Annotated in this window: 51 protein-coding genes, 1 pseudogene and 2 riboswitches (2 of these 54 running past the window's edge); of the genes and pseudogenes, 26 read left to right on the top strand and 26 right to left on the bottom strand. The window is 70.3% G+C overall.

Annotation, left to right across the window (positions count from 1 at the left end; all coding sequences use genetic code 11):
- The 6 genes from L2Z93_RS15615 to L2Z93_RS15590 form a co-directional block, all read right to left on the bottom strand.
- Positions 1-224 carry the beginning of an NIPSNAP family protein gene (locus tag L2Z93_RS15615; protein ID WP_090588057.1) on the bottom strand. The gene continues 325 nt to the left of window position 1, outside the view, so the window shows 224 of its 549 coding nt (coding positions 1-224); it begins with the start codon at positions 222-224; its stop codon lies beyond the left edge, outside the window.
- Positions 225-227: 3 nt separating this feature from the next.
- Complete coding sequence (locus tag L2Z93_RS15610; RefSeq protein WP_090588054.1) at positions 228-992, bottom strand: ThuA domain-containing protein; 765 nt, start codon at positions 990-992, stop codon at positions 228-230.
- Between the two features lie 15 nt (positions 993-1007).
- Entirely contained in the window at positions 1008-1769 is a 762-nt protein-coding gene (locus L2Z93_RS15605) for an SDR family NAD(P)-dependent oxidoreductase (protein WP_090588051.1), read from the bottom strand.
- A gap of 106 nt (positions 1770-1875) precedes the next feature.
- Complete coding sequence (locus tag L2Z93_RS15600) at positions 1876-3507, bottom strand: HNH endonuclease signature motif containing protein (RefSeq protein ID WP_090588048.1); 1632 nt, start codon at positions 3505-3507, stop codon at positions 1876-1878.
- A gap of 73 nt (positions 3508-3580) precedes the next feature.
- The gene (locus L2Z93_RS15595) at positions 3581-3976 is read right to left on the bottom strand and encodes a type II toxin-antitoxin system VapC family toxin (RefSeq protein ID WP_090588045.1); all 396 of its coding nucleotides are present in this window, start codon (positions 3974-3976) and stop codon (positions 3581-3583) included.
- On the bottom strand, positions 3973-4209 hold the full coding sequence (locus tag L2Z93_RS15590; RefSeq protein WP_090588042.1) for a type II toxin-antitoxin system Phd/YefM family antitoxin: 237 nt from the start codon (positions 4207-4209) through the stop codon (positions 3973-3975). Before L2Z93_RS15590 ends, L2Z93_RS15595 begins: the two co-directional genes overlap by 4 nt.
- A gap of 291 nt (positions 4210-4500) precedes the next feature.
- On the opposite strand from L2Z93_RS15590, the gene groES reads away from it, so the two are divergent.
- From groES to L2Z93_RS15570, 4 genes are all read left to right on the top strand, one after another.
- Positions 4501-4803 (top strand): co-chaperone GroES, encoded by a 303-nt coding sequence (groES, locus tag L2Z93_RS15585; RefSeq protein WP_090588858.1) that lies wholly within the window; start codon positions 4501-4503, stop codon positions 4801-4803.
- A 101-nt stretch (positions 4804-4904) separates the two neighbouring features.
- Positions 4905-6521 (top strand): chaperonin GroEL, encoded by a 1617-nt coding sequence (groL, locus tag L2Z93_RS15580; RefSeq protein ID WP_090588039.1) that lies wholly within the window; start codon positions 4905-4907, stop codon positions 6519-6521.
- Positions 6522-6634: 113 nt separating this feature from the next.
- Positions 6635-7744, top strand: a complete 1110-nt coding sequence (locus L2Z93_RS15575; RefSeq protein WP_090588034.1) for a ferritin-like domain-containing protein — start codon at positions 6635-6637, stop codon at positions 7742-7744.
- Between the two features lie 97 nt (positions 7745-7841).
- Positions 7842-9244 (top strand): IS3 family transposase gene (locus tag L2Z93_RS15570; RefSeq protein ID WP_090587900.1). Its coding sequence is split into 2 segments (ribosomal slippage): positions 7842-8202 and positions 8202-9244, totalling 1404 coding nucleotides; the frame shifts between segments, so codons are not numbered across the junction.
- 44 nt (positions 9245-9288) lie between these two features.
- Here L2Z93_RS15570 and ddaH read toward each other — a convergent pair.
- Positions 9289-10071, bottom strand: coding sequence for a dimethylargininase (ddaH, locus tag L2Z93_RS15565; RefSeq protein WP_090587617.1), 783 nt, complete (start codon positions 10069-10071; stop codon positions 9289-9291).
- Positions 10072-10113: 42 nt separating this feature from the next.
- Positions 10114-10404 (bottom strand): WhiB family transcriptional regulator, encoded by a 291-nt coding sequence (locus tag L2Z93_RS15560; protein WP_090587614.1) that lies wholly within the window; start codon positions 10402-10404, stop codon positions 10114-10116.
- A gap of 355 nt (positions 10405-10759) precedes the next feature.
- Between L2Z93_RS15560 and L2Z93_RS15555 the strand changes: the two genes are divergently transcribed.
- From L2Z93_RS15555 to L2Z93_RS15545, 3 genes are all read left to right on the top strand, one after another.
- A complete protein-coding gene (locus L2Z93_RS15555; protein WP_090587610.1) occupies positions 10760-11533 on the top strand; it encodes a hypothetical protein in 774 nt (257 codons plus the stop codon).
- Between the two features lie 88 nt (positions 11534-11621).
- Positions 11622-12200: a sigma-70 family RNA polymerase sigma factor gene (locus tag L2Z93_RS15550; RefSeq protein ID WP_090587607.1), complete on the top strand. Its 579-nt coding sequence runs from the start codon at positions 11622-11624 to the stop codon at positions 12198-12200.
- Positions 12193-13242: an anti-sigma-D factor RsdA gene (locus L2Z93_RS15545; protein ID WP_162561884.1), complete on the top strand. Its 1050-nt coding sequence runs from the start codon at positions 12193-12195 to the stop codon at positions 13240-13242. Before L2Z93_RS15550 ends, L2Z93_RS15545 begins: the two co-directional genes overlap by 8 nt.
- A gap of 2 nt (positions 13243-13244) precedes the next feature.
- Here the strand turns inward: L2Z93_RS15545 and L2Z93_RS15540 are convergent, their stop codons facing one another.
- Positions 13245-13652, bottom strand: coding sequence for a DUF5319 domain-containing protein (locus L2Z93_RS15540; protein ID WP_090587602.1), 408 nt, complete (start codon positions 13650-13652; stop codon positions 13245-13247).
- 97 nt (positions 13653-13749) lie between these two features.
- Between L2Z93_RS15540 and guaB the strand changes: the two are divergent.
- The 6 genes and pseudogenes from guaB (at position 13750) to L2Z93_RS15510 (ending at position 22733) form a co-directional block, all read left to right on the top strand.
- Positions 13750-15301: pseudogene (guaB, locus tag L2Z93_RS15535) on the top strand (IMP dehydrogenase).
- A 15-nt stretch (positions 15302-15316) separates the two neighbouring features.
- Positions 15317-16465, top strand: coding sequence for a GuaB3 family IMP dehydrogenase-related protein (locus L2Z93_RS15530; RefSeq protein WP_090587596.1), 1149 nt, complete (start codon positions 15317-15319; stop codon positions 16463-16465).
- Positions 16466-16512: 47 nt separating this feature from the next.
- Positions 16513-18279 carry a GMC family oxidoreductase N-terminal domain-containing protein gene (locus tag L2Z93_RS15525; protein WP_090587593.1) on the top strand — a complete coding sequence of 589 codons (1767 nt, stop codon included), beginning with the start codon at positions 16513-16515 and terminating at the stop codon, positions 18277-18279.
- A 31-nt stretch (positions 18280-18310) separates the two neighbouring features.
- The gene (guaA, locus tag L2Z93_RS15520) at positions 18311-19888 is read left to right on the top strand and encodes a glutamine-hydrolyzing GMP synthase (RefSeq protein ID WP_090587591.1); all 1578 of its coding nucleotides are present in this window, start codon (positions 18311-18313) and stop codon (positions 19886-19888) included.
- 626 nt (positions 19889-20514) lie between these two features.
- Entirely contained in the window at positions 20515-21183 is a 669-nt protein-coding gene (locus L2Z93_RS15515) for a DnaE2-dependent mutagenesis accessory factor ImuA' (protein ID WP_090587589.1), read from the top strand.
- Positions 21180-22733, top strand: coding sequence for a DNA polymerase Y family protein (locus tag L2Z93_RS15510; protein ID WP_090587587.1), 1554 nt, complete (start codon positions 21180-21182; stop codon positions 22731-22733). The genes L2Z93_RS15515 and L2Z93_RS15510 overlap by 4 nt, the downstream gene beginning before the upstream one ends.
- Here the strand turns inward: L2Z93_RS15510 and L2Z93_RS15505 are convergent.
- Both L2Z93_RS15505 and L2Z93_RS15500 read right to left on the bottom strand, forming a co-directional pair.
- Positions 22724-23737: a nucleoside hydrolase gene (locus tag L2Z93_RS15505; protein WP_090587585.1), complete on the bottom strand. Its 1014-nt coding sequence runs from the start codon at positions 23735-23737 to the stop codon at positions 22724-22726. The two genes, L2Z93_RS15510 and L2Z93_RS15505, sit on opposite strands and share 10 nt — an antisense overlap.
- Positions 23734-24621: an acyl-CoA thioesterase gene (locus L2Z93_RS15500; protein WP_090587583.1), complete on the bottom strand. Its 888-nt coding sequence runs from the start codon at positions 24619-24621 to the stop codon at positions 23734-23736. The genes L2Z93_RS15505 and L2Z93_RS15500 overlap by 4 nt, the downstream gene beginning before the upstream one ends.
- 17 nt (positions 24622-24638) lie before the next feature.
- Between L2Z93_RS15500 and L2Z93_RS15495 the strand changes: the two genes are divergently transcribed.
- On the top strand, positions 24639-25217 hold the full coding sequence (locus tag L2Z93_RS15495; protein WP_090587580.1) for a hypothetical protein: 579 nt from the start codon (positions 24639-24641) through the stop codon (positions 25215-25217).
- Between the two features lie 8 nt (positions 25218-25225).
- Here the strand turns inward: L2Z93_RS15495 and L2Z93_RS15490 are convergent, their stop codons facing one another.
- Positions 25226-26206: an Acg family FMN-binding oxidoreductase gene (locus tag L2Z93_RS15490; protein WP_090587656.1), complete on the bottom strand. Its 981-nt coding sequence runs from the start codon at positions 26204-26206 to the stop codon at positions 25226-25228.
- A gap of 125 nt (positions 26207-26331) precedes the next feature.
- On the opposite strand from L2Z93_RS15490, the gene L2Z93_RS15485 reads away from it, so the two are divergent.
- Complete coding sequence (locus tag L2Z93_RS15485) at positions 26332-27204, top strand: universal stress protein (RefSeq protein ID WP_090587577.1); 873 nt, start codon at positions 26332-26334, stop codon at positions 27202-27204.
- Positions 27205-27213: 9 nt separating this feature from the next.
- Here L2Z93_RS15485 and L2Z93_RS15480 read toward each other — a convergent pair whose 3' ends face one another.
- Positions 27214-28146: a 1-phosphofructokinase family hexose kinase gene (locus tag L2Z93_RS15480; protein WP_090587574.1), complete on the bottom strand. Its 933-nt coding sequence runs from the start codon at positions 28144-28146 to the stop codon at positions 27214-27216.
- A 245-nt stretch (positions 28147-28391) separates the two neighbouring features.
- Between L2Z93_RS15480 and L2Z93_RS15475 the strand changes: the two genes are divergently transcribed.
- From L2Z93_RS15475 to L2Z93_RS15465, 3 genes are read left to right on the top strand one after another with little or no spacing between them, the layout of a single operon-like run.
- Entirely contained in the window at positions 28392-30329 is a 1938-nt protein-coding gene (locus L2Z93_RS15475; RefSeq protein ID WP_090587653.1) for a primary-amine oxidase, read from the top strand.
- Complete coding sequence (locus tag L2Z93_RS15470; protein ID WP_090587572.1) at positions 30329-31204, top strand: universal stress protein; 876 nt, start codon at positions 30329-30331, stop codon at positions 31202-31204. The genes L2Z93_RS15475 and L2Z93_RS15470 overlap by 1 nt, the downstream gene beginning before the upstream one ends.
- Positions 31197-32744: an APC family permease gene (locus tag L2Z93_RS15465; RefSeq protein ID WP_090587568.1), complete on the top strand. Its 1548-nt coding sequence runs from the start codon at positions 31197-31199 to the stop codon at positions 32742-32744. Before L2Z93_RS15470 ends, L2Z93_RS15465 begins: the two co-directional genes overlap by 8 nt.
- Here the strand turns inward: L2Z93_RS15465 and L2Z93_RS15460 are convergent.
- The 3 genes from L2Z93_RS15460 to L2Z93_RS15450 form a co-directional block, all read right to left on the bottom strand.
- Complete coding sequence (locus L2Z93_RS15460) at positions 32741-34120, bottom strand: wax ester/triacylglycerol synthase family O-acyltransferase (RefSeq protein WP_090587565.1); 1380 nt, start codon at positions 34118-34120, stop codon at positions 32741-32743. The genes L2Z93_RS15465 and L2Z93_RS15460 overlap by 4 nt on opposite strands.
- A gap of 64 nt (positions 34121-34184) precedes the next feature.
- Complete coding sequence (locus L2Z93_RS15455; protein ID WP_090587562.1) at positions 34185-34487, bottom strand: SRPBCC family protein; 303 nt, start codon at positions 34485-34487, stop codon at positions 34185-34187.
- A gap of 140 nt (positions 34488-34627) precedes the next feature.
- Positions 34628-35098 carry an SRPBCC family protein gene (locus L2Z93_RS15450; RefSeq protein WP_090587559.1) on the bottom strand — a complete coding sequence of 157 codons (471 nt, stop codon included), beginning with the start codon at positions 35096-35098 and terminating at the stop codon, positions 34628-34630.
- Positions 35099-35647: 549 nt separating this feature from the next.
- On the opposite strand from L2Z93_RS15450, the gene L2Z93_RS15445 reads away from it, so the two are divergent.
- Entirely contained in the window at positions 35648-38902 is a 3255-nt protein-coding gene (locus L2Z93_RS15445; protein WP_090587556.1) for an error-prone DNA polymerase, read from the top strand.
- 1 nt (position 38903) lies between these two features.
- Here the strand turns inward: L2Z93_RS15445 and L2Z93_RS15440 are convergent, their stop codons facing one another.
- Positions 38904-39314 carry a TIGR03667 family PPOX class F420-dependent oxidoreductase gene (locus L2Z93_RS15440; protein ID WP_090587554.1) on the bottom strand — a complete coding sequence of 137 codons (411 nt, stop codon included), beginning with the start codon at positions 39312-39314 and terminating at the stop codon, positions 38904-38906.
- A 23-nt stretch (positions 39315-39337) separates the two neighbouring features.
- Here L2Z93_RS15440 and L2Z93_RS15435 point away from each other — a divergent pair, with 23 nt between their 5' ends.
- Complete coding sequence (locus L2Z93_RS15435; protein WP_090587552.1) at positions 39338-39982, top strand: nitroreductase family protein; 645 nt, start codon at positions 39338-39340, stop codon at positions 39980-39982.
- Positions 39983-39985: 3 nt separating this feature from the next.
- Here L2Z93_RS15435 and L2Z93_RS15430 read toward each other — a convergent pair whose 3' ends face one another.
- A complete protein-coding gene (locus L2Z93_RS15430; protein ID WP_090587549.1) occupies positions 39986-40450 on the bottom strand; it encodes a tRNA (cytidine(34)-2'-O)-methyltransferase in 465 nt (154 codons plus the stop codon).
- A gap of 99 nt (positions 40451-40549) precedes the next feature.
- Here L2Z93_RS15430 and L2Z93_RS15425 point away from each other — a divergent pair, with 99 nt between their 5' ends.
- Entirely contained in the window at positions 40550-42130 is a 1581-nt protein-coding gene (locus L2Z93_RS15425; protein WP_090587546.1) for an aspartate-alanine antiporter-like transporter, read from the top strand.
- Here L2Z93_RS15425 and L2Z93_RS15420 read toward each other — a convergent pair.
- Together L2Z93_RS15420 and L2Z93_RS15415 are read right to left on the bottom strand one after the other, a co-directional pair.
- Positions 42127-42408 (bottom strand): DUF3017 domain-containing protein, encoded by a 282-nt coding sequence (locus L2Z93_RS15420; RefSeq protein ID WP_090587543.1) that lies wholly within the window; start codon positions 42406-42408, stop codon positions 42127-42129. The genes L2Z93_RS15425 and L2Z93_RS15420 overlap by 4 nt on opposite strands.
- Positions 42405-43253, bottom strand: a complete 849-nt coding sequence (locus L2Z93_RS15415) for a bifunctional methylenetetrahydrofolate dehydrogenase/methenyltetrahydrofolate cyclohydrolase (protein WP_090587649.1) — start codon at positions 43251-43253, stop codon at positions 42405-42407. Before L2Z93_RS15415 ends, L2Z93_RS15420 begins: the two co-directional genes overlap by 4 nt.
- A gap of 69 nt (positions 43254-43322) precedes the next feature.
- On the opposite strand from L2Z93_RS15415, the gene L2Z93_RS15410 reads away from it, so the two are divergent.
- Positions 43323-46070, top strand: a complete 2748-nt coding sequence (locus tag L2Z93_RS15410; RefSeq protein ID WP_090587541.1) for an ATP-binding cassette domain-containing protein — start codon at positions 43323-43325, stop codon at positions 46068-46070.
- On the opposite strand, the gene L2Z93_RS15405 is transcribed toward L2Z93_RS15410, so the two are convergent.
- The 5 genes from L2Z93_RS15405 to L2Z93_RS15385 all read right to left on the bottom strand — a co-directional run bounded on the left by L2Z93_RS15405 (position 46067) and on the right by L2Z93_RS15385 (position 50838).
- Positions 46067-46630 carry a pentapeptide repeat-containing protein gene (locus L2Z93_RS15405; RefSeq protein ID WP_090587539.1) on the bottom strand — a complete coding sequence of 188 codons (564 nt, stop codon included), beginning with the start codon at positions 46628-46630 and terminating at the stop codon, positions 46067-46069. The two genes, L2Z93_RS15410 and L2Z93_RS15405, sit on opposite strands and share 4 nt — an antisense overlap.
- 6 nt (positions 46631-46636) lie before the next feature.
- Positions 46637-47359, bottom strand: a complete 723-nt coding sequence (locus L2Z93_RS15400; protein ID WP_090587536.1) for a class I SAM-dependent methyltransferase — start codon at positions 47357-47359, stop codon at positions 46637-46639.
- Entirely contained in the window at positions 47356-48483 is a 1128-nt protein-coding gene (gene metX, locus L2Z93_RS15395) for a homoserine O-acetyltransferase MetX (protein ID WP_090587533.1), read from the bottom strand. Before metX ends, L2Z93_RS15400 begins: the two co-directional genes overlap by 4 nt.
- Before the next feature lie 9 nt (positions 48484-48492).
- Positions 48493-49785, bottom strand: a complete 1293-nt coding sequence (locus L2Z93_RS15390) for a bifunctional o-acetylhomoserine/o-acetylserine sulfhydrylase (protein ID WP_090587530.1) — start codon at positions 49783-49785, stop codon at positions 48493-48495.
- A gap of 44 nt (positions 49786-49829) precedes the next feature.
- Positions 49830-49945: riboswitch (SAM riboswitch) on the bottom strand.
- Positions 49946-50001: 56 nt separating this feature from the next.
- Complete coding sequence (locus tag L2Z93_RS15385) at positions 50002-50838, bottom strand: epoxide hydrolase EphH (RefSeq protein WP_090587527.1); 837 nt, start codon at positions 50836-50838, stop codon at positions 50002-50004.
- 77 nt (positions 50839-50915) lie between these two features.
- On the opposite strand from L2Z93_RS15385, the gene L2Z93_RS15380 reads away from it, so the two are divergent.
- From L2Z93_RS15380 to yhjD, 3 genes are read left to right on the top strand one after another with little or no spacing between them, the layout of a single operon-like run.
- Positions 50916-51731, top strand: a complete 816-nt coding sequence (locus L2Z93_RS15380) for an exodeoxyribonuclease III (protein WP_090587524.1) — start codon at positions 50916-50918, stop codon at positions 51729-51731.
- A 25-nt stretch (positions 51732-51756) separates the two neighbouring features.
- The gene (gene trpS / locus L2Z93_RS15375; protein WP_090587521.1) at positions 51757-52764 is read left to right on the top strand and encodes a tryptophan--tRNA ligase; all 1008 of its coding nucleotides are present in this window, start codon (positions 51757-51759) and stop codon (positions 52762-52764) included.
- A 16-nt stretch (positions 52765-52780) separates the two neighbouring features.
- Positions 52781-53857 carry an inner membrane protein YhjD gene (yhjD, locus tag L2Z93_RS15370; protein ID WP_090587519.1) on the top strand — a complete coding sequence of 359 codons (1077 nt, stop codon included), beginning with the start codon at positions 52781-52783 and terminating at the stop codon, positions 53855-53857.
- Between the two features lie 12 nt (positions 53858-53869).
- Here yhjD and L2Z93_RS15365 read toward each other — a convergent pair whose 3' ends face one another.
- A complete protein-coding gene (locus L2Z93_RS15365; protein ID WP_090587517.1) occupies positions 53870-54187 on the bottom strand; it encodes a DMT family transporter in 318 nt (105 codons plus the stop codon).
- Positions 54188-54198: 11 nt separating this feature from the next.
- A riboswitch (guanidine-III (ykkC-III) riboswitch) is annotated at positions 54199-54267 on the bottom strand.
- A gap of 31 nt (positions 54268-54298) precedes the next feature.
- Here L2Z93_RS15365 and L2Z93_RS15360 point away from each other — a divergent pair.
- Positions 54299-55181, top strand: partial view of an NAD(P)H-dependent flavin oxidoreductase gene (locus tag L2Z93_RS15360; RefSeq protein ID WP_090587515.1) — the 5' portion only. It continues 14 nt past the right edge of the window; 883 of the gene's 897 nt are visible here — the first part of the coding sequence; the start codon lies at positions 54299-54301; the stop codon falls past the right edge of the window.

Genomic DNA, 55181 nt, shown 5'->3' with positions numbered 1-55181 from the left:
ACGTAGAACGCGCCGAGCGCCCGGGCGCGCTCGGTGAGTCCGGGGAAGGCGCGCAGCCAGACGAATCGGTCCGGGTCGTTGAGGTCGCGGAACTGCCCGAGCACCTGGATGCCCAGGGCTTGCTGCGGGTCGACGAGTTCGCTCTCGAAGAGTTCGATGAACTCCTCGCGGGCGCCCCGCCGGACGGTGTACTGCCGCAGTTCCAATAGCGGGAACGGTTCCATGGCTCAATCCTCTCGATGGGTTCCGTACGCCGCCCAGCGCAGGCAGCGGCGCAGGATCACGCGGAACTCGGGCGTCGTCCAGCTGCCCCGGTCGACCTGGCCGGTGTCCTCGACGCCGAGGTCTTGCAGATCGAAGCGGCCCCGGCAGTGGCCGAGGGTGAAATAGCAGACGGCGCCCCGGCCGTGGTTCTTGAGGTACAGCACCGGACGGGGCTCGTCGTCGACGGTGTGACCGTGCTCGAATCCGGGTGACCGACCGCTGAATTCGGTGTGTAGCAGCACCTGCAGCGGTGGGCGCAGTTCGCTGACGTAGAGCTCGTCGGTCACCGTGAACGGGGCGATGCCGGCGACCAGGGGATGTTCCGGCGCGGCGGGGGTGACGGTGTACGGCTTGATCGGCGGGTGTCCCAGGAACCGACTGCCCAGCAGTTCCGGGAGGTCGCCGGGCAGCGGCGGGGTGCTGAACAGGTGGTCGGCGCCGTCCGCGGCGGGAACGATGGCGGCGTTGGTGGCGTGCAGCGCCAGCCACCGACCGCCGCGGCCCACGAATTCGGTCAGCGCGGCTGTCTGCTCCGGGGTCGGGACGAGGTTGCAGGTGTAGGTGATGAGCAGCTCGGCGTCGGGCAGCGCGTCGACGGCCTGGTAGCCGTCGTAGACCCGGGTGCGAACCGATTCGAATTCCGCGAGTTCGCCGAGCAGTTCTCGGCGGGCGTATTCGAAGTCGTGCCACTGGCCGCCGCAGACCAGGACCGCCTCGACGCGGCTCACCGCGCGCCCATCCGGTTAGAAGTCGAACCGGTTGGTGAAGGCGCCGTCGACGACGAGGTTCGCGCCGGTGATCTGGCCGGCGGCGGGCGAAGCCAGGAAGGCCACGGCGTTGGCGATGTCGACGTCGCTGGCCAGCTTGCCGAGCCCGGTGCCCGCGACGGCGGCCTCATACAGCTCGGGCATGCCGTTCTTGATCTGCTCCCACACCCCGCCGTCGAAGTAGACCGGGCCCGGCGACACGGAGTTGACCCGGATGCCCTGGGGCGCCAACTGGCGGGCCTGCGCGGCGGAGTGTTGCAGCATGGCCGCCTTCATCGCGCCGAAGCTGTTGGCGGTTGGCAGTATTCCGGCCTCCAGCGCGGAGGTGCTGGTGATGGCGACCACCGCGGCCGCGTCGCTGGCCGCGAGGTGCGGGGTGGCGGATTCGATGATTCGCACGAAGCTCATCAGGTCGGTGCGGAAGTTGTCCTCCCAGGCGGTGGGGCCCTGGCCGACCGAGGCCGAGGCGTTGGCGACGACGATGTCCAGCCCGCCCAGCGCCTCGGCGGCCGCGTGCGCGAACCCGGCGGCCGCCGCCTCGTCGCTGACGTCGGCGGGGTGGTGGAAGATCGTGCCGTGCTCGGCGAGTTCGGCGGCGGTGTCGGCGAGCCGCTGTCCGTCGCGGGCGCAGATCGCCACCGACGCGCCTTCGGCGAGCAGGGTGCGGGCGATCGCCAGGCCGATGCCGCGGCTGCCCCCGGTGATCAGCGCGCGCTTGCCGGTGAGACCGAGATCCATCTGGTGCCGCCTTCGGTGGTCGACCGCGAGGTATTAGTCAGTGAGATAATTAATATATGACAGTCATCACAGGCGGAGTCAACCAGGGCGGACGCCGGGGCTTCGGTCAGAAGGGTGGTGGGTCGTTGCGGCCGGGTGGTGGGGGCCGGTTGGCCGCGACGGCGGCTGCTCGCGCGGCGGCCTCTTCGGCGTCGAGGGCGGCGTGGTTGAGCGCGCGTTCGCGCTCAACGCGTCGGGCTCGGGTCTGTGCCCGGGGGTGTTTTCGGGTGGGCATCATCAGGGTGTGCCCGGGTCCGCGTTTTCGGCGCGGTTTGCCCGGCGGCGGGGCGACTCCGGTGTTGGTGTCCCACCCCGGGAACATCACGCTGGCGAACGGTTTGGTGGTGTAGGTGTGGCCAGTGGGGGTGGTGATGTCCAGCGTGCCGTCGGGATGCTGCGTTTCGGACCAGCCGTCCCAGAACGTCTTGAGTAGATGGTGCAGTCGGCAGCGGGTGAGCAGGGAACTGGGGTGGGTGTGCCCACCATCGCCCCAGGGGTGGCCGTGGTCGATGTCGGCGCGCACGGCGGGCTTGTCGCAGCCGGGGAACCGGCAGGTGAGATCCCGGGTCCGGATGAACTCATCCAGTGCCGTCGAGGGCCGGTACCGGGGCTGCAGGCCCTGCTTGGGGGTGGTGACGGTGCGGACCGTGGCGCCCAGGGCGATCAGCGCGGCCAATGCCTCGGTGGAGATCAACCCACCCACGCGACCCGCGATGAACGCCACCGGAACCGGGGAAGGCTCCTGCGGCGGGGACGGGGCAGGCGAGGCCGGGTGCGATCCCGGCCCCTCGGCCACCTCCGGCGCGGCCACCTCCGGCGCGGCCACCTCGGGCTCGGGGCTCTCGCCGGCCTGCGCGGTGGTCCTCGTCTTCGCGGGCGCGATGGCGGCGTTGGTGACCACGTGGATCACCACCCGCGTCGCGGGGTGGCCCCCGGTCTTGGCCGAGCAGTCGGGGTCCTCACACGCGCACGCCAGATGATCCAGATGCGCCGCCAAGGCGCCCATCGCGTCGGCGCGGCGCTGCGCCAACGTCCGTGGGTCGTCCTCGCACACACCGCGGGCCATCGCGTTGAGGGCTTCATCGAGCAGCGCGGCGTCGGCCACGCTCAATCGGCCCCAGATGGTCCTGAGGTCCGTCCCGTCGGCGCGGGGGTCGCCGATATTGATCTCCCGGCCCGCCACCGTGGAGCGGGAGCGGTATTTCGCGTCGGGGTCGATCGCGGCGACGACCGTGTCGAGGGCGGCTTCGAGTTTCTGCTTCGACAGTGGGCCCCAGCCGGTGATCTTCGCCGCGATCGCCGAGTCCACCTGCGCCCGCGCAGCCGGGTCGTTGACCAGGCGGGTCCGCGACACCACGCTCATCGCCGTCAACGCGGTGATCTGTCCGGCCAGAAACAGCGCCCCGACCTTCGGCAACACCTCCGCCAGCGCGATCGCGCGTTCCATCAACACCATGGCCCGACCGTGCTTGACCGTCAACGCGCAGCTGATCTCGGCGGCCGCGGCGTCCCAGTCATCACAGCCCCAACTCGGATGCTGCTCGGCGCCCAGCCGCCGGCGCGTCAGCTCGGCGATCGCCGCCAAGTGATGGGCCTCCACCGCCGCGGCGGCACGCGCCGAAACCGCGATCGCGTCGATCAAGGCCGCATCACCGAGGGAGCGGAGCTCCTGCGGTGTGTGGGCCTCAACCTGATACATGACCTCACGCTATACCCGGGGTCCGACAAGTCTGATCAGCGGGAAAACACCAGGTAAAACACGTTTGAAGGCGTTACTTCGTCGCGATGATCGGAGTCATCGCTCCGTCCCGGATGGTCCGATCGCTCGTGGCGATCGCCAACCCGCGCCGCGTTGCTTGGGCGACGATCATCCGGTCGAACGGATCGCGATGGTTCCAATTCAGCTGCCCCGCCAGCGTGGCGTCCGCCGAGTCCATGGCCAGGTCTTGGGCTGCCATCGCTGCGAGAGTGTCGGACCAACCCGACAGGATGCCCGACCCGTCGAACCGTCCCAGTCGGGTCTTGATGGAAATCTCCCACGCCGACGCTGCTGAGACGTACAGCTCATTCGCGGGATTCCCGATCGCCTCCAGCGCTGGTTGCGCCACCAACTCGGGCGATTTCACCAACCAGAGCAGTGCGTTGGTGTCGAGAAGGATGGAGGTCATGATTCGGCGACTTCCCACGCGGCGATCTCGTCCTCGGGGAGAGGGGCGTCGAAGTCATCGGGAATCTCAAGGCCGGGAAGCTGGCCAAACGTCCGCACTCGTGGTGTCACGGGGGTGATCACCGCGACCGGCCGACCGTGTGACGTGATGGTGATCGGACTCCCGCTTTTCTGGATCTCGGACAGCACAGCATTCAACTTCGCCTTCGCTTCGGTGCTCGTGATGGTGCGCATAGGACAAGTCTAGGATGATCGGACTAGTCGCACTAGTCATTTAAGTCATCTAGGCGGGGGCGGGCCGGGTGGCCGAGTCTGCGTTCGCCGTGAGCGAGCGCGCCCAGATTAGCCACCTCCCGGGGTTGAGTGCTAGCACTCTCCTGTATAGAGTGCTAGGCGGCAGGCGGACGTCCCCTGTGTCGGCACCCGCGACGACGGCGCGTGGGGAGCGGCCAACTGCCGATACCTGGTAACAAGCGGTCCGGGTAGCCCCGGGCCACAACCTCAGAAGTGAAGGGGCTCCACATCGTGGCGAGCGTGAACATCAAGCCGCTCGAGGACAAGATCCTCGTTCAGGCCAACGAGGCCGAGACCACCACCGCGTCCGGCCTGGTCATCCCCGACACCGCCAAGGAGAAGCCGCAGGAAGGCACCGTCGTCGCAGTTGGCCCCGGCCGCTGGAATGAGGACGGCGACGAGCGGATTCCGCTGGACGTGTCGGAGGGCGACGTTGTCATCTACAGCAAGTACGGCGGCACCGAGATCAAGTACGGCGGTCAGGAATACCTGATCCTGTCGGCTCGCGACGTGCTGGCTGTCATCTCCAAGTAAGCGAATCGTGTTCCGCCCCGGAGGTTCTCGCGTGTGCGGGCATCTCCGGGGCGGTGCGCGTTGAACGGCCCGACTGAAATGGCCCAAGAGGGAAGAAGACTTTGAGCAAGCAGATTGAGTTCAACGAAAAGGCGCGTCGCGCCATGGAGGCCGGCGTCGACCGGCTCGCCGACGCGGTCCGGGTCACCCTGGGTCCGCGCGGCCGCCACGTCGTGCTCGCCAAGGCGTACGGCGGACCCGTCGTCACCAACGACGGCGTGACCATCGCGCGTGAGATCGACCTGGAGGATCCGTTCGAGAACCTCGGCGCGCAGCTGGTGAAGTCGGTGGCCACCAAGACCAACGACGTCGCCGGCGACGGCACCACCACCGCAACGGTTTTGGCGCAGGCGCTGGTGAAGGCCGGGCTGCGCAACGTGGCCGCCGGCGCCAACCCGATCGCGCTCGGCCAGGGCATCGGCAAGGCCGCCGACGCGGTCTCCGAAGCGCTGCTGTCCGCCGCGCACCCGGTCGACGGCAAGAACGACATCGCCCAGATCGCCACCGTCTCCTCGCGTGACGAAGAGGTCGGCGAACTGGTCGGCGAGGCGATGACCAAGGTCGGCACCGACGGTGTGGTCACCATCGAGGAGTCCTCCACGCTGGACACCTACCTGGAGGTCACCGACGGCGTCGGCTTCGAAAAGGGCTTCATCTCCGCCTACTTCGTCACCGACTTCGATCTGCAGGAGGCCGTCTTGGAGGACGCGCTGATCCTGCTGCACCGCGACAAGGTCAGCTCGCTGCCGGACCTGCTGCCGGTGCTGGAGAAGGTTGCCGAGTCGGGCAAGCCGTTGCTGATCATCGCCGAGGACGTAGAGGGCGAAGCGCTGTCGACGCTCGTCGTCAACGCCATCCGCAAGACGCTCAAGGCCGTCGCCGTCAAGGCGCCGTTCTTCGGCGATCGCCGCAAGGCGTTCCTGGAGGACCTGGCCATCGTCACCGGCGGCCAGGTCGTCAACCCCGAGGTGGGCCTGACGCTGCGCGAGGCGGGCCTGGACGTGCTGGGCTCGGCGCGACGCGTGGTGGTCAGCAAGGACTCCACCGTCATCGTCGACGGCGGCGGCAGCAAGGAAGCCATCGCCGACCGGTCGCGCGTGCTGCGCGCCGAGATCGAAGAGGCCAGCTCCGACTGGGACCGCGAGAAGCTGCAGGAGCGCCTCGCCAAGCTGGCCGGCGGCATTGCGGTGATCAAGGTCGGCGCCGCCACCGAGACCGCGCTCAAGGAGCGCAAGCACCGCGTCGAGGACGCGGTGTCGGCGGCCAAGGCCGCGGTTGAGGAGGGCGTCATCCCCGGTGGCGGTTCGGCGCTCGCGCAGACCCGCGCGGCGCTGGCGGACCTGCGCTCCGGGCTGTCCGGCGACGAGGCGATCGGCGTCGACGTGTTCGAAGCCGCCATCACCGCCCCGCTGTTCTGGATCGCCAGTAACGCCGGCCTGGACGGCTCGGTCGTGGTCAACAAGGTCAGCGAACTGCCCGCCGGGCAGGGCTTCAACGCCGCCACGCTGAACTACGGCGACCTGGTCGCCGACGGCATCATCGACCCGGTGAAGGTCACCCGCAACGCGGTGCTCAACGCCGCGTCGGTGGCCCGGATGATCCTCACCACCGAAACGGCGGTCGTGGACAAGCCCGCCGAAGAGGAAGAGGGCCACGACCACCACGGTCACGCTCACTAGGAACGCACCACGTGGCGCCCCCGGTCCGAAGCGGACCGGGGGCGCTGTCGTTGACGCCCGCCCGATCAGAGCGCATTGTGAGGAGAGTCACATCCCGCGCCGAGGGGGCAGTCATGACCACCAGGGACAAGTACACCGAAATCCCGGACCCGTACTCGATGGAGATCCCCAGCGTCGGTGACGCGCGGTTCACCTGGGAGTACGACGACGGCCGCGGGCGGCTGCTCTCGCTGTACCAGAAGGGCAAGGACAAACAGTGGGACGCCCAGTCGCGGATCAACTGGGGCCAGGACGTCGACCCGATGAACCCGGTCGGGCTGCCCGACATGTTCCACCCGCTGTTCGGCAGCCCGGCGTGGGAAGCCGCCGACGAAGCCCGACGCTCCGAGATGCGCCAGCACTCCCAGGCCTGGCAGTTCTCCCAATTCCTGCACGGCGAGCAGGGCGCGATGGTGTGCGCCGCCAAGATCGTCGAGGTGGTCCCGGACCTGGACGCCAAGTTCTACGCGGCCACCCAGACCATGGACGAGGCTCGCCACGTCGAGACGTTCTCCAAGTTCCTGCAGGACAAGGTCGGGCTGGTGTACCCGATCAATTCGAACCTGACCGCGCTGCTCGACGACACCCTCAACGATTCCCGTTGGGACATGCCCTATCTCGGCATGCAGGTGCTCATCGAAGGGCTCGCGCTGGCCGCCTTCGGAGTGCTGCGAGACCTGGCCGCCCCGGACTCGCTGGCCAAGAGCGTGCTGGCCTACGTCATGCAGGACGAGGCCCGCCACGTCGCGTTCGGTCGAATCTCGTTGAAGGACTACTACTCTGCGCTCACCGACGTCGAGCGCGGCGAGCGGGAGGAGTTCGTCGTCGACGCCTGCTACCTGATGCGTGACCGGTTCCGCGGTGAGGAGGTGTTCGAGACCCTCGGCCTGAACGTCAAGGAATGTTCGGAGTGGGTGGACAACTCACCGGTGATGATCCAGTTCCGCTCGCACCTGTTCAGCCGAATCGTGCCGATCGTCAAAGACATCGGGCTGTGGGGGCCCAAGGTGCAGGCCGCGTTCACCGACATGGGTGTGCTCGACATGGCAGCCTTCGACATCGATGCGCTGATGAAAGCCGACGAGGATCAGGCCGAGGCGCTGGACAAGGCGAACGCCGAAATGGCCGACCGTGTAGCCGAAGTCGACCAGGTGATCGCCGCCCTGCGTGTCAGGGTGAGTTGAGTCCAGTGGTTCATAGCAAATCCGCCTGCAGGGCGAGATACGGATCGACTTAACGATGACGATTTCCAACCTGGCTGTGGCTGGGGAGAATGTGCAGATGGATTCCACGCATCCGCGCTCGGATGGGCCGCAGCGGCGGCGCACGTTCAGCCCGGCCGACAAGCTGGCGCATCTGGTGGCCTACGAGCAGGCCTGTGAAACCAATGATGGTGGCGCCTACCTGCGCCGTGAGGGCTTGTACTCGTCGCTGATCAGCGAGTGGCGCAAGCAGCGCGACGCCGGGGTGTTGGAGGGCAAACCGGCCGGTGCCAAGGTCGGGCGGCTGACCGCCGAGCAGGCTGAGATCGCCCGCCTCAAGCGCGAACTCGACAAGACCACCAAGCGGCTGGCCACCACCGAAGCCGCCCTGGACATCATGGGAAAAGCACACGCGCTCTTGGAAAGTCTCTCCGAGAGCGCGGAGCCGCCGACCAAGCCGACCAAGCGCTGATGGACACCTGGACCGCTCTGCGCGGCCTGCATGTCACGACCCGGGCTGCGGCGGTGTTGACCGGGATGCACCGCTCGACCGCGCTGCGGCGGGCCGCACCCGCGCCGGCCGGGCCGGCGCGGGCGCCCGCGGCGCCGGTCAACAAGCTGTCCGCCGCCGAGTGCGCTCGGGTGGTGGAGGTGCTCAACAGTGCCCGGTTCGTCGATGCCGCCCCGATCCAGGTGTGGGCCACGTTGCTCGATGAGGACACTTACCTGTGCTCGGTGTCGACGATGTATCGCCTGCTGAACGAGAACAAGCAGGTCAAGGAGCGGCGCCGGCTGGCCCGGCACCGCAAGGCGGTCTGCCCGGAGTTGGTGGCCACCGCGCCCCGGCAGGTGTACTCCTGGGACATCACCAAGCTGCGCGGCCCGGCCAAGGGCCTCTACTACGACGCCTACGTGATGATCGACATCTACTCGCGTTACATCGTCGGGGTGCACGTGCACGCCCGCGAATGCGGTGTGCTGGCCAAAGAGATGATGGAGCAGATCTTCGGAACCTACGGCATCCCACACGTCGTGCACGCCGACCGGGGCACCTCGATGACGAGCAACACCGTCGCCGGCCTGCTCTGCGATCTGGGGGTGACCCGCTCGCATTCGCGGCCCAAGGTTTCCAATGACAACCCCTACAGCGAGTCGTGGTTCAAGACCCTCAAGTACGCGCCGACGTTTCCGGACCGGTTCGAATCCATCCATCACGCAAGGGATTTCATGGATGAGTTCGTGGACTGGTACAACCACGAGCATCGGCACAGCGGCATCGGCCTGCACACCCCCGCCGACGTCTTCTACGGCCTCGCCGCCGAGAAAGACACCCAGCGGCGGATTGTGCTCGCCGAGGCCCGAGCACGCCACCGGCACCGCTTCAGCCAAGACCGCGCACCCAAGATCATCGACCTACCCGAGACCGCCGCGATCAACCCACCCAAACCAGCCGAACCGGAGGACCAGACGACAGCTGCCTAACACCCACTGGACTCAAACACCTTGACAAATTCCGCCGCGGCGAGTTAGTCGCTCGGGCGTCCCCGCAGCCGAACCGACAGGCAGGTGACGCAACCCTCGAGCTTCTCGTACTCGGAGATGTCCACCGTCACAACGCGATAGCCGGCGGCGCGCAGCATCTCGGCGGTCAGCGGCGCCGACGACGACATCAGCAGCAGATCGTCGGCCAGCAGCACCACGTGTGAGCCGGGCTCCTCGGTGACGGCCAGGAACTTCTCACCCCACACGCCAGGATCGTCCACCAGCGGGGGATAACCGATCACGGTGCCGTCGGGGAGCGCGGTCACCGCCGACTTCAGGTGCAGCACCTTGGTCAGCGGCACCCCGATGACCTCGGCGCCCATCGGCTCGAGGTGGGCCCGCAGCTGCTCGACACCCTCTTCGTTGGTCCGGCCGCCGATGCCGACCCACACGGTTCCGCCGTGCTTGAGCACGTCGCCGCCGTCGAGGGTGCCCGGCTTCTCGATGTGCGCGATCCGGTAACCCTGGGCGCGCACCGCCTCCTCGGCGGCCTCGGTTTCGGGTCGGCGGGATTTGGCCCCCGGACGGGAGATCACCGCCAGGTCGTCGTAGACCACCATGGTGTCCTCGACGAACACCGAGTCCGGGCAATCCGGCGCGGGATCGACCTGGTGGGTCACCCATCCGGCCTCGTTCAGCGCGGCGACGTAGCCCTGCCACTGCTGGTAGGCCAATTCGACGTCGACGGGGGAGCGCTCGATGTGGGTGGTGATGCCTTCGGCCAGGCGAGGAGACGGGGTGCGGACCAGGGCGTGACGGGAGAACACGCGATCATCCTGTCACGCGCATCGGGGGGGCTGACGGCTGATTCAGGCGGTGCGACGGATACCGCGCTTGAGCATCAGCTCACGCTCGGATTCGCTGAGTCCGCCCCAGATCCCGTACGGCTCGCCGACCGACAGCGCGTGGCTGCGGCACTGGGTGATCACCGGGCACTGCCGGCACAGTTCCTTGGCGCGGTTCTCGCGGGCGGTGCGGGCCCGGCCCCGCTCGCCGTCGGGATGGAAGAACACCGAGGACTCGACGCCCCGGCACACGCCCTTCATCTGCCAGTCCCAGATGTCGGCGTTGGGTCCCGGAAGTTGCTGAAGCTGTGGCATTTGGGAAGTTCCCCTCTCCTCGTGGGCGATTCCTGATGCCCCGAGTGGTGGGTCGATGTGACAGTGCTCCGAATCCGGTCGCCGGTGACCGTCTCGATGCACACAAGGTAGGGCGGCGCGCGAAATCACGTCAATAGCCGGATACTGTGCCGAATCGCATATGAGCAGGCCGAGAATTTACGTCACGTTCATCGTTTTTCGGTCTATCGCGGTCCGCGGGATGCTACACACCGGAGAACTGACCTGCGGGTATGCCGAATAGCGGGGTGAGGGTCCCGGCGTAAGCCGGGCATTTGTCACCAGCCGGGTGATATGTCCGTAACTTCGGATATGCGAACTGTTAACGTTCGCTGTGATGGAAAAGGGGAATCTGGCCGACGCCGCCTTCGGCGATTCGCCGCAGCGCTGGCCGCTGCCGCCCGCCGACACTCCCCGCAACCGGTGGCTGCGCGCCGTCGCGGCCGCCGGCCAAGGCCGCTACGCCATCGCCCAGACGGAGCTGGAGATGTTGCTGGACCATCCCGGAGCGCTGGGCTCCCTGGCCCGCAGCACCCGCGCCTCACTATTGCGTCAGCTGGGCTGGCACGCGCTGGCCCGCGGCTGGGACGGCCGGGCGCTGCGGGGCGCCGTCGATATCGACTCTCGCGCCGACGCGCTGACCGGGCTCGCCGCCGACGCCCTCGGGCTGGGTCGATTCCCGGCCTCGGCCCGGCTGCTGGACCTCGCCGCCCACACCCTCCGCGACGCCGAGGCGAGCCGGTTGACCGTGCGACTGGGGTGGGTCCGCGCCGAATTGGCCATGGCCACCGGCGACGGCGCCGCCGCCGTGCGGCACGCGCGCGCGGCCATCGACACCGCCGACGGGCTGCCGTCGATCCGGCACCGGGTGAAGAGCCGGGTGGTGCTGGCGGCCGCATTGTGCTGCGCCGGGGACCTCGCCGTGGCGCGCGCGCAGGCCGAGGAGGCCCTCGAGCAGACCGGACGGCACGAACTCATCCCGTTGCGCTGGGCGGTGTCGAGCCTGCTGATCGGCATCGGCGCCGACGGGCACACACCCGCCGAACTCGTTGTGCTGCGCGACAACGCAGCCGATTTGGTGTGTCACCGCGGCGGGGTGTGGCGCGGCTGACCGGGCAGCGGCGAGCCTGCCGTTATTGTTGGCTGGTGCCGCGCCGCCGGGGACAGTCCGGCTCGTAACGTTGGAGATACCGCCGTCGATGACTATTCCAGGAGAGCGTCTCGACGCTGCGGTCGCTGAAGCGGTCGCCGGCGATCGAAATGCCCTTCGGGAAGTGCTGGAGACCATCCGCCCCGTTGTAGTCCGGTATTGCCGGGCGCGCATCGGCACCGCGGAGCGCAGCGGTCTCTCAGCTGATGACGTCGCACAGGAGGTTTGCTTGGCCGCCATGATGGCGCTGCCGCGCTACCAGGATCAGGGGAGACCCTTCCTGGCCTTCGTGTACGGCATTGCAGCGCACAAGGTCGCCGACGCCCACCGGGCCTCGGCCCGCAACAAATCCGACCCCACCGACGAGGTGCCGGAGCGGTTCTCCCTGGATTCCGGGCCCGAACAGCGGGCGATCGACGCTGACGCCGCGGCCCGGATGGACAAACTGCTGCAGATCCTGCCGGAGAAGCAGCGCGAGATCCTGATCCTGCGGGTGGTGGTCGGAATGTCGGCGGAGGAAACCGCCGAAGCGGTTGGCAGCACCGCCGGCGCGGTGCGGGTCGCCCAGCACCGCGCGCTGGCGAAGCTGCGCGGAGAAGTCACGTCGACGGGATATGGCCATGCCTGAGCCGGAGAGCTTGGATGACATCGCCCGCACCGACGGGTTGCTCGACGCGCTGGCCGCCGAGCGGCGGATCGTCGCCAATGACGCCGCCGACATCGAACTGATCAACCTGCTGTCGGGCTGGCGCGATGACGTCCGGCTGCACAGCCACGACGACGTCGTCACCGAGAGCGAGGCCGTCGCCGCCCTGCGCGAGGGCCTGGCCCAGCAGAACCGGCAGAAGCCGCGGCACGGGTTGCGGCTGGTCGGATCGCTGGCCGCGGCGATGATGGTGCTCGGTGGTTTCGGCGCGGTGATCCACGGCGCCGGACCCGGCGACAGCCTCTACGGGCTGCGCAGCGCGATCTTCGGCGAGGCGCAGTCGGTGCGCGACGACAAGGTCGCCCTGGCCGCCCAGACCGAGATGGCGCAGGTGCGCCAGCTCATCGACGACGGCCAGTGGGAACAGGCGCAGGAGAAGCTCGAGGTGCTCAGCACCCAGGTCGCCTCCGTCGGCGACCAGACCGTCAAGCAGGATCTGCAGCAGGAGTGGGATCAGCTGAGCGTCAAGGTGGAGAACCGCGACCCGCAGGCCACCGTGGCGCCGACCAGCAGCACCGAGGTGCTCAGCGACACCACGACCTCGGAGACGTCGGCCTCGGAGACCTCGGCCACCGAGTCGTCGACGACCGAGACGTCGCCGTCGGAAACCTCGGCCACCGAGCCTTCGAGCACGGAGCCGTCGTCCACCGAGACCTCGTCCACCGAGACCTCGCCGTCGGAGACGACGGAGCCCACCTCGGCGGAGCCGACGACCACACAGCCTTCGAGCACGCAGCCGTCGGCGACCACGACCGTGGAGTCCAGCGCCGCGGCGACCAGCACGGCGGCGCCGACCAGTTCGGCGCACGTCACCAGCACGGTCGCGGCGACGTCGTCGCAGGAGCGCGCGGTGGTGGAGCCGGCCGCGCCGGAAGACGCGGCGGAGCAGGCGCCGGCCGAAGAAGTCGTGCCGTCGGAGGTCGTCGAGACCCCGGGCGCGGAGCCAACCGACGCGCAGGGCTGAGGTCAGCGGCGGTAGCCGTCGGAGTCCGAGGTGGCGCCGTTCAGCGACGCGTCGGCGTAGCCGCGGCAGTAATCCCAGGTGACGTAGGCGTCGGGTTCCGGATCGAACGCCGGCTCGTGCGGGCGGACGGTGCCGTCGGCCAGCAGCTGCAGCAGGTTCGCGCGCAGCATGTCCCAGTCGTGGTAGTGGTCGGCCTGGCAGTCGTCGCAGCAGACCACGAGCCCGCGGATCCCGCGGTGCGCCAGCAGCGCTTCGTAGACGGCGAGGTCGGCGAGGTCGGCCTCGACCGCCGAACGTTCGTGGGCGTCCAGCGGCTCGCCGGGCTCCAGAGCCTCCAGCGCCGACGTCGGATCGACCGGATCGTCCGCGAACGGATCGGGCGGCAGGCCCGGGGGGAGGTAGTCGCGCACGGCTCTACCCTACGCAGCCGGGCCGACATCGCGCCACCGACACCGACGTCGCACGGGCTCAGGGGACGCCGATAGGATGAGCACCCGAGTGCTTTGAATGGGAGGCCCACCTTATGCCCGTTGTGGAGGGGATCATGGACGGCGGCGTCCCGACCGGCGGCGACGACCCGCACAAGATCGCGATGCTCGGCCTGACCTTCGACGATGTGCTGCTGCTGCCCGCGGCGTCCGACATCATCCCGGCGACCGCCGACACCTCCAGCCAGCTGACCCGCAAGATCCGGCTGAAGGTGCCGCTGGTCAGCTCGGCGATGGACACCGTCACCGAGGCCCGGATGGCCATCGCGATGGCGCGCGCCGGCGGCATGGGCGTGCTGCACCGCAACCTGCCGGTCGGCGAGCAGGCCGCCCAGGTCGAGACGGTCAAGCGGTCCGAGGCCGGCATGGTGACCGACCCGGTCACCTGCTCGCCGGAGAACACCCTGGCCGAGGTCGACGCCATGTGCGCGCGGTTCCGGATCTCCGGGCTGCCCGTCGTCGACGACGGTGGCGCGCTGGTGGGGATCATCACCAACCGGGACATGCGTTTCGAGGTGGACCAGGACAAGCCGGTCGCCGAGGTGATGACCAAGGCCCCGCTGATCACCGCCCGCGAAGGGGTGTCCGCCGACGCCGCGCTGGGCCTGCTGCGCCGGCACAAGATCGAGAAGCTGCCCATCGTCGACGGCAGCGGCCGGCTGACCGGGCTGATCACCGTCAAGGACTTCGTCAAGACCGAGCAGCACCCCAACGCCACCAAGGACAGTGACGGCCGGTTGCTGGTCGGCGCGGCCGTCGGCGTCGGCGACGACTCCTGGGTGCGCGCCATGTCGCTGGCCGACGCCGGGGTCGACGTGCTCATCGTGGACACCGCGCACGCGCACAACCGCATGGTCATCGAGATGGTCGGCAAGCTCAAGGCCGAGGTCGGCGACCGGGTGGAGATCGTCGGCGGCAACGTCGCGACCCGCGCCGCGGCCGCCGCGCTGGTCGAGGCGGGCGCCGACGCCGTCAAGGTCGGCGTCGGGCCGGGCTCCATCTGCACCACCCGGGTGGTGGCCGGGGTCGGCGCGCCGCAGATCACCGCGATTCTGGAGGCCACCGCCGCCTGCCGCCCGCACGGCGTGCCGGTGATCGCCGACGGCGGCCTGCAGTACTCCGGCGACATCGCCAAGGCGCTGGCCGCCGGCGCGTCCACCGCCATGCTGGGCTCGCTGCTGGCGGGCACCGCCGAAGGCCCGGGCGACCTGATCTTCGTCAACGGCAAGCAGTTCAAGAGCTACCGCGGCATGGGGTCGTTGGGCGCCATGCAGGGCCGCGGGGAGGCCAAGTCGTTCTCCAAGGACCGCTACTTCCAAGACGATGTGCTCTCCGAGGACAAGCTGGTGCCGGAGGGCATCGAGGGCCGGGTGCCGTTCCGCGGCCCGCTGTCCACCGTGATCCACCAGCTCACCGGCGGTCTGCGGGCGGCCATGGGCTACACCGGGTCACCGAACATCGAGGCGCTGCAGCAGGCGCAGTTCGTCCGGATCACCGCAGCCGGGCTCAAGGAGAGCCACCCGCACGACATCACCATGACCGTCGAAGCGCCCAACTACTACTCCCGCTAGGGGGCTGAACTCAACATGCGTGATCTGGTGGAGATCGGGATGGGCCGCACCGCCCGTCGCACCTATGAACTCGATGACGTGAATATCGTGCCGAGCCGTCGCACCCGGTCCTCGCAGGACGTTTCCACGGCCTGGCAACTGGACGCCTACCGGTTCGAGATCCCGGTGCTCGCGCATCCCACCGACGCGTTGGTGTCGGTCGAGTTCGCCATCGAGCTGGGCCGCCTCGGTGGGCTCGGAGTGATCAACGGCGAGGGCCTGATCGGCCGGCACGCCGACGTCGACGCCAAGATCGCCCAGGTGGTGGAGACCGCCGCCACCGACGCCGACGGGCCATTCGCGTCCGCCGCCGCCACCCGGCTGCTGCAGGAGCTGCACGCCGCGCCACTGGACCCGGAGCTGCTCGGCGCCGCGGTGAGCCGGATCCGGGATGCCGGGGTGACCACCGCGGTTCGGGTCAGCCCGCAGAACGCGGCGGCGCTGACCCCGACGCTGGTGGCCGCCGGCATCGACCTGCTGGTCATCCAGGGCACCATCATCTCCGCCGAGCGGGTCGCCTCCGACGGCGAGCCGCTGAACCTCAAGACCTTCATCTCCGAGCTCGACGTGCCGGTGGTGGCCGGCGGCGTGCTCGACCATCGCACCGCGCTGCACCTGATGCGCACCGGCGCAGCCGGCGTGATCGTCGGCTACGGCTCGACGGCCGGGGTGACCACCAGCGCCGAGGTGCTCGGCATCAGCGTGCCGATGGCCACCGCGATCGCCGACGCGGCCGCCGCCCGGCGGGAGTACCTGGACGAGACCGGCGGCCGGTACGTGCACGTGCTGGCCGACGGTGACATCCACACCTCCGGCGATCTGGCCAAGGCCATCGCCTGCGGCGCCGACGCGGTGGTGCTGGGCACGCCGCTGGCCGCCGCGTCCGAGGCGCTGGGCGACGGCTGGTACTGGCCGTCGGCGGCGGCGCACCCGTCGTTGCCGCGCGGCGCGCTGCTGCAGGTGGAGCACGGCCAGCGGCCGTCGTTGGCGCAGGTGCTCAGCGGGCCGTCCGACGATCCGTACGGGACGTTGAACCTGGTCGGCGGGTTGCGCCGGGCGATGGCCAAGGCCGGCTACTGCGACCTGAAGGAATTCCAGAAGGTCGGACTGTCGGTAACTAGTTAGGTTTGCCTTTCTAGCCCGCCCGTCGGGCCCGCGGCCATACTGAACCGATGGACACGGATTTTGACGTTCTCATCGTCGGTTCCGGCTTCGGCGGCAGCGTCTCCGCGCTGCGGCTGACCGAAAAGGGCTATCGCGTCGGCGTCCTGGAGGCCGGCCGACGGTTCACCGACGAGGAGTTCGCCGCCACGTCTTGGGACCTGCGCAAGTTCCTGTGGGCGCCGCAGGCCGGCTGCTACGGAATCCAGCGCATCCACGCGCTGCGCAACGTGATGATCCTGGCCGGCGCCGGGGTGGGCGGCGGGTCGCTGAACTACGCCAACACCCTGTACGTGCCGCCGGAGCCGTTCTTCGTCGACAAGCAGTGGGCGCACATCACCGACTGGCGCTCGGAGCTGATGCCGCACTACGAGCAGGCCAAGCGGATGCTCGGGGTGGTCACCAACCCCACCATGACCGACGCCGACAAGGTGATGAAGGCCGTCGCCGACGAGATGGGTTGCGGGGACACCTTCGTGCACACCCCGGTCGGGGTGTTCTTCGGCCGCGACGGGGTCAAGGAACCGGGCAAGACGGTGCCGGATCCGTACTTCGGCGGCGCCGGCCCGGCCCGCACCGGGTGCATCGAGTGCGGCGAGTGCATGACCGGCTGCCGACACGGCGCCAAGAACACCCTGGTGAAGAACTACCTGGGGCTCGCGGAATCCGCTGGGGCGCAGGTCTTCCCGATGACGACGGTGACCAAGTTCAGCCAGCGCGGCGACGGTGTGTGGGAGGTGCAGACCTTCCGAACCGGCCGCAAGGCGCGCCGCGGCAAGAAGGTCTTCACCGCCAAGCATCTGATCCTGGCGGCCGGCACCTACAACACCCAGAAGCTGCTGTTCAAGATGCGCGACACCGGCCGGCTGCCGAAGCTGTCGGAGATGCTCGGCGTGCTGACCCGGACCAACTCGGAGTCCATCGTCGGCGCCGGTCGCCTCGAGGTGGGCAGCGACCTGGACCTGACCCACGGCGTGGCGATCACCTCCTCGATCCACCCGACGCCGGACACCCACGTCGAGCCGGTGCGCTACGGCAAGGGCTCCAACGCGATGGGCCTGCTGCAGACCCTGATGACCGACGGCGACGGCCCCGAGGGCACCGACGAGGCGCGCTGGAAGCAGTTGCTCAACCAGATGCGCTCCGATCCCAAGAAGATGGCCCGGCTGCTCAACCCGTCGCGGTGGAGCGAGCGCACCGTCATCGCGCTGGTGATGCAGCACCTGGACAACTCGATCACCACCTTCACCAAGAAGACCAAGGCCGGCGTGCGGATCATGAGCAGCAAGCAGGGCCACGGCGAGCCGAACCCGACCTGGATCCCGGCCGGCAACGAGGTCACCCGCCGGATCGCGGAGAAGATCGACGGCGTCGCAGGCGGCACCTGGGGCGAGATCTTCAACATCCCGCTGACCGCGCACTTCCTGGGCGGCGCGGTGATCGGCGACGACGCCGAGCACGGCGTCATCGACGCCTACCAGCGGGTGCACAACTATCCGACGCTGTACGTGATGGACGGCGCCGCGGTGTCGGCGAACCTGGGCGTGAACCCGTCGCTGACCATCACCGCCCAGGCCGAACGCGCCGCGTCGCTGTGGCCGAACAAGGGTCAGGTCGATCAGCGCCCGGCGCAGGGCGAGTCCTACGTCAAGCTGGACCCGATCGCGCCGAACAAGCCGGTGGTGCCCGCCGAGGCGCCGGGCGCGCTGCGCCGGTTGCCGATCGAGCCGGTGCGGAAAGCCCAGCCGGCGGACGTCGGGTTGTCGGGCGGCGCATAGCTGTCGGGGGGCCGCCTCCTAGACTGTGACGGTGGAAAACTCCTCCGCCACCCATGCCCCCCGCCCGGTTCTCGTCGTCGACTTCGGCGCGCAGTACGCGCAGCTGATCGCCCGACGGGTCCGTGAGGCGCGGGTGTACTCCGAGGTCATCCCGCACACCATGACCGTCGACGAGATCGCCGCGCGCAATCCGCTGGCCGTCGTGCTCTCCGGCGGGCCGTCCAGCGTGTACGCCGAGGGCGCGCCGAGCCTGGACCCGGCGCTGTTCGAGCTGGGCATCCCGGTGTTCGGCATCTGCTACGGGTTCCAGGCGATGGCCCAGGCGCTCGGCGGCGTCGTCGAGCACACCGGGACCAGCGAGTACGGCCGCACCGAGCTGAACGTGGCCGGCGGCGCGCTGCACGCGGGCCTGCCGCAGACCCAGCCGGTGTGGATGAGCCACGGCGACGCGGTGACCGCCGCCCCGCCCGGATTCGAGGTGGTGGCCAGCAGCGCGGGCGCGCCGGTCGCGGCGTTCGAGGACACCTCGCGGCGCCTCGCCGGGGTGCAGTACCACCCCGAGGTGCTGCATTCCCCGCACGGTCAGCAGGTGCTGAGCCGGTTCCTGCACGAGGTCGCCGGCATCGACGCGGTGTGGACCCCGGCCAATATCGCCGAGGGGCTCATCGAGGCGGTCCGCGAGCAGGTCGGCGACGGCCGCGCGATCTGCGGGCTGAGCGGCGGGGTGGATTCCGCGGTGGCCGCCGCGCTGGTGCAGCGCGCCATCGGCGACCGGCTGACCTGTGTTTTCATCGACCACGGGCTGCTGCGGGCCGGTGAGCGCACCCAGGTGGAGCGCGACTTCGTCGCCGCCACCGGCGCCCGGCTGGTCACCATCGACGCGCGCGAGCAGTTCTTGGACGCGTTGAGCGGGGTGACCAACCCGGAGGGCAAGCGCAAGATCATCGGCCGGGAGTTCATCAGGTCCTTCGAGGCCGCGGTGCGCGACGCGGTCGACTACCCGGACTCGGGGGTGCAGACCGAGTTCCTGGTGCAGGGCACGCTGTACCCCGACGTCGTCGAATCCGGCGGCGGCGCCGGGACGGCGAACATCAAGAGCCACCACAATGTCGGCGGGCTGCCCGACGACCTGAAGTTCAAGCTGGTCGAGCCGCTGCGGCTGCTGTTCAAGGACGAGGTGCGCGCGGTCGGCCGGGAACTCGGCGTGCCGGATGAGATCGTCTCCCGCCAGCCGTTCCCGGGCCCGGGGCTGGGCATCCGGATCGTCGGCGAGGTGACCGCGGACCGCCTCGACACGTTGCGCCGGGCCGACGCCATCGCCCGCGAGGAACTGACCATGGCCGGGCTGGACAACCAGATCTGGCAGTGTCCGGTGGTGTTGCTGGCCGATGTCCGCTCGGTCGGGGTGCAGGGCGACGGGCGCACCTACGGGCATCCGATCGTGCTGCGGCCGGTGTCCAGCGAGGACGCCATGACCGCGGACTGGACCCGGGTGCCCTACGAGGTGCTGGAGCGGATCTCCACCCGGATCACCAATGAGGTGCCGGAGGTCAACCGGGTGGTGCTGGACGTGACCAGCAAGCCGCCGGGCACCATCGAGTGGGAGTGAGCGCGCCGGCCGCCTTCGGCCGGGGCTCCGGTGGGCCATCCTGCGGGTCGGGCGATCGAGTGAGAACTGGCGGCGGTTTGTGAGAAGTGTTGGCGCACAAGCTAATCGAGTGAGAAGTGAGGTACGTCAGTGAGGCCTCAGGCACGCCGGTGAGACACCAGGGATGCGTTTTTCATCGATTGAGAACTCACGCATGCCCGCCTCGAACAACGTGTACGTCAGTTCTCAATCGATGAGAAAGGCCGCCGTCACGTCTCACTGACCTGCGTCATGTCTCACTGGCGTGCGTCACTTCTCAGTCGATGGCCAGGGCCGCCGAGGTTTCTCACCAACCTGCGTCACTTCTCAGTCGATGGCCGAAGAGTTCGCGCATCGCCCCCGGCGTCACTTCCGCCTCACGCGTTTCGCGCGGTGGAGACGCGGCCTCCGGAGGGTGTGAGACGCGGCCTCCGGGGCGCGGGGATGCCCGCCCGCGACACGCCGCACGACGCGCCGTAAGTCTGCGGTCGGCGCTGTGATCGCGTCCTGAACTCCTTGACGCTTGTCGGTGGCCGGGTGTTTACTCCATTTATCGAACATAGTTTCGAACATGGGTGGATGTTCGGTGTGCGCGGAGGTTGTCGGCGATGGTGGTTGCTATCCGGGAAGATCGCTCTGACCAGCTGGAACAGCTGCGTCAGCGGATGGCGGCGATCTCCGGGAAGGTGGGCGCCGGACACCGTGCGGCCACCCCGGTTATCGCCTCGGAACCGTCGGCCTCGGCGCAAGAAAGTTTGCTGCCGGTCCCGGAATCGCTGCTCGGGGTCCTTCCCGACGGGTTGCCGAGGGGCGGCGTGGCGGTGGTCTCCGGGGCGCGTTCGCTGCCGCTGAGCATGGCCGCGGCGGTGACCGCGGCCGGCGGGCACGCGGCCATCGTCGGCCTGCCCGGAGTGGGGCTGCTGGCCGCCGCCGAGATGGGCGCGGACCTGAGTCGGATCGCGGTGGTCCCGGATCCCGGGGCCGATCCGGTGGAGGTGGCCGCAGTCTTGGTCGACGGCATGGACCTGGTGCTGCTGGGGCTGCGCGGCGCGGCGGTCGCCCCGTCGCGGGCTCGGGTGGTGTCCGGGCGGCTTCGGCACCGCGGCGCGGCGCTGGTGGTCGTCGACGGCGACTGGCCCGGCCCGGCGCTGCGGCTGGACGCGCGGGTGCGCGGCTATGAGACGACGGTCCCCGCCCCGGGCCGCGGGCGGCTGGCCGGGGTGCGGCTGGCGGTGCGGGCCCGCGGTCGTGGGGTCCGGGTGGCGGCCCCGGCATGAGGGTGCTGGCGCTCTGGTGCATGGACTGGCCGGCGGTGGCGGCGGCCGCCGCTGCCGAGCTGCCCGCCACCGCCCCGATCGCGGTCACCTGCGCCAACCGGGTGATCGCCTGCTCGGCCGCGGCGCGGGCCGCCGGCGTCCGGCGCGGGCTGCGCCGCCGGGAGGCCCAGGCTCGCTGCCCGAGCGTGCACATCGCCGCCGCCGACCTCGCGCGCGACGCCCGGTTCTTCGAAACGGTGGCCGTCGCCGTCGAAGACCTGATACCCCGGGCCGAGGTGCTGCGGCCCGGGCTGCTGGTGGCCGCAGCCGGCGGGCCGGCCCGCTACTTCGGGTCCGAGTCGCTGGCGGGGGAGCGGTTGGCCGACGCGGTGGCCGCCGCCGGCGCCGAATGCCAGATCGGCGTCGCCGGGCAACTGGCCACCGCCGTGCTGGCCGCCCGCGCCGGCGTGGCTGTCGAACCCGGGCGGGACGCGGAGTTCCTGGCCGGACTGTCGATCCGGGAACTGGCCGCCGAACCCGGGCTGTCCGACCCGGGCCGAGCCGATCTGACAGACCTGTTGTGGCGGATGGGGATTCGCACCTTCGGCCAGTTCGCGGCGCTGGGCCGGGCCGAGGTGGCCACCCGGTTCGGCGCCGACGCGGTGATCGCGCACCGGATGGCCGGCGCCGAACCGATGCGCCCGCCCGCCGGCCGGGAACCACCCGCCGAACTGACCGTCGAACTGCGCTGCGACCCACCGATCGACCGCGTCGACGCCGCCGCGTTCGCCGGCCGCTCGCTGGCCACCACCCTGCACCGGGGCCTGGAGGCCGCCGGGGTCGGCTGCACCCGGCTGGCCATTCACGCCGTCACCGACACCGGGGCCGAACTGGTCCGGGTCTGGCGGTGCGCAGAACCGTTGACCGCCGACTCCACCGCCGACCGGGTGCGTTGGCAGCTCGACGGCTGGCTGAACCGGCGCGGGCCGGACCGGCTGGCCGGCCCGGTCGCGGTGCTGCGATTAGAGCCGGTCGAGGTGATCTCCGCGGCGGCGCTGCAGTTGCCGCTGTGGGGCGGCGCCGGGGACGCCGACCGGGCCCGGGCCCGGCGCGCGCTGGTCCGGGTGCAGGGCCTGCTCGGGCCCGAGGCGGTGCAGATCCCGGTGCGCTGCGGCGGCCGCGGCCCGTCGGATCAGATCGCGTTGGCCCCGCTCGGCGACGAGCCGGTGATCCGCAACGTCGCGGATCAGCCCTGGCCGGGCCGGCTGCCCGAACCCGCGCCCGCGGTGCTGCTCGACGACCCGGTGGACCTGCTCGACGGCGACGGCGCCGCGGTGCACGTCACCGGTCGGGGACTGTTCAGCTCCGCACCCGCTCGGCTGGCCGGCCGCTACGCCGGGACGCTGGCGTGGTGGGCCGGGCCGTGGCCGGTCGATGAGCGCTGGTGGGACCCGCAGGCCGCCCCCGGCCGGACCGCGCGGGCCCAGGTGCTGCTCGACGGGGAGCCGGGCGCGGCGTTGCTGCTGTGCTACCGGCGTCGGCGCTGGTACCTGGAGGGCAGCTATGAGTGAGCCAGGCCGGCGGCGAACGGTCCGACCCGGTCCCGGAACCGATCGAAGAACACCTGGACCGGGCCGTCGACGGCGATCCGGGCGTTCGGCGGCCGGCCCCAGTGCCCGGCCCAATCCGCGACGGTCATGCCGCGGGTCAGCGACCCGTCCAACTCGACGTCCACGGTGGCCTCCCGGGTGTTCACCAGCCCCGGATCCAGTGCCACCGCCGCGGCGAACGGATCGTGCACATGCGCCAGGTAGCCCTCGCCGACCGAGTCGTGGAACTCGAAATAGAACCGCAGCGCGTCGGACAGCACCCGGATCAGCGGGTTGGCCGACGGGATGCCGGGCGCCCCGGCCGCGGCCGCCAACTCCGCCAGGTACGGCGGGCGCAACGCCATCCGCTCGGTGATGTTCAGCCCGCACACGATCGGCAGTTCGCCGGCGTGCCCGCCGGCCACCGCGGCGCCCCAGGCGGCGAACACCTCGGCGGCGGCCTCCGGGTCGACGGCGATGTTCCACTCCGAGACCGGGGTGGTGTTGCCGCGGTAGTCGAACGCCCCACCCATGATCACCAGCCGGCGCAGCAGCCCCGGCAACCCCGGTTCGGCGCGCAGCGCCAGCGCCAGGTTCGTCAGCGGCCCGGTGGCCAGCCCGATCAGCTCACCCGGGTGCGCGCGGGCCGCCCGCACCCAGGCCGTCGCGGCGTCGTAGTCGGTGGGCCCGGCGTGCGCGGCGGGCAGCGCCGCGTAGCCGAGGCCGGCCGGACCGTGGGTGTCCTCCGCGGTGCGCAGCGGAATGCTCAGCGGGACAAGAGATCCCAGTGACACCGGAATGTCCGGACGGCCGCACAGCTCCAGCAACGCCAGGTTGTTGGCGCACACCCGCTGCGCCCCGACGTTGCCGGCGGTGGAGGCCACCCCGACCAGTTCGGCCTCCGGGCTGGCCAGCAGGTAGGCCAACGCCATCGCGTCGTCGACCCCGGTGTCGAGGTCGGCGAAAACTCTTAGCACTGCGCTCATTTCGGTCCGAAGTAGCCTTCCTGGGCCACCGTGCAGACCAGCGACCCATCGCGGTTGAAGACGTCGCCGCGCGCCAGGCCGGTGCCGGCGGCGGCTGACGGGCTGCGGTGGTCGAACAGTAGCCAGTCGGAGAAATCCGCCGGCCGGTGGAACCACAGCGCGTGGTCCAGCGACGCCATGGTGAACATGTCCTTCCAGCTGCGGCCGACGCCCACCTGCACCGCGTCCAGCACCGCCCAGTCGGTCAGGTAGATCAGCAAGCCGGTGGCCAGCAGCGGGTCCGAAAGCAGTTCGGCGGGCGGGTTTTCCGCGACCCGCAGCCACACCCGGCACAGCGCGTCGCCGTCCGTCCGCTGCCGGTCCGGATCGGCGAACACACTGCGCAACGGAGGGGGGTCGGCGTAGCGCAGGTCGAACGCCGTCATCCAGTACACCTCGGTGGCGTTGTGCGGACCGGACTCCTCCGGGGCGAGCCACTCCGCCGCGGTCCGCAGCGACTCCGGCGCCGCCACGTCGGGCATCCGCGCGGCGAACTCGTGGCCGTCCATCGGCTCGATGAAGGAGGCCATCGCCTCCATCAGGTAGCGGCCGTCCTGGGTGGCCGTGACCCGACGGGTGGACAGCGTGCGGCCGTCGCGCAGCGGGGTCACCTCGTAGCGCAGCGGCAGCGCCGGATCGCCGGGCCGCAGGAACGTCACATGCAGACTGTGCAGCCGTCGCCCGCTCACCGTGTCGGCGGCGGCCAGCGCGGCCTGCGCGGCGACCTGCCCGCCGTACACCCGGGCCCGCGGCACCCCGTCGTCGGGCTGCGGCCCCAGATAGCGGTTCGGGCCGGTCGAGACCGGGCGCAACAGCGCCAGGATGTCCTCCAGCGGATCGGTCATGGCTCTATGTTGGAGGTGTGCGTATCCGCTGGGAGAACCGACACACCGAACGACTGCGACAGGCCCGGATCGGCTGGGATCTGGCCGAGGTGGGCGCGCCCTGCTTCAGCCCGGACTGGGTGACCGAGCCCGACGACATCCACCTGCTGCGGATCGCCGCGGTGTACGGCGACTGCCCGCCCGGGAACTACCGCTACCGCCGCCCTCCGCGGGACTTCGAGTACTCGTTCTACGTCGACGAACTGCCCGACGACGGTGACTTCGCGTTCACCGCCGAGCACCGGACCCTGCTGGCGGCGATGAGCTGGGAGCTCTCCGACCCGTACGCCGGCGACGACATCCCCGGCGCCGACCCGAAACGTCCCTACGGCGACTTCACCTTCTACCAACTGGAGATGGCGCTGGCGCTCGAACTGATCCCAGCGCAGAAGCCCGCCGACCACGACCCGATGACGCCCGAGATCGTCGAGGCGATGACGGCGCTGCACTTCCAGAGCCAGCCGGCGCTGCAGGTGTTCCTGCAGAACTTCGAGATTCCGGCCGGCCGGGTGTTCGACGGCGAGGACTGGGGCGGCTGGGCCCCGCACGACTCCTGAGCGCGCTCTCAGGCGAAGCGCAGCATGTCCTCGATCGGACGGCGCGGGGTGAGCGGAATGGGTTCGGCCAGCGGATCCGACGGGGCGCGGCCGACCCGGATCAGCGCCTGCGGCACGGCGTCCACCCCGGCCAGCTCGGCCAGCGTGGACCGGGCGTCCGGCAACTCCGTCAGGTGGGTGACCGGGCAGGTCGCCAGCCCGGCGACCGTGCACTCCAGCAGCACCTCCGACAGCGCCTCACCGGCGGCGAGCGCGTCGGCGCGGGTGTCTCCGGGTGTGCTCAGCAGCAGGATCCGGGCCTCGTCCTCGACCACCCCGACGCGCCGCTCGGCGCGGTCCTCGATCGGGAAGCTGCGGTTGACCTCCACTCGGTAGGATTCGCCGGCCGACACCAGCGAAGTCCGCGGGATGCCCTCCGGATACTCGAACGGCGTTGTCCACCACTGCAGTTCATCCTGGTAGCCGGGGTCGAACTGGCGGACCACCTCGGTCATCGACGATGCTCTGCCCAACTCCGGGCGCAACCCGTCGTCGAGCACGTCGAGCCGGACCCCGGAATCGGCCGGCGCGCCGACGGCGCCGCCCAGCGCGGCGGCGACGATGTCCCACTCCGGCGGGGCGAACATCGGCAGCCGGTCGGTGCGCCGGGCCAGGATCGCGTCGGCGCGGCTGCGGTCGGCGGCGGTGGGTTGGGCGGGAGTGAAGGTGACGGTGGCCAGCAGGTCCGGGTCGCCGGCGTCGGGGAACCGCTCGATCTCGGCGCGCTGGCCGGCCGCGGCGGCGGCCACCCGCAGGTGGTCGAGCATCACCCCGCAGCTGATCACCGCCTGCCGGCCACCCTCGTCGGTGCTGCCGACGATCCGCTTGCGGTCCAGGAACAACGCCAACCCGCCGCGAAACGCCAGCCACCGCCAGGGCTGACTGTTGTGCAGCGACGGCGCCCGGGACGCCAGCGTCACGGCCTCTTCGATCAACTCACGATCTGCCATGTGGCCATCCTCGGCGAGCCGTCGGCCCGCGGCCAGGGTCATTGGACCCGGAAGCTGGTGACCACATCCTCCGGGCCGACGGCCACCGGACAAGTAGGGTCGCAGGTGGAAGGGAGTCGATACTCATGTCCGCATCGCAACGCACCGTCCTGGTCGGCGTCGACGGGTCACCGTCCTCGCGGGTGGCCGTCGACTGGGCCGCCAGATACGCGCAATCCCATTCACTGCCACTGCGTCTGGTCAATGTGCTGAGCCCGCCGGTGATGATGGCGTGGCCGGAAGCGCCGATGCCCGACGGCTACCTGAAATGGCAGGAAAGCCAGGGCCGCGAGCAACTCGCCGACGCCGAGGCCACCGCGGTCGAAGCCGCGCCCGACATCGAGATCCGCACCGACTTGATCAGCGGCCCGACGCTGTCCACGATGATCGACCTGTCCAAGGAGGCGGCCATCGTGGTGGTCGGCTGCCGGGGCCGCGGCGCCGTGGCGCGGGGCCTGCTCGGCTCGGTCAGCTCGACCATGGTGCGGCACGCGCACTGCCCGGTCGCGGTGGTCCACGACGAGGACCCGCAGATGCAGAATCCCGCCAAGGCGCCGGTGCTGGTCGGCATCGACGGTTCGCCGGCCTCGGAGGCGCCCACCGCGATCGCGTTCGAGGAGGCCTCGCTGCGTGGGGTCGACCTGGTCGCCGTGCACGCCATGAGCGACACCGATGTGCTGTCGATGCCGGGCCGGGAGTTCGCCGAGTTCGAGCAGCGCGGCCAGGAGGTGCTCGCCGAACGGCTGGCCGGCTGGGCCGAACGTTACCCCGATGTCGCCGTCCGCCGAATCGTGGTGTGGGACAAGCCCGCTCGCACGCTGGTGGAGCAATCCGAGTACGCGCAGCTGGTTGTCGTGGGCAGCCACGGCCGCGGCGGGTTCACCGGCATGCTGCTGGGTTCGGTGAGCACCGCGGTGGTGCAGGCCGCCCGGATGCCGGTGATCGTCGCGAGGGCGTAGGGAGCCCGGCTAAACCTCCCGGGCCGGCGCGACGTGGGCGAGCAGTCGCCCGACGTCGGCGTGCGTGCAGGCCGACGAGCCGGGGGTGAGCAACGCCGCGGCGCCGCAGGCGGTTCCGAGCCGCACCGCCTCGGCCAGTCCCTGACCCGACGCCAATCCCACCGCGGTCCCGGCGACCATGGCGTCGCCGGCGCCCGCGCCGCTGCCCGGGGCCACCGGGACGGCCGGGAAGCGCAGCGCCGACTCGGCGTCGACCAGCAACGCGCCGTCGCCGCCCTTGGACACCAGCACATAGCGGGTGCGCCCGGAGACCACCAGCGCCCGGGCGGCGGCGACCTGGTCGGCCTCGGCGCGCAACTCCTCGCCGCAGAACTCGCGCAGCTCACGCAGGCTGGGCTTGATCAGGAACACCCCGGCGCGGAGCCGATTGAGCCCCTCGCCGGAGGTGTCCAGGATCAACCGCACGCCGAACTCGGCGCAGATATCGGCGACCCGCTGGTAGAAATCGTCGGGCACGCTCGGCGGCAGGCTGCCGCTGGCCACCACCAGATCCGCGTCGGGGGCGTGGTCCCGCAGCCGTTGCAGACACTCGACCTGCTCCGGATCGGTCAGCACCGGGCCGGGGAGCACGAAACTGTACTGGTCGCTGCTGGTCAGCTCATTGACCGCCATGCCCTGCCGGGTCGGCTCGCTGATCTGCACCGGGTCGATCGGCACGCCCGCGGCGACCAGCAACCGGCGCACGATATCGCCGGACGCGCCGCCGCACGGGAAGATCGCGCGCACCGGCGTCCCGAGCACATGCGCGACCTTGGCGACGTTCACCCCACCGCCGCCGGCGTCACGGCGGGTGCTGTGCAGCCGCAGCTTGTGATTCGGCCGAACCTCGTCCACGTCGGCGGTGATGTCGAGCGCCGGATTCATCGTCAGCGTGACCAGCATCCGCCGATCATGGCATGGCCGCCGCGGGACATTCCGCGGTGACCGCGCCGCGGAGCAGGGCAGTGCCCTCGGGGGACAGCGGCGACCCAATTGCGCGGATTGTCATGCTCAAAGCGCGAATCGGGGTGAGACTGTTTCCCATGGCTCCGCCGTCGGGATGACACACGTGAGGAATGCGCACGTCTGGCCCGCCCCTTGATCGGCCTCACGGCCTTATCGATTCCATCTATTGATTGAGGAGATTTCTGGTGTCCTTCCATCCGCTCGACCCGCTCTCGGCCGACGAGTTCACCGCTGTGGCGGATTTGCTCCGGTCCGCCCACCAGGTGGAGTCCCCGGGGTGGCGATACACCTCAATTGAGCTGGTGGAGCCGTCGAAGGATGAGGTCGCGGCGTTCGACGCCGACGGCGTGGTCCCCGAGCGCACGGTGGTGGCCACGGTGCTGGACCGGGCCGCCAACGCCACCTATCAGGGGCGGGTGTCGCTGACCAGCGGTGAAGTGCTGTCCTGGACGCACATCCCGGGCGTGCAGCCCAACTTCACCGTCGACGAGTGGCTGGAAGCCGACGAGATGCTGCGGGCGCACCCCGACGTCATCGCGGCGCTGGCCAAGCGCGGGGTCACCGACATGAGCCTGGTGTTCATGGACGCCTGGACCTACGGCAAGGCGGTGATGCCCGAGCAGTACCGGGACCGCCGACTGGGCTGGGTGGACGCCTGGGTCAAGGCCGCGCCGGGCGCCAACGGCTACGCCGGGCCGGTCAACGGTTTCCACCCGATCATCGACATGAACACCATGGAGCTGCTGGAGATCCAGGAGACTTTCTCCGTCGATCGGCCCGAGGTGATGGGCGAGTATGTGCCCCAGCATGTTCCGGAGCGCATTCGCAACGCCTCCACCCGCGGGAAGCTCGAGCCGCTGGAGATCACCCAGCCCGACGGCCCGTCGTTCACCCTGGACGGCAACCTGCTGCAGTGGCAGAACTGGTCGCTGCGGGTCGGATTCAACTGGCGCGAGGGCATGACCCTGCACGCCATCACCTACAACGACAACGGCAATGTGCGCTCGATCGCCAATCGGCTGAGCTTCGCCGAGATGATGGTGCCCTACCGGGATCACTGCGTCGACCACTACCGGCGCACCGCGTTCGACATCGGCGAGTGGGGCCTGGGCTTCATGACCACCTCGCTGGAACTCGGCTGTGACTGCCTGGGCGAGATCCGGTACCTGGACGCCGCCCTGCACAACAGCAAGGGCGAGCCGTACACCATCAAGAACGCCGTCTGCATTCACGAGGAAGACAACGCCGTGCTGTGGAAGCACGTCGACCACCACGACGGCGCCGAGGTCCGCCGGATGCGGCGGCTGACGGTCAGCTTCCACGTCACCGTCGCTAATTACGAGTACCTCACCTACTGGCGCTTCTACCAGGACGGCAACATCGAATGCGAGGTGCGCGCCACCGGCATCATGGTGGTCAGCCACTTCCCGGAGGGCCAGGCCCACCCGTCGGGCACCCTGGTGGACCAGCGCACCTACGCCCCCTACCACCAGCATTTCCTGGTCGCCCGAATGGACCTGGACGTCGACGGAACCGAGAACACCGTCTACGCCAGCGAGACCGAGATCCTGCCGACCGGCCCGGACAACCCGTACGGGCTGTCGCTGCGGCAGCGAAACACCGCGCTGCGCACCGAATCCGAAGGCAAGCAGGACATGAACTTCGCGACCCAGCGGGCCTGGAAGGTGGTCAACGACAACAAGACCAACGGGCTGGGCACGAACCCGGCCTACAAGTTGGTGCCGGGCGGGGCGTTCCCGGCGATGTTCGACCCGGAGTCGCCGATCCTGGCCCGCTGCCGCGCCATCGAGCACACCCTGTGGGTCACCCCCAACCGGCCCGACGAGCGTTGGCCGGCAGGCGAATTCGTCACCCAGAGCGCCCAGGACACCGGGCTGGCGGAGTGGACGAAGGCGAACCGAAATATCGAGAACACCGACGTCGTGCTCTGGTACGTGTTCGGCATCCACCACATCACCCGACCGGAGGATTGGCCCATCATGCCCGTGGACACCGTGAGCTTCTGGCTCAAGCCGGTCGGGTTCTTCGACCGCAACCCCTCGCTGGACGTCGCGCCGACGCCGAAGACCGGCGGCGCCTGCTGCCACGGGGAGTCCTGATGCGGATCCTGGTCGCGTACCTGGACACCCCCGGCGGCGCCGACGCGCTGATGCTCGGCCAGCGACTGGCCCGCAGCTTCGGCGGGGTGGTCGACGTGACGATGGTGATGCGCCCCGAATCGCCGACGTCGGTGGCGCTGACCCCCGGCGACTACAACGAGGTGCTGGCCGAGCAGTTCCGGGCCTGGCTGGAGCAGGCGCAGGCCGCCGTCGATCCGGATCTGTTGGGCGAGAGCAGATTACGGGTCGGGGAGTCGGTCGTCGAGGAGCTCATCGCCGACGCCACCGAGAACGACGCGGAGATGATCGTGGTGGGCGGCACCGGCGGTGGGCTGCTGCCCGGCCACACCCTGGGCACCGTCGTCAACGAACTGGTGCACACCGCGCCGCTTCCGGTGGCGCTCACCCCGCGCGGCCTGCGGGACTCGGAGGTCGCCCGCGTCGATGAGATCACCTGCGCGATCGGCAGGCGCCCGGGCGCCACCCGATTGCTGGAAACCGCGGTGCGCTACACCGAGGCCGGCGCGGTTCCGCTGCGGTTGCTGTCGTTGGTCGCGCTGGACCCGGAGGGGCATCGCGGGGAGCGCGCCGCCGAACTGCGGGACGCGGCCCGCGCGCACGCCCAGAACACCCTGGAGGCGGCGCGCGCGGCGCTGCCGGAGGGGTACGCGGTCACCGCCGAGGTCGGCGAGGGCGGCACCGTCGAGGAGGCCACCGCGGAATTGTCCTGGCATGACGGGCAATTGCTGATGGTCGGCTCCAGTCGGCTGGCCCAGCCGCGGCGGTTGTTCCTCGGGTCGACGGCAGCCAAGATGCTGCGGGTGCTCGAGGTGCCGGTCGTGGTGGTGCCGAGCCCGGGAGCCGACGATGAATGAGAAGGCCGACCTCGACGCCCTGCATCGCATCGAGGAGGAGGCCGGCGTCCACTCCAAGGGTCTGGCGGCCGGCAAGGTCGGCACCTTCACCGGCGCCATCCTGGGCATCTCCACGGTCGCCCCCGGATACACGCTGACGGCCAGCATCGGCCTGATCGTCGCCGCGGTCAGCCTGAAGATGCCGGCGATCATGATCGCCGGCTTCATCCCGATGTTCCTCACCGCCTACGCCTACCGCGAGCTGAACTCCCGGGTGCCGGACTGCGGCGCGTCGTTCACCTGGTCCACCAAGGCTTTTGGGCCCTACGTCGGCTGGATGTGCGGCTGGGGCATGGTGATCGCCACCGTGATCGTGCTGTCGAACCTGGCCGCGATCGCGATGGAGTTCCTGTTCTTGCTGCTGGCCAGGGTGTTCAACAACCCGTCCATCGGAGAACTGCCGGACAACCGGCTGATCAATATCGTCGCGACGGTGCTGCTGCTGGCGGTGGCCACCTGGGTGGCCGGCCGCGGCATCACCACCAGCCAGAAGGTGCAGTACGTGCTGGTCGCCTTCCAGATGGTGGTGCTGGTCGGGTTCGCGGTGATCGCCATCTCCAAGGCGGTCGACGGCACCGCGCCGGCCAGCCTGTCCTTCGACATCGACTGGTTCAACCCGTTCACCGGTCTGGCGTTGAGCGCGTTTGTCGTCGGCCTGACCGGCTCCATCTTCGCGTTCTGGGGCTGGGACACCACCTTGACCCTGGGCGAGGAGTCCAAGGATCCGACCCGCACCCCGGGCCGGGCCGGTTTGTTGTGCGTGCTGTCGATCCTGGCGACCTACCTGCTGGTGGCCGTCGCGGTGATGATGTTCGCCGGCGTCGGGGACACCGGGCTGGGGCTGGGCAACCCGGAGAACACCGAGAACGTGTTCGCGGTGCTGGCCGACCCGGTGCTCGGGCACGCGTTCGGCCCGCTGCTACTGCTGGCGATCTTCGTCTCGGCGATCGCCAGCCTGCAGACCACCTTCCTGCCCGCGGCCCGCACCATCCTGGCGATGGGGGCCTACGGGGCGTTCCCGAAGAAGCTCGCCGAGATCCACCCGCGGTTCCTGTCGCCTTGGTTCGCCACCGTCGTCGCCGGCGTGGTCACCTCGGTGTTCTACTCGGTCACCGCGCTGCTGTCCGAGCAGTTCCTGTGGGACACCATCGCGGCGCTGGGCATCATGATCTGCTGGTACTACGGCATCACCGCGTTCGCCTGCGTCTGGTACTTCCGTCGGCAGTGCTTCACCAGCGCGCGCAACTTCATCTATCAGTTCCTGTGCCCGGTGCTCGGCGGTGTGATGCTGGCGGCGGTGTTCGTCATCGCGATCCGGGAGAGCATGAACCCGGAGAACGGCAGCGGCGCGGCGATCGGCGGCATCGGCCTGGTGTTCTTCCTGGGCTTCGGCACGCTGCTGATCGGGGTGGTGCTGATGTTCTACTGGCGCACCAAGAACCCGGGCTTCTTCCGCGGCGAGACGCTGCCGAAGGACGTCGCCCCGGCGCCGCACACCTAGGAGACTGGCGCCTGCGCCGACAGTTCGGCCAGCGCCGACTCGATGCCGTCGACCATGACCTTCATGTCCGGGGTCGAGTCGTAGTCGGCGGTGATGCCGAAGCTCAGCCGATCCACGTAGGACAGCATCGCCACGCCGACCCGCAGCCGCAGCGCCAACGGCGGGATCGGCCACACCTCGAGCACCGGCCGGCCGAGGATGCGGGCCGGCTCGCTGACCCCGGGCACGTTGGTGGCCAGTCCGCAGACATTGCGCTGCGGCAGCAGGCTGGCCGCGCGGACCGCCCAGGCGGTCAGCGCGAACGGCGCCAGCCGGTTGGCCATCCCGACGATGCCTGCCCCGGCCTGGCGCTGCCCGCTGGACTTGGACCGGCGCATCCGCAGCCGCAGCGTCCTGAGTTGCTCGACGGGTGTGGCCTGGTCGACGGGCAGCAGCGGAAGCATCAGCGACACCCGGTTGTCCGGGGTGTGCAGCGCGGTGGTGTCGCGCACCGACACCGGGATCAGCGTGCGCAGCGAGTCTCGGCGGGGCGTTTCGCCGCGGTGCAGCAGCACCTGCCGGTAGCCGTTGGTGACCGCGGCCAGCGCGACGTCGTTGAAACTGGCGTCGAAGGCTTTGGCGATCGCCTTGATCTCGGTGATCGACGCGCGTCCGACGCCGTACCGGCGCAGCGCCCCGACCGGGCCGTTGAGAGTGGATTCCGGGGCCGGGCGCAAGATCCCGGTGACGATCTCGGCGGTCCCGCGCGCCGACTGGACGGCCAGGTGCGCCGCGCCGGCGGCCAGATCCAGCGCCGCCTTGCCCCAGTCCAACGGGTTGAGGCCGATCCCGGGCGCGGCGTGGTCGTGGTCGTGGTCATGCTGGTGCTGGCCGCCGGCGGTCAGATGGCCGGCGAACGACGTGGCGTTGCCGCCGTCGTTGAAACCGGCCATCATCGCCGCCGCGGACACCCCGTCGGCCAGGCAGTGGTGCACCTTGGTCAGCAGCGCCCAGCGGCCGCCGGCCAGGCCTTCGATCACCCAGCATTCCCACAGCGGGTAGTCCCGGTCCAGGCGGCGCTCCATGATCTCGGCGATCAACGCGCACAGCTCGCCGTCGTCGCCGGGAGAGGGCAGCGCGGCGCGGCGCAGATGCCTGCCCATGTCCAGCTCGGGCGCGTCGACCCATTCCGGCGCCTCGATGTCGAGGGTGTGGGTGCGCACCACCTGGCGCAGCCGCGGCGCGCTCACCAGCCGCTCGGCGATGGTGGCGGCCAGCTCGTCGAAATCCGGCAGCGGGCCGTCCAGGATGGTCACGCTGCCGATGGCCAGGCTGACGTTCGGGTCGGTGTCCTCGAGTTGGAGGAACCCGGCGTCGAGGACGGAAAGCTGTTCCACTGTTCGACTATGGCCCGCGCCGGCGGGCGCTCACCAGGGTAGGAAGGCGCCTGTGCGCGGGACTTCAGGCACCGGTGACGGTGTGGTCCAGGGTGGCCAGTGACTCATCCAGGTAGGACGGGGCGAACGGCGGAACACCGACCATGATCTCGCGGAACGACGGCGGGATCTTGGACCAGTCGTAGGTCATGGTGACTCGGGTGCCGCCCTCGACGGGCTCCAGGTCGTAGCGCCACCAGTGGCCGACGGGGGCGAACTCGGCGCCTTCTTTGTGGAGCCCGGGCTCCCAGGCGATGGTCCGGTCCTGCTCGAACGCGGTCACCAGGTTCTTCATCACGTAGTCGCCGCCGAACGGCTCCAAATACATGTTGACGGTGAAGATCTCGCCGACGCCGGTGATCGGCTCTCGGCGGGCGTGGCGGCGATGGTTCGGATCGCGGAGAGCTGCTCGGCGGTCACCGCACCATTGTTGTGCCCGGGGACCTCGGGCGCCACCGTCGGGTGGGTTCAGCTGGTGGCGGCGCGTTCCAGCGCGGCCAGCGACTTCTCCAGATAGGACTGTGGGAACGGCGGCCACTGCGGGACGTTGGCGCGGGCCTCCGGGGTGGCCTCGGACCAGTCGTAGGTCAGGGTGACCTCGGTTTCGCCGTCGCCCGGGGTCAGGTCGTAACGCCACTGCCAGCCGCCCGGGGTGGCGGTCCCGTCGGGCCCCACCATGCCGGGGCGCCAGGCGATCGCCCGGTCCGGCTCGAAGACGCTCACCAGGTTCTCCATCACGTACGCGCCGCCGATCTGCTGCAGGTACATGTTCATGTTGAAGGTCTGCCCGACGGCGGTGATCGGCTCGGCGTCGACGGCTTCGCGGACCCAGTCACTGGGTTCGGTGTCGTGGTGGCGCGCCGGATCGGCCAGGATCGCGAAGATGTCGGCGGCGGGGGCGGGGATGTTTCGGGTTGCGGAGATCTGTTCGGGGGACATCACCCCAATTCTTGCCACGTTTTGCCGCGGGTTGCCAGGGGGTGGGTTGCCGGGCGCGGCTTTGCGGCCGTTCTTTGGCGTGTCGAGTGAGGGGCGGGGAGGCGTTTGGCGAGGTGGTCTATCGAGTGAGGCGTGATGGCGGCTTGTGAGAACTGGTGGCGGGGTCGCTCATCGAGTGAGGCGTCAGGTAGGCGTTTGAGAACTGAGGTAGCTCGGTGAGACGTGAGGGCGGCGATCTGCGTTGAGTGAGAAATACGGGTGGGGGTTACTCGAACGACGTGTCCCTAGATTCTCACTCGATGACCGGCCCCGCCGTCACGTCTCACTGGCATCCCTGGCGTCTCACTGGCGTCCGTGGTTCCTCGCTCGATGAGGGCCGCCGCCCTCACGTCTCACTGACGTACCTGGTTCCTCACTCGATGACCGGGCCCGCCGCCGGTCTCACTGGCGTCCATGAGCCTTCACTCGAGCCGCGCCCCACCCCTGAGCGCTCGAGATCCGGGCCACACATCCTCATCAACTAGAACATTTGTTCGATAAACTGTTCGGATGGGATGGCACAACGGGCCGCCGACCTGGGCGGAGATGCGCCGGGTGCTCGACGGGAAGCCCCCCGAGGTCCGGCGCGCGGGGCTGCCGCTGACCTCGGCCGCCCGGCCCGAACCCCAACCCCGCGCTCCGCGAGCCGGCCGGGTTCCGTACGCCGAACTGCACGCGCACTCGGCCTACAGCTTCCTGGACGGGGCCAGCTCGCCGGAGGAACTGGCGGCCGAGGCGGCCCGGCTGGGACTGCGGGCGCTGGCGCTGACCGACCACGACGGCCTGTACGGGGTGGTCCGGCTGGCCGAGGCCGCCCGCGAGGTGGGACTGCCGACGGTGTTCGGGGCCGAACTGTCGCTGGACCCCGGGCCGTCCGAGCGCACCGACGCCCCCGACCCGCCGGGTCCGCATCTGCTGGTGCTGACCCGCGACCCGGAGGGCTACCGGCGGCTGTCCCGGCAGATTTCCGCCGCGCACCTGTCCGGTGGGTCCAAGGGCAAGCCGCGCTATGACTTCGACACCCTGACCGAGGTGGCCGGCGGGCATTGGCACATCCTCACCGGCTGCCGCAAGGGACACGTCCGCGCGGCGCTGGCAGCCGGCGGCCCGGACGCCGCGGCCGCCGCGCTGGCCGATCTGGTCGACCGGTTCGGCGCGGCGCGGGTCAGCGTCGAGTTGACCCATCGCGGTCAGCCTCGCGACGACGAGGACAACGCCGCGCTGGCCGCGCTCGCCCCGAGGTTCGGGGTCGGGGTCATCGCGGCCACCGGAGCGCATTTCGCCACCCCGGACCGGGGACGGCTGGCCGCGGCCATGGGCGCCATCCGGGCCCGCGAGTCCCTGGAGTCCGCCGCCGGCTGGCTGGCCCCGCTCGGCGGCGCGCACCTGCGCTCCGGCGATGAGATGGCCGCCCTGTTCGGGACCGAAATCGTCACCGCCGCCGCGGAACTGGGGGAGCAGTGCGCCTTCGGGCTGGCGCTGATCGCGCCGCGGCTGCCGCCGTTCGAGGTTCCCGCTGGCCACACCGAGGACAGCTGGCTGCGCCGACTGGTCGACGAGGGCGCGGCCCGCCGTTACGGGCCGCGGGCATCCGCCCCGCAGCCCTACGCCCAGATCGATCGGGAACTCGACATCATCGCCGCCCTCGGTTTCCCCGGCTACTTCCTGGTGGTGCACGACATCGTCGCGTTCTGCGGCGAGCGCGACATCATGTGCCAGGGTCGGGGCTCGGCGGCCAACTCCGCGGTCTGCTACGCGCTCGGGGTCACCGCGGTCGACCCGATCCGCAACGAGTTGCTGTTCGAACGGTTCCTGTCCCCGGCCCGCGACGGACCGCCGGACATCGACATCGACATCGAATCCGACCGTCGCGAAGAGGTCATCCAGTACGTCTACTCGCGCTACGGCCGAGACCACGCCGCGCAGGTCGCCAACGTCATCACCTACCGCGGGCGCAGCGCGGTGCGGGACATGGCCCGCGCGCTGGGGTTCTCCCAAGGGCAACAGGACGCCTGGAGCAAGCAGGTCAGCCGCTGGGGCGGCGAGGCCAAAGACACCGAGGGCATCCCGGATCAGGTGCTGGAGCTGGCCGGCCAACTCCGGGGACTGCCGAGGCATCTGGGCATCCACTCCGGCGGCATGGTGATCTGTGACCGGCCCATCGCCGACGTCTGCCCGGTGGAATGGGCCCGGATGGAGAACCGCAGCGTGCTGCAGTGGGACAAAGACGACTGCGCGGCCATCGGATTGGTGAAGTTCGATCTGCTCGGCCTGGGCATGCTCTCGGCGCTGCACTACGCCAAGGACCTGGTCGCCGAACACGAGGGCGTCGACGTCGACTTCGCCAAACTGGACCTGAGCGAACCCGCGGTCTACGAAATGCTGCAGCGCGCCGATTCGGTCGGGGTGTTCCAGGTGGAATCCCGCGCCCAGATGGCCACCCTGCCGCGGCTGAAACCGCGGATCTTCTACGACCTGGTGGTGGAGGTGGCGCTGATCCGACCCGGTCCGATCCAGGGCGGCTCGGTGCACCCCTACATCCGTCGCCGCAACGGGCTGGACCCGGTGGTCTGCGATCACCCGTCCATGGAGCCGGCGTTGAAGAGGACCCTGGGGGTCCCGCTTTTTCAGGAACAGCTGATGCAACTGGCGGTGGACTGCGCCGGGTTCAGCGCCGCCGAGGCCGACCAGTTGCGCCGGGCGATGGGGTCCAAACGTTCCGCCGAGCGGATGCGCCGACTGCGCGGCCGGTTCTTCGAGGGCATGCAGCGGCTGCACGGCGTCACCGGCGAACTGGCCGAGCGGATCTACGAAAAGCTGGAGGCCTTCGCCAATTTCGGCTTCCCGGAAAGCCACGCGCTGAGCTTCGCCTCGCTGGTGTTCTACTCGTCGTGGCTCAAGCTGCACCACCCCGCGGCGTTCTGCGCGGCGCTGCTGCGCGCCCAGCCGATGGGCTTCTACTCGCCGCAGTCCCTGGTGGCCGACGCCCGTCGGCACGGGGTGAAGGTGCACGGCCCGTGCGTGAACGCCAGCGGTACGCACGCCGGGCTGGAGAACCGCGGCACGGAGGTCCGGCTGGGGCTGGCCGCGGTCCGCCACATCGGCGAGGACCTGGCGGATCGGCTGACTGCTGAACGCGAAGCCCATGGGCCGTTTCGCTCGCTGCTGGATCTGACCGGCCGGGTCCAGCTCAGCGTGGCCCAGACCGAGTCGCTGGCCACCGCAGGCGCGCTGGCCTGCTTCGGCGCCGACCGCCGGCAGGCGCTGTGGGCGGCGGGCGCGGCGGCGGCCGAACGCCCCGACCGGCTGCCCGGCGTGGGGACCGCCGCGCCGGCGCCGAGCCTGCCCGGGATGAGCCGGTTGGAGCTGGCCGCCGCCGACGTGTGGGCCACCGGGGTGTCCCCGGACAGTTTCCCCACCGAATTTCTGCGCGCCGGGCTCGACGAGCGCGGAGTGATCGCCGCCGACCGGCTGCTCGGCGTTCCCGACGGCTCTCGGGTGCTGGTGGCCGGCGCGGTCACCCACCGGCAGCGCCCGGCCACCGCGGGCGGGGTCACCTTCGTCAACCTGGAGGACGAGACCGGCATGGTCAATGTGCTGTGCTCGCCGGGGCTGTGGGCGCGGCACCGGCGGCTGGCCCAGACCGCGTCGGCGCTGCTGATCCGCGGCATCGTGCAGAACGCCAGCGGCGCGGTCACCGTCGTCGCCGACGGGATGAGCCCGCTGGAATTGTCGGTGGGCTCCCACTCCCGGGATTTCCGCTGAGCTACACCGTCGGGGTGGTCCACACCTTGTCGATGGAGATCCGGATCCGGGTGGTCAGGTCACCCATCAGCTCGGTGAGACCGGACATATCGGACACCGCGCCGTACTTGTTCCAGTACGGCTCGTCGGTGCGCGGATCCACCGGTTCCGGGTCGATCGTCGCCACCCCGCCGACCACGATGATCCCGCCGCCGTCGCCGTTGGAATCCAAATTCAGGCTCACCCGCGGGTTGTTGCGGATATGGCGGACCTTCGCGGCGTCGGGGTACGAGTACAGCACCACCTCCGACCCCTGCAACAGGAACCAGACCAGGCGGGGGACCGGCTGCCCGGATTTCGCCACCGTGGTGAGCCAGCCGTGCAGATCGTCGGTAAGACGTTGGGTGACTTCGTCATTCAATTCGGCGGCCATGCCGACGACTGTAGTCTCGCGACATGGCCCTGGAATTGACTCCCGACGAAGTGCTGACCACCACCCGCTCGGTGCGCAAACGACTGGACTTCGACCGCCCGGTGCCGCGCGAGGTGCTGATGGAATGCCTGGACATCGCGTTGCAGGCCCCGACCGGGTCCAATGCCCAAGGCTGGCAATGGGTTTTCGTCGACGACGCGGAGAAGAAGAAGGCGCTGGCCGACATCTACCGGGTCAACGCCACTCCGTACCTGGCGAAGGGGTTGGCCGCCACCCGCGACGAGCAGCGTGACCAGCAGATGGTCCGGGTGCGCAACTCCTCGACGTACCTCAACGAGAACTTCGAGAAGGCCCCGGTGCTGATGATCCCGTGCGTCGAGGGGCGCCCGGAGGGGCTGGAGGCCGGGATGAGCGCCGGGCTGTGGGGCTCACTGCTGCCCGCGGTGTGGAGTTTCATGCTGGCGCTGCGGGCCCGCGGGCTCGGCTCGGCGTGGACCACGCTGCACCTGATCGGCGACGGTGAGCGTCAAGCCGCCGAACTGCTCGGCATCCCGTATGACCGCTACGTCCAGGGCGGGATGTTCCCGATCGCCTACACCAAAGGCGTCGACTTCAAGAAGGCCGCCCGGCTGCCCGCCGAGCAGCTCAGCCACTGGAACAACTGGTAACCCTCACACCGCGCCGGCGAAACCCTGCTGCCGCCAGGCCTCATAGGTCGCCACCGCCGCGGCGTTCGACAGGTTCAGCGACCGGCGGCCGGCCAGCATCGGGATCCGCACGGTGGCGGTGATGTGCTCGTCGGCCAACGTCTCGGCGTCCAGCCCGGTCGGTTCCGGGCCGAACATCAGCACGTCGCCGGGGCGGTAGGCGATATCGGTGAACCGGGTGCGGGCGTGCGCGGTGAACGCGAACACCCGCGCGGGCAGTAGCGCCGACCAGGCCGCCGGCAGCGACGGGTGCACCGTCACCGACGCCAGGTCGTGGTAGTCCAGTCCGGCCCGACGCAGCTTCGGCTCGGACAGGTCGAAGCCCAGCGGCTCGACCAGATGCAGCTGCGCCCCGGTGCCGGCCACCATCCGGATCGCGTTGCCGGTGTTGGGCGCGATCCGGGGTGAGTAGAACAGCACGTTGAACATGGCGACGATGATCCCAGCAGCCGCTCGCGGATAACCAGCACCGGTCCGCAGGATGTGATGTGATGCTCCCGTCACGGTCCCTCGGCCGACGGAGCGACAATGCGGTGGTTCGTCGAAAGCCCCCTGCTCACCCTGTTCGTCTGCGTCGGCGTCGGCAGCCTGTTCGGCCGAATCCGCTTCGGCCCGGTGTCTTTCGGGCCGGCGGGCGCGCTGTTCGTGGCGTTGGCGCTGGCCGCCGCCGAGCCCGACGTCGCGCTGCCGCCGATCGTCACGTCGCTGTCGCTGTGCGTGTTCTGCTACATGGTCGGGATCGCGGCCGGACCGTCGTTCGTCAACGCGCTGCGCACGGGCTGGAAGCCGGTGCTGGTGTCGCTGCTGGCGATCGTCGCGATGGCCGGCGCCGGGCTGGCCGCCGGCCGCGCGCTGGGCCTGGACATCCCCACCATCGCGGGGGCGTTCTCGGGCGCCGGCACCGCGACCGCGGCCCTCGGCGCGGTGCAGGGCCAACTCGCCGTCGACGGCGTCCCACCGGTGGAGCCGGCCATCGGCTACGCCGTCGCCTACCCGATCACCGTGCTGCTGACCATCCTGGCCTGCGCGTACCTGATCTCCGCGGGCCGGCGCAAACCCACGCCGGAAGACCAGCAGAAGGTTGAGCCGATCGTGGTGCGCACGCTGGCCATCGTCGGCGACCCCGGGCTCACCGTGCACGGCCTCGACGAGCGCTATCAGGCCGTGGTGTCCCGGCTGACCCGGGCCGGGCGGACCGTCGTCGCGCACGACGCCGAGGCGCTGGCCGACGGGGACCTGCTGACCGTCACCGCGCGCGCCGACGCCGTGCAGCGGCTGATCGCCGATCTCGGCCGCCCGGTCGCCGACGAGCCGTGGCTGGACCGCCACGAGATCGACTTCCGCCGCATCACCCTGTCCAATCCGCGCTACGTCGGGCGGCCGCTGCACGAGCTGCGGATGGAGGAGCGTTTCGACGCGGTGGTGTCCCGGGTCCGCCGCGGCGACGTCGACATCATCGCCACTCCCGACCTTGTCCTGGCCAGTGGCGACCGGCTGCGGGTCACCGCCGCCCGCACCGCGCTGCCGGAGATCACCACCGCGCTGGGGGACTCCGAGCGCACCGCGGGCGATATCAACGGCGTCGGGCTGGGGTTGGGCCTGGCGCTCGGGTTGGTGCTGGCGTTCGCGCAGATCCCGTTGCCCGGCGGGGGAGTCCTGGCGTTGGGCACCGCGACCGCGCCGCTGGTGCTCGGGCTGGTGCTGGGCGCGATCGGGCGCACCGGGCCGATCATCTGGACGCTGCCCGGCAACGTCGCCAACACGCTCAACCAGTTCAGCCTGCTGGTGTTCCTGTCCGCGGTCGGGCTGAGCGCCGGCGGCGGGCTGCTGGCCGCGCTGGCGGACAATGGTGTGGCGCTGGTGGCGCTCGGCCTGGTGCTGGCCGTGACGCACGCGCTGATCTGCGTGGTCGGGCTGCGCACGGTGCTGAAGTTCGGCACCGCGCGCGCTCTTGGCGGGCTGACCGGGTCCCAGCTGAACCCGGCGCCCTACGCCTACGCCTACGGCAAGGTGCCCGACCAGCGGCTGGCGCTCGGCTACGCGGTGTTGTTCCCGGTGTCGATGATCGCCAAGGTGTTCGTCGCGCAGCTCATGGTGGTGCTGCTCTAGTTGGTGCCGAGCGGGTCGATGGTGGCTGCGATGTGCATCATGGCCGCCGCCGCGGTCACCATGGTGGCGAAGTCCAGCGGTTTGGCGCGCACCACCAGCAACCCTGCGGTCTCATCGGAGAGCACCAGCCGAAACGCCGCGGCCACCGCCACCCCGATGCCGATGAGCAGCGCCCCGCGCCGCCAGAACCCGACGGCGACCAAGGCGAACGCGCCGACGAAGATCCCGAACACGGTCAGGATCGGCCATTGGGCGCGCGCCTCGGCCTGCCAGTTCACGCCTGCGACTCCGCCCGTTCGACGACGTTGGTCAGCAGGAACGCCCGGGTCAGCGGGCCGACACCGCCCGGGTTGGGGGACACGTGTCCGGCCACCTCCCACACCGACGGGTGCAGATCCCCGGTGAGCTTGCCGTCGACCCGTGACACGCCGACGTCGACGACGGCGGCGCCCGGTTTCAGCATGTCGGCGGTCACCAGGTGCGGCACGCCGACGGCGGCCACCACGATGTCGGCCTGGCGGGTCAGCGATTCCAGGTCACGGGTGCCGGTGTGGCACAGCGTGACGGTGGCGTTCTCGCTGCGGCGGGTGAGCAGCAGGCCCAGCGGCCGGCCGACGGTCACACCGCGCCCGATCACCACTACGTGCGCACCGGCGATCGGCACCTCGAAGCGGCGCAGCAGCGCGACGATGCCGCGCGGCGTGCACGGCAGCGGGGCGTCCTTGCCCAGCACCAGCCGGCCCAGGTTCGTCGGGTGCAGCCCGTCGGCGTCCTTGTCCGGGTCGATGCGCTCCAGCGCGGCGTTCTCGTCCAGGTGTTTCGGCAGCGGCAGTTGCACGATGTAGCCGGTGCAGGCCGGGTCGGCGTTGAGCTCGTCGATGACGGCGTTGAGCTGGTCGGTGGTGATGTCGGCGGGCAGGTCCCGACGGATCGAGTTGATGCCGACCTTCGCGCAGTCGGAGTGCTTGCCGCGCACGTAGGCCTGCGAGCCGGGATCGTCGCCGACCAGGATGGTGCCCAGCCCCGGGGTGCGGCCGTCGGCGGTCAGCGCCGCCACCCGGCGAGTGAGGTCGACGAAGATCTCGTCGCGGGTCGCTTTGCCGTCCAAGACCGTCGCTGCCACGGGCGACATTCTGCCATTGCCGTCGGCGGGGACTCGGCTCGCCGGTGTCAACCGTTAGAGTTGGTCCCGATGACCGCACCAGCCGCAGCGCCGACCCTGACCGTCCGTTACGAAGGCTCCGAGCGCAACTTCGCCCCAGGCAGTGACATCGTCGTCGGCCGGGATCTACGCGCCGACGTGCGCGTCGCCCACCCGCTGATCTCCCGCGCGCACCTGATCCTGCGCTTCGACCGCGGCCACTGGGTCGCCGTCGACAACGGATCGCTCAACGGGATGTACGTCAACGGCCGCCGGACCCCGACGGTGGACATTCGCGACGGCCTGACCATCAACCTCGGCAACCCCGACGGCCCCACGCTGGGCTTCGCGGTGGGCCGGCACACCGGGTCGGCCGGCCGCACCCCCACCAGCTCCATCCACATCGCGGCGCCGTCGGCGCCGCCCGGGTACCCGACGGGTGGCCAGCAGCGGCCGTACTCGGGCCCCACTCAGACCGGCACCCGCCCGGCGCCCCCGCCGTCGTTCCCGCCCAGCGGCGCGCAGCCGTACCCGCCGCGCCAGCCGTACCCCAGCGGCGCGAACCCGCGCCCGCCCGTGCCGCCGGCCCCGCCCGCGCCGCCGTCGTCGCAGGGCACGCCGACCATGATGGGCCCGGCCGCGACCCCCCGACCGCCGGTCAGCGCGCCCAGCGGCGCCGGTGGAGCCAACATGGCCACCAGCATGCTGAAGATCCTGCGGCCCGGACGGGCGCCGGACGCGCCGGCCGGGGCGATCAAGATCGGCCGCGCCACCGACAACGACATCGTCATCCCCGATGTGCTGGCCTCCCGGCATCACGCCTCGCTGGTGGTCGACGGCGCCGGCGCGCAGATCCTGGACAACCGCAGCATCAACGGCACGTTCGTCAACGGCCACCGGGTCGAGTCGGCGTCGCTGCGGCCCGGCGACGTGGTCACCATCGGCAACATCGACCTCGTCTTCGACGGGGCCACGCTGTCGCGCAAGGCCGCGACCACCGCCGACGCCACCACCGGTGGCCTGGAGGTCCGCGGCCTGACCTGGACCATCGAGGGCAACAAGACCCTGCTGGACAACATCTCGATCAACGCGCGGCCGGGCACCCTGACCGCGGTGATCGGCCCGTCCGGCGCGGGCAAGTCGACCTTCGCCCGCCAGGTCGCCGGCCTCACCTCCCCGACGACCGGCACCGTCACCTTCGAGGGCCACGACATCCACGCCGAGTACGCCTCGCTGCGCTCCCGGATCGGGATGGTGCCCCAGGACGACGTGGTGCACCCGCAGCTGACCGTGCACCAGGCGCTGATGTACGCCGCCGAACTGCGGCTGCCGCCGGACACCAACAAGGAAGACCGCGAGCAGGTCGTCACCCAGGTCCTCGAGGAACTCGAGATGACCAAGCACCGCGACACCCGGGTGGACAAGCTCTCCGGTGGCCAGCGCAAGCGCGCGTCGGTGGCCATGGAGCTGCTGACCGGCCCGTCGCTGCTGATCCTGGACGAGCCGACGTCGGGCCTGGACCCGGCGCTGGACCGCGCCGTCATGACCATGCTGCGCCAGCTGGCCGACGCCGGCCGCGTGGTGCTGGTGGTCACCCACTCGCTGACCTACCTCGATGTCTGCGACCAGGTGCTGCTGCTGGCCCCAGGCGGCAAGACCGCGTTCCTCGGGCCGCCGTCGCAGATCGGGCCGCAGCTGGGCACCACCAACTGGGCCGACATCTTCTCCACGGTCGCCTCGGACCCGGATTCGGCCGGCCGCAACTACCTGGCCCGCTCCGGCCCGGCGCCGGCGGCGCCACCCGCTCAAACACCAACCGACCTGGGTAAACCCGCCAAGACGAGCCTGCTGCGGCAGTTCTCCACGGTGGCCCGGCGGCAGATCAAACTGATCCTCGCCGACCGCGGCTACAGCGCGTTCCTGCTGTTCCTGCCGTTCATCATGGGTGTGCTCTCACTGTCGGTGCCCGGTGGCGGGCCCGACGGGTCGAGCATCGGCTTCGGTGTGCCGATTCCGGCCATCCAGGGCGGTGAGTCCCCGAACGAGCCCGGCCAGATCCTGGTCATGCTCAACGTGGGCGCGATCTTCATGGGCACCGCGCTGACCATCCGCGCGCTGATCGGCGAACGGGCCATCTTCCGCCGTGAGCAGGCCGTCGGCCTGTCCACCAGCGCGTATCTGCTGGCCAAGATCGCGGTCTTCACGGTGTTCGCCATCATCCAGTCGTCCATCGTGATGACCATCGCGCTGATCGGCAACGGTTGGGGCGACGGCGAGTGCCGACCGAAACTCGGCTCCGACGGCCAGCCCGTGCTGGACTCGGCCGGTCAAGCGGTCATGCGGTGCGTGGTGGAACACGGGGCGTTCATCCCGAGCCGTGATCTGGAGATGTACGTCGACCTGTCGATGACCTGCATCGCCGCGGCGATGACCGGCCTGGCGTTGTCCGGGCTGGCGAAATCCGCCGAGCAGATCATGCCGCTGCTGGTGGTGGCGGTGATGAGTCAGCTGGTGTTCTCCGGCGGTCTGATTCCGGTCACCGGCCGTCCGGTGCTCGACCAGCTGTCCTGGATCACCCCGGCCCGCTGGGGCTTCGGCTCCTCGGCCTCGACGATCAACCTGACCGAGTTGGTCGGGCCGCCGATCCTGCCCGACGACCATTTCTGGTATCACACCGCCGGAGCATGGTGGACCAACATCGGCATGCTGATCCTGATCAGCGCGGTCTACGTCGGCTGGGTCCGCTGGCACATCCGGCTCAAGGGCGAGAGCAAGTTCCTGCTGCGGAAGAAGAGCTAGGCCCCAGACCCGCTGACCACCAGACCGTGGGCGGCGGCGAACGCCAGCGCCTGGACGAGGTCGATCTTCGCGCCGCGCAGCGACGCCATCGTCCACAGGTCCGGGTCGGCTTTCGCGCCACGCAGATCCGCGCCGTCGAATTTGGCCCCGCGGGCCCGGACGCCGCTGAGGTCCGCGCCGGTCAGGTTCGCCTCCCGCAGGTCCGCCTCCACCAGTGAGGCTTCCCGCAGCCGGCTCCCGGCCAGCTGCGCCTTGCGCAGGTCCGCGCCGGCGAGGGTGGCCAGCGTCAGGTCCACCTCGGCGAAGGTGACCGGTCGCAGCCGGCAGTCGTTGAACACCGAGCCGATCATCGAGCAGCCGGTGAACGTCGAATGCCACAGCGTCGCGCGGGTGAAGACGCAGTTGCGAAACGCCGAGCCGGTGTGCCGGGACTCGGTCAGCGTCGCCCCGGTGAAGTCGCAGCCGTCGAACACGGTGCGTTCGGTGACCAGCCCGGCGAGGTCGTCGTCGCGGAAATCCGCGCCGGTGAACTCCCGATCGGTCCAGGTCAGCTCGGCCATCGGCGCTCAGGCCAGTGTCGCCCGGATGCACACCGTGTCATACGGCAGCGCGATGCCCGGTGAGTTGGCCAGCGCCGGGTGGGTGGCCAGCAGCGTCCGGACCCGCCCGAGCACCCGCGACTGCACCTGCGCCGGCGAGGTGATGCAGTAGCTGCGCGAGGACACCAGGTCGATCAGGGCCTGCGGAGTGAGGTAGTTCGTCCACTCCACCCGGTGCTGCCGCACGTCGGTGAACGTCGGCGCCAACCCGGAGGCGTAGCGGGCCGGGTCGCTTTCGTGCCCGATGATCTCGCCGAGCTCGTGCACCCAGCCCAGCCGCTCGTCGCGGGTGTTCCACACCAGGCCCAGCCGGCCGCCGGGGCGCAGCACTCGGGCCACCTCGGGGATCGCCCGCTCCGGGTCGAACCAGTTCCACGCCTGGGCCACCAGCACCGCGTCGACGCTGTCATCGGGCAGCGGGATCTCCTCGGCGGTGCCCAGCAGCGCCGGGGTGTCCGGCAGCGACGTCCGCAGCACGTCGAGCATCTCGGTGATCGGGTCGACGGCCACCACGTTCAGCCCGCGTTCCACCAGCCGGGTGGTCAGCTTCCCGGTGCCCGCGCCCAGATCCAGCACGTCGCGCGCCCCGGGCGGCAGCAGCCAGTTGATGGCCTCCGGCGGGTACGACGGGCGGCCCCGCTCGTAGGCGGCGGCTTGGGCGCCGAAGGACAGTGAGCGCGGCGCGCTCACCGCTGCTCCGCCAGCGCCAGCGTGCGGCGGACCAGCGCGGCCACCGTGTCGGCCTCGATCAGGAACCCGTCGTGCCCGTAGGGGGAGTCGATGATCTCCAGGCCGGCGCAGCCGGGCAGCAGCTCGGCCATCTCCTGCTGCAGCCGCAGCGGGTACAGCCGGTCGGTGGTGATGCCGCCGACCACCGTCGGCACCGGACAACCGCGCAGCGCGGCGGCCACCCCGCCGCGGCCGCGGCCGACGTCGTGGGTGCTCAGGGCGTCCGAGAGCGCCACGTAGGTGCCGGCGTCGAACCGGCCGACCAGCTTGTCGCCCTGGTACTCCAGGTAGCTCTGCACCGCGAAGCGGCCGCCGGACAGCGGATCCTCGTCGCCCTGGGCGCCGTCGCCGAATCGGTCGTCGAGTTCGGTTTCGCCGCGGTAGGTCAGGTGCGCGAAGCGGCGGGCGATCGCCAGTCCGGTGTCCGGGCTGCGGCCGGTGCCGTGATAGTCCCCGCCGCACCAGTTCGGGTCGGCCTTGATGGCCGCGATCTGGCTGGTCTGGGTGCCGATCTGATCGGCGGTGGCCCGTGCGCCGACCGCCACCACCAGCGCCGCGCGCACCGCATCCGGATGGCTGACGGCCCATTCCAGCGCCCGCGCGCCGCCGAGCGAGCCGCCCAGCAGTGCCGCCACCTCGGTGATGCCCAGGGCGGCCAGCGCCGCGACGTCGGCGGCCACCTGGTCGCGGACGGTCACCTGCGGGAACCGCGAGCCCCAGGCCCGGCCGTCGCGGGCCAGCGAGCCCGGGCCGGTGGAGCCGCGGCAGCCGCCCAGCACATTGGTGGCGATGACGCACCAGCGGTCGGTGTCGATCGCGGCGCCCGGTCCGGCGATGCCGTCCCACCAACCGGGGGTGGGGTGCCCCGGACCGGCCGGGCCGACCAGGTGCGAGTCGCCGGTCAGCGCGTGCAGCGCCACCACCACGTTGTCGCGGGTCGGCGACAGTTCGCCCCAGCGCTGCACGGCGATGCTGACGTCGTCGAGCACCGCCCCGTTCTCCAGCGTCAGGGCGCCGATGTTGACGACGCCGATCTCGCCCTCGGCGGGCAGGATGGCGGTCGTGGGAATCTCGAAAATGGTCACCTCGCGCCCCTAGACGGCGGCAGTCGCGGCCAGGCCGCGCTCCAGATCGGCCAGGATGTCCTCGATGCCCTCGATGCCGACCGACAGCCGCACCAGGCCGGGGGTGACCCCGGACGCGAGCTGCTCCTCGGCGGAGAGCTGCTGATGGGTCGTCGAGGCCGGGTGGATCACCAGCGAGCGGACGTCGCCGATATTGGCGACGTGGCTGTGCAGCGTCAACGCCTCGACGAACGCCTTGCCCGCGGGCGCGCCGCCGGCCAATTCGAAGGACAGCACCGCGCCGGCGCCGCGGGGCGCCAGCAGCTGGGCCCGCTCGAACCACGGCGAGCTGGGCAGCCCGGCGTAATTCACTGCTGTCACCTCGGGACGGGTCTGCAGGAACTCCGCGACCACCTGGGCGTTGGCGACGTGCCGCTCCATCCGCAGGCTCAGCGTCTCGATGCCCTGGGCGATGAGGAACGCGTTGAACGGCGAGCCGGCTGACCCCAGGTCGCGCAGCAGTTGCACCCGGGCCTTAAGCGCGAACGCCGGCGCGCCCAGATCGGCGAACACCAGCCCGTGATAGCTCGGGTCGGGCTCGGTGAAGCCGGGGAACCGTCCCTGGGTCCAATCGAAGTTGCCGCCGTCGACGATCACCCCGGCGATCGACGTGCCATGCCCGCCAAGGTATTTCGTCGCCGAGTGCACCACGATGTCCGCGCCCAGGCTGATCGGCTGGATCAGGTAGGGGCTGGCGATGGTGTTGTCGACGATCAGCGGGATGCCGTGATCGTGGGCGATGGTGGCGACGCCGGGCACATCGAAAATGTCGATCTGCGGGTTCGAGATCGTCTCGCCGAAGAACGCCTTGGTGTTCGGCCGGATCGCCTGCCACCACTGCTCGAGATTGTCGGGGTCCTCGACGAAGGTGACCTCGATGCCCAGCTTGGCCAGCGAGTGGTGGAACAGGTTGTAGGTGCCGCCGTAGAGCCGCGGCGAACTCACGATGTGGTCCCCGGCGCCGGCCAGGTTCAGGATCGCCAGGGTCTCGGCGGCCTGCCCGGAGGACACGAACAGCCCGGCGACGCCGCCCTCGAGGGCGGCCACCCGCTGCTCGACCACGTCGGCGGTGGGGTTCATCAGCCGGGTGTAGATGTTGCCAGGCTCGGCCAGACTGAACAGCGCCGCCGCGTGATCGGTGCTGTCGAACACATACGAGGTGGTCTGGTAGATCGGCAGCGCCCGAGCCCCGGTGGTGGGGTCGGGTTGCTGGCCGGCATGGACCTGCTTGGTCTCAAAGGACCAGTCTGTGGGGGATGACACGCCTTACTCCTTCGCCTCAGGGGCCCGGAGGAAGTGTGGTGCCGGACCCGCGCTTGCCGTGTAGCCGGAGCTACTCAACCTGGTCATCACCCGGGGCACCCCACCGCGGATGGAGGGTTGCCGGCCAGCAAGCCGGGGCTTGATGCTGGCGCTCATGACCGATTTGCAGAATATCGCAACAGTGCCGGGCGTAGCCACCGGCCCGTAGGGCGCCTGTCAGGCGGGCCGCTGGCCGCGGTCGGATCCGGCGTGCTCCTCGATGAAGCCCATGATGAGCTTCGCGGTCCGCTCCGGGTCCTCGAACATCGGGATGTGCCCGGACCGGTTCAGGTGGGTGACGACGTGCTCCGGGGGCAGTTCGCGCATGAACTGACGGGTGAACCGCGGGTGCGGCAGCACCCGGTCCTTGTCGCAGATGACCAGGTTGGTCGGGGCGTCGGCGTTTGCCAGTTCGGCGAGTCCGGGCAGCAGCAGCGCCTTGACCAGCAGCTGGAAGTAGGCCGGACAGTTGGTGACGTCGTCGATGATGTTCGGCAGGTCGGCCTCGGGCAGCCGCTCGGGGGTGGAGCTGATCGGCACGCTGGCGAACCACCGGGTGAACGGGAACCGCAGCACCCGCTGGCCGAGCACCTTGGCGACCATCCACACCGGCAGGCCGGCGACGAACTTGCCGACGATTTCGAACTTCACCGGCGACAGGTGGTGCCAGCCGCCGGCTGGCGCGATCGCGGTGAGGGTGCGGGCCCGGCCGCGGCGCATCAGCTCGAAGGCCACCCAGCCGCCCAGCGAGTTCCCGACGATGTGCGCGGTTTCCCAGCCCAGCTCGTCCATCCGCCGCTCGATGTCGTCGGCGAGTTCGGCGGTGTCGAGGAAGAACCGCGATTTCACCCCGCCGTTGTGGCCGGGCATGGTCGGCGCGTACACCTCGAACCGGCCGGTCGCGGCCATGATCGGCGCGACGTCCTTCCACACGTTCTGGCTCATCATGAACGGGTGCAGCAGCACGACCGGCTCGCCGGAGCCTTCGTGGATGGGATCGCGAACGGGCCTCATAAGCCGACTGTAGCAATGGCCCGGTACCGCCGGTATCGGGCACGCGGTGTCGGAGGCGTCCTGGATAGTCTCCGAGCATGATCCTCACCACCATCAACGTCAACGGGATCCGAGCCGCGGTGAAACAGCGCTCCACCGACAACCTGGGCCTGCTGGCCTGGCTGAAACTCACCCGCGCCGACGTCATCTGTCTGCAGGAGACCCGGGCCAACGACGATCAGCTCGCCGACGCGCTGGAACCGGCGCTGGCCGACGGCTGGCGCCTGGCGTCGGCCACCTCGGCGGCCAAGGGCCGCAACGGGGTGGCGGTGCTGTCCCGGCGCCCGTTCACCGACGTCCGGGCCGGCTGCGGGCACGACGAGTTCGCCGACCACGGCCGGTACCTGGAGGTCGACCTCGACGACGACGGCCGCACTCTGACGGTGGCCAGCATCTACGTGCCCACCGGCGAGGCCGAGACCGAGCGGCAGCGGGAGAAGGAACGCTTCCTGGACGCCACCGCTGCCCGGATGGCCGAACTGGTGTCCCGCGACGACGCGCAGGCGGTGCTGTGCGGGGACTGGAACATCGCCCCGGCCGAGGTGGACCTGAAGAACTGGAAGGGCAACCTCAAGAAGGCCGGCTTCCTGCCCGAGGAACGTCAGTGGGTCGCCGACCGACTGGCCGGCGGCTGGTCGGACGTCGTGCGCGGGCTGCACCCGGACGTGGCCGGACCGTACAGCTGGTGGAGCTGGCGCGGGCAGGCGTTCGACAACGACTCTGGCTGGCGGATCGACTACCAGCTGGCCACCGCGGGTCTGGCGGCCCGGGCGCGCTCCGGCGGCACCGAGCGGTTCGGCGCCTACGCGCTGCGCTGGACCGACCACGCCCCGGTCACCGTCGAATACGTGTGACAGGCGTGGAAAGATCGGGCAGATCATGAGTGCCAAGCAAGTCGTCTTCTCCGGAGCCCAACCCACCTCTGACTCACTGCACCTGGGCAACGCCCTGGGCGCCGTCGAGCAGTGGAAGGCCATGCAGGACGACTACGACGCCTACTTCTGCGTCGTGGACCTGCACGCCATCACCGTCGCGCAGGACCCCGCCGAGCTGCGCCGCCGCACCCTGGTGACCGCCGCGCAGTACCTGGCGCTGGGCATCGACCCGGCCCGCTCGACGGTGTTCGCGCAGTCCCACGTCCCGGCGCACGCCGAACTGGCCTGGGTGCTGGGCTGTTTCACGGGTTTCGGGCAGGCGTCGCGGATGACGCAGTTCAAGGACAAGTCGGTGCGCCACGGCGCGGAGGCCACCACCGTCGGGCTGTTCACCTACCCGGTGCTGATGGCCGCCGACATCCTGCTCTACGACACCGACCGGGTGCCCGTCGGCGAGGACCAGCGTCAGCACCTGGAGTTGGCCCGCGACCTGGCGCAGCGCTTCAACGCCCGATTCCCGGACATGTTCACCGTGCCCGAGCCGATGATCCCCAAGGCCACCGCCAAGATCTACGACCTGGCCGATCCGACGGTGAAGATGAGCAAGTCCGCGGCCACCGACGCCGGGCTGATCGGGCTGCTCGACGACCCGGCGCGGACCGCCAAGAAGATCCGCTCCGCGGTCACCGACAGCGAGCGCGAGATCCGGTTCGACACCGAGGCCAAACCCGGTGTCTCCAACCTGCTGACCATCCAGTCCGCGATCACCGGCGCGTCGATCGACGCGCTGGTCGAGGGCTACGCCGGCCGCGGCTACGGGGACCTGAAAAAGGAGACCGCCGAGGTCGTCGTCGACTACGTCACCCCGATCCGGGCGCGGGTCAACGAACTGCTGTCCGACAGCGGCGAGCTGGAGTCGGTGCTCGCCGCCGGCGCGCAGCGGGCCTGCGAGGTGTCTGAGCGCACCCTCGGGCGGGTATACGACGCCTTAGGATTCCTTCCGCGACGGTGACCAAGGGAGTTCGGCGATGACCGAAACCGCGCAGACCGAAACCGCGCAGACCGAGACTGCGCAGATCGAGGAGAAGAAGCCCGGCCTGCTGGACCGGCTGCGCACGCGTTGGCATTGGTTCGACCACGTGTGGCGCGCCCAGCTGCGCTACAACGACAGCAAAGGCGATTTCTACGCCGCGGGCATCACCTACTACACGATCTTCTCGATCTTCCCGCTGCTGATGGTCGGCTTCGCCACCGGCGGTTTCGTGCTGGTCAACCACCCGGAGCTACTGGACCACATCGAGAATCAGATCCGCTCGTCAATCAGCGGCGACTTGGGCACCCAGGTCATCGACCTGATGGACTCGGCGATCGCGTCGCGCACCTCGGTCGGTGTGATCGGTCTGGCGACCGCGTTGTGGGCCGGGCTGGGCTGGATGGCCAACGTCCGCGAGGCGCTGACCCAGATGTGGGGCCAGTACCGCAGCGTGAAGCCGACGTTCGTTCGCGGCAAGCTGTCGGACCTGCTCGCGTTGGCGACCACCGGGCTGGCGCTGGCGCTGACCATCGGCCTGACCGCGCTGCGCAACACCCCGCTGTTGGCGAATCTGCTGGACTGGCTGGGCGTGCCCGACTCGCCGCTGACCTCGGCCTTGCTGCGCACCGCGTCGCTGCTGATCTCGGTGCTGGTGGCGTGGATGATGTTCTCCTGGATGATCGCCCGGCTGCCGCGCGAGCACGCCAGCATCCGGTCCTGCCTGCGCGCCGGCCTGATCGCCGCGGTGGGATTCGAGGCGTTCAAGCAGGTCGCCTCGATCTACCTGAAGTCGGTGCTGACCGGCCCCGCCGGGGCGACGTTCGGCCCGGTGCTGGGTCTGATGGTGTTCGCCTACGTCACCGCGCGTCTGGTGTTGTTCGCCACCGCGTGGGCGGCCACCGCACGGGAGAACCGCGCCGAGGACGTCATCGAACCGCCGTCGGAGCCTGCCGTCATCAACAACCGGGTCATCGCTCCGGCGCCGTTGGCTCCCGCCCAGGCGGCCGCCGCGGCGTTGGCCGGCGCCGCCGGCGCGCTGGGCTGGTCGCGGTGGCGCAACCGGCGTCACTGACCTCACTGATCCTCACTGACCGACGAGCTGCAGCCCCACCACCGCGCCGATCAGCATGACCAGCAGCGCGATCTTGACCGGTGACGCCGATTCGCCGCCGGTGGCCATGGCGTAGCCGACGGTCAGCGCCGCGCCGATGCCCACCCACACCGCGTAACTGGTGCCGGTGGGCAGGGTGCGCATGGCGTAGCCGAGACCCAGCATCGACGCGATCAGAGCGACGCCGAACACCGCCGTCGGGACGCCGCGGGTCAGTCCGTCGGAGCGACCCAGCGCGGTGGCCCACACCGCTTCCAGGGCGCCCGAGACGATCAACACGAACCAAGCCATGAGGCGCCTCCGCTGCGCCCGTCTTGTCGCTGTCCGGGTACGGCGCGCCCCTCGTCCGGTGTCATCTCCGGTGACACCGCGACCGTAGCAAATCCGGGTAGCGTCCCCGGCATGTCGATTTCCACACCCTGGAGCCGCCGGATGGGGCTCGCGCTGCCGATCGTCAACGCGCCGATGGGTGGCGCGGCCGGGGGCCGGCTCGCCGCGGCGGTCACCGCGGCCGGCGGTCTGGGCATGATCGGGATGGGCAGCGCGGCCACCCCCGAGGCGTTGGCCACCGAACTGGCCGAACTGTTCGAGCTCGGCCCGTTGGGCGGGCCGCGGCCGTTCGGCATCGGGCTGGTGCACTGGGTGATGACGGACAATCCGGCGCTGCTGGACACCGCGCTGGCGGTCGCGCCGACGGCGCTGAGCGTCAGCTTCGGCGACGAGTTCTCCTGGGTCTGCCGCGCCCACGACGCGGGGGCGCTGGCGGTGACTCAAGTCGCCGACGTCGACGCCGCCCGACGGGCCGCCGGTGCGGGCGTCGACGTGCTGGTGGCGCGCGGGGCCGAGGGCGGCGGGCACGGGGAGCCACGGATCGGCACGCTGCCGCTGCTGGCGGAGGTGCTCGACGCCGTCGACGTCCCGGTGCTGGCCGCCGGCGGGGTGTCCACCGGCCGGGCACTTGCCGCGGTGTTGGCCGCTGGGGCCGCCGGAGCGTGGCTGGGCACTGTGCTGACCACCTGCGCCGAGGCGCTGACCAGGCCGGGGGACCGGGACCTGCTGCTGGGCGCGGGCTCCGCGCAGACCGCCCTGACCGCCGAGTTCGACGTCGCCGCGGGCTACCGCTGGCCGGCGTCGCAGCCGGAGCGGGTGCTGATCGACGCCGCCGGGACCGCGCTGCCCGTCAACGCCGGTCAGGGCGTCGGATCGGTGCGATCGTCGCGACCGGCCGCCGAGGTGGTCGCCTCGTTGGCCGAGGACGCGGCCGCGCTGCTGCGGCGGGTGGGCG

This window comes from Mycolicibacterium brumae (genome assembly GCF_025215495.1).
GTDB classification, from domain to species: Bacteria; Actinomycetota; Actinomycetes; order Mycobacteriales; family Mycobacteriaceae; genus Mycobacterium; species Mycobacterium brumae.
This window is presented reverse-complemented; position numbering and strand designations above follow the sequence as displayed.

What these genes read in the sequence shown, in the direction of transcription:
- L2Z93_RS15545 (WP_162561884.1), top strand. Translation starts at nt 12,193, where the DNA reads ATGCCTGAGCCGGAGAGCTTGGATGACATCGCCCGCACCGACGGGTTG.
- L2Z93_RS15480 (WP_090587574.1), bottom strand. Translation starts at nt 28,146, where the DNA reads ATGCTGGTCACGCTGACGATGAATCCGGCGCTCGACATCACCGCCGAC.
- L2Z93_RS15365 (WP_090587517.1), bottom strand. Translation starts at nt 54,187, where the DNA reads ATGGCTTGGTTCGTGTTGATCGTCTCGGGCGCCCTGGAAGCGGTGTGG.
- trpS (WP_090587521.1), top strand. Translation starts at nt 51,757, where the DNA reads ATGAGTGCCAAGCAAGTCGTCTTCTCCGGAGCCCAACCCACCTCTGAC.
- L2Z93_RS15600 (WP_090588048.1), bottom strand. Translation starts at nt 3,507, where the DNA reads ATGTATCAGGTTGAGGCCCACACACCGCAGGAGCTCCGCTCCCTCGGT.
- L2Z93_RS15470 (WP_090587572.1), top strand. Translation starts at nt 30,329, where the DNA reads ATGCGGATCCTGGTCGCGTACCTGGACACCCCCGGCGGCGCCGACGCG.
- L2Z93_RS15510 (WP_090587587.1), top strand. Translation starts at nt 21,180, where the DNA reads ATGAGGGTGCTGGCGCTCTGGTGCATGGACTGGCCGGCGGTGGCGGCG.
- L2Z93_RS15455 (WP_090587562.1), bottom strand. Translation starts at nt 34,487, where the DNA reads ATGTATTTGGAGCCGTTCGGCGGCGACTACGTGATGAAGAACCTGGTG.
- L2Z93_RS15465 (WP_090587568.1), top strand. Translation starts at nt 31,197, where the DNA reads ATGAATGAGAAGGCCGACCTCGACGCCCTGCATCGCATCGAGGAGGAG.
- yhjD (WP_090587519.1), top strand. Translation starts at nt 52,781, where the DNA reads ATGACCGAAACCGCGCAGACCGAAACCGCGCAGACCGAGACTGCGCAG.
- L2Z93_RS15500 (WP_090587583.1), bottom strand. Translation starts at nt 24,621, where the DNA reads ATGACCGATCCGCTGGAGGACATCCTGGCGCTGTTGCGCCCGGTCTCG.
- L2Z93_RS15590 (WP_090588042.1), bottom strand. Translation starts at nt 4,209, where the DNA reads ATGCGCACCATCACGAGCACCGAAGCGAAGGCGAAGTTGAATGCTGTG.
- L2Z93_RS15550 (WP_090587607.1), top strand. Translation starts at nt 11,622, where the DNA reads ATGACTATTCCAGGAGAGCGTCTCGACGCTGCGGTCGCTGAAGCGGTC.
- L2Z93_RS15450 (WP_090587559.1), bottom strand. Translation starts at nt 35,098, where the DNA reads ATGTCCCCCGAACAGATCTCCGCAACCCGAAACATCCCCGCCCCCGCC.
- L2Z93_RS15485 (WP_090587577.1), top strand. Translation starts at nt 26,332, where the DNA reads ATGTCCGCATCGCAACGCACCGTCCTGGTCGGCGTCGACGGGTCACCG.
- L2Z93_RS15560 (WP_090587614.1), bottom strand. Translation starts at nt 10,404, where the DNA reads ATGCCACAGCTTCAGCAACTTCCGGGACCCAACGCCGACATCTGGGAC.
- L2Z93_RS15410 (WP_090587541.1), top strand. Translation starts at nt 43,323, where the DNA reads ATGACCGCACCAGCCGCAGCGCCGACCCTGACCGTCCGTTACGAAGGC.
- L2Z93_RS15515 (WP_090587589.1), top strand. Translation starts at nt 20,515, where the DNA reads ATGGTGGTTGCTATCCGGGAAGATCGCTCTGACCAGCTGGAACAGCTG.
- L2Z93_RS15490 (WP_090587656.1), bottom strand. Translation starts at nt 26,206, where the DNA reads ATGGCAGATCGTGAGTTGATCGAAGAGGCCGTGACGCTGGCGTCCCGG.
- L2Z93_RS15525 (WP_090587593.1), top strand. Translation starts at nt 16,513, where the DNA reads ATGGACACGGATTTTGACGTTCTCATCGTCGGTTCCGGCTTCGGCGGC.
- L2Z93_RS15380 (WP_090587524.1), top strand. Translation starts at nt 50,916, where the DNA reads ATGATCCTCACCACCATCAACGTCAACGGGATCCGAGCCGCGGTGAAA.
- L2Z93_RS15425 (WP_090587546.1), top strand. Translation starts at nt 40,550, where the DNA reads ATGCGGTGGTTCGTCGAAAGCCCCCTGCTCACCCTGTTCGTCTGCGTC.
- L2Z93_RS15445 (WP_090587556.1), top strand. Translation starts at nt 35,648, where the DNA reads ATGGGATGGCACAACGGGCCGCCGACCTGGGCGGAGATGCGCCGGGTG.
- L2Z93_RS15530 (WP_090587596.1), top strand. Translation starts at nt 15,317, where the DNA reads ATGCGTGATCTGGTGGAGATCGGGATGGGCCGCACCGCCCGTCGCACC.
- L2Z93_RS15605 (WP_090588051.1), bottom strand. Translation starts at nt 1,769, where the DNA reads ATGGATCTCGGTCTCACCGGCAAGCGCGCGCTGATCACCGGGGGCAGC.
- L2Z93_RS15435 (WP_090587552.1), top strand. Translation starts at nt 39,338, where the DNA reads ATGGCCCTGGAATTGACTCCCGACGAAGTGCTGACCACCACCCGCTCG.
- L2Z93_RS15440 (WP_090587554.1), bottom strand. Translation starts at nt 39,314, where the DNA reads ATGGCCGCCGAATTGAATGACGAAGTCACCCAACGTCTTACCGACGAT.
- L2Z93_RS15430 (WP_090587549.1), bottom strand. Translation starts at nt 40,450, where the DNA reads ATGTTCAACGTGCTGTTCTACTCACCCCGGATCGCGCCCAACACCGGC.
- L2Z93_RS15575 (WP_090588034.1), top strand. Translation starts at nt 6,635, where the DNA reads ATGACCACCAGGGACAAGTACACCGAAATCCCGGACCCGTACTCGATG.
- L2Z93_RS15595 (WP_090588045.1), bottom strand. Translation starts at nt 3,976, where the DNA reads ATGACCTCCATCCTTCTCGACACCAACGCACTGCTCTGGTTGGTGAAA.
- L2Z93_RS15505 (WP_090587585.1), bottom strand. Translation starts at nt 23,737, where the DNA reads ATGAGCGCAGTGCTAAGAGTTTTCGCCGACCTCGACACCGGGGTCGAC.
- L2Z93_RS15385 (WP_090587527.1), bottom strand. Translation starts at nt 50,838, where the DNA reads ATGAGGCCCGTTCGCGATCCCATCCACGAAGGCTCCGGCGAGCCGGTC.
- L2Z93_RS15555 (WP_090587610.1), top strand. Translation starts at nt 10,760, where the DNA reads ATGGAAAAGGGGAATCTGGCCGACGCCGCCTTCGGCGATTCGCCGCAG.
- L2Z93_RS15405 (WP_090587539.1), bottom strand. Translation starts at nt 46,630, where the DNA reads ATGGCCGAGCTGACCTGGACCGATCGGGAGTTCACCGGCGCGGATTTC.